General features: G+C 57.4%; 57 protein-coding genes and 1 pseudogene (2 of these 58 running past the window's edge). 27 read left to right on the top strand and 31 right to left on the bottom strand.

Features of this window, described 5'->3' with window-relative positions:
* The 4 genes from ACLEXF_RS13745 to ACLEXF_RS13730 all read right to left on the bottom strand — a co-directional run.
* Positions 1 to 899, bottom strand: partial view of a carbohydrate kinase family protein gene (locus ACLEXF_RS13745; protein ID WP_023319834.1) — the 5' portion only. Its footprint begins 64 nt before the window's first position; the window shows 899 of its 963 coding nt (coding positions 1-899); the start codon lies at positions 897 to 899; its stop codon lies beyond the left edge, outside the window.
* Between the two features lie 65 nt (positions 900 to 964).
* Positions 965 to 2,356 carry a PTS ascorbate transporter subunit IIC gene (locus tag ACLEXF_RS13740; protein WP_004204848.1) on the bottom strand — a complete coding sequence of 464 codons (1,392 nt, stop codon included), beginning with the start codon at positions 2,354 to 2,356 and terminating at the stop codon, positions 965 to 967.
* 20 nt (positions 2,357 to 2,376) lie between these two features.
* Entirely contained in the window at positions 2,377 to 2,664 is a 288-nt protein-coding gene (locus tag ACLEXF_RS13735) for a PTS sugar transporter subunit IIB (protein WP_017898931.1), read from the bottom strand.
* Between the two features lie 5 nt (positions 2,665 to 2,669).
* Positions 2,670 to 3,113, bottom strand: coding sequence for a PTS sugar transporter subunit IIA (locus ACLEXF_RS13730; protein ID WP_004204845.1), 444 nt, complete (start codon positions 3,111 to 3,113; stop codon positions 2,670 to 2,672).
* A gap of 55 nt (positions 3,114 to 3,168) precedes the next feature.
* Here ACLEXF_RS13730 and ACLEXF_RS13725 point away from each other — a divergent pair, with 55 nt between their 5' ends.
* On the top strand, positions 3,169 to 3,315 hold the full coding sequence (locus tag ACLEXF_RS13725) for a hypothetical protein (protein WP_032446996.1): 147 nt from the start codon (positions 3,169 to 3,171) through the stop codon (positions 3,313 to 3,315).
* A gap of 144 nt (positions 3,316 to 3,459) precedes the next feature.
* On the opposite strand, the gene ACLEXF_RS13720 is transcribed toward ACLEXF_RS13725, so the two are convergent.
* Positions 3,460 to 4,062 carry a peroxiredoxin gene (locus tag ACLEXF_RS13720; RefSeq protein ID WP_004178733.1) on the bottom strand — a complete coding sequence of 201 codons (603 nt, stop codon included), beginning with the start codon at positions 4,060 to 4,062 and terminating at the stop codon, positions 3,460 to 3,462.
* Between the two features lie 127 nt (positions 4,063 to 4,189).
* Entirely contained in the window at positions 4,190 to 4,771 is a 582-nt protein-coding gene (gene acpH, locus ACLEXF_RS13715; protein WP_004204843.1) for an ACP phosphodiesterase, read from the bottom strand.
* A gap of 88 nt (positions 4,772 to 4,859) precedes the next feature.
* On the opposite strand from acpH, the pseudogene ACLEXF_RS13710 reads away from it, so the two are divergent.
* From ACLEXF_RS13710 to ACLEXF_RS13675, 8 genes and pseudogenes are all read left to right on the top strand, one after another.
* Positions 4,860 to 4,975: pseudogene (locus tag ACLEXF_RS13710) on the top strand (hypothetical protein).
* A 64-nt stretch (positions 4,976 to 5,039) separates the two neighbouring features.
* Complete coding sequence (gene queA, locus ACLEXF_RS13705) at positions 5,040 to 6,104, top strand: tRNA preQ1(34) S-adenosylmethionine ribosyltransferase-isomerase QueA (RefSeq protein ID WP_407259913.1); 1,065 nt, start codon at positions 5,040 to 5,042, stop codon at positions 6,102 to 6,104.
* Positions 6,105 to 6,214: 110 nt separating this feature from the next.
* The gene (gene tgt, locus ACLEXF_RS13700; RefSeq protein ID WP_002890395.1) at positions 6,215 to 7,342 is read left to right on the top strand and encodes a tRNA guanosine(34) transglycosylase Tgt; all 1,128 of its coding nucleotides are present in this window, start codon (positions 6,215 to 6,217) and stop codon (positions 7,340 to 7,342) included.
* Between the two features lie 22 nt (positions 7,343 to 7,364).
* Positions 7,365 to 7,697 carry a preprotein translocase subunit YajC gene (gene yajC, locus ACLEXF_RS13695; protein ID WP_002890398.1) on the top strand — a complete coding sequence of 111 codons (333 nt, stop codon included), beginning with the start codon at positions 7,365 to 7,367 and terminating at the stop codon, positions 7,695 to 7,697.
* A gap of 26 nt (positions 7,698 to 7,723) precedes the next feature.
* On the top strand, positions 7,724 to 9,571 hold the full coding sequence (gene secD / locus ACLEXF_RS13690) for a protein translocase subunit SecD (protein WP_004204840.1): 1,848 nt from the start codon (positions 7,724 to 7,726) through the stop codon (positions 9,569 to 9,571).
* Positions 9,572 to 9,581: 10 nt separating this feature from the next.
* Positions 9,582 to 10,553, top strand: coding sequence for a protein translocase subunit SecF (secF, locus tag ACLEXF_RS13685; protein WP_004204839.1), 972 nt, complete (start codon positions 9,582 to 9,584; stop codon positions 10,551 to 10,553).
* 137 nt (positions 10,554 to 10,690) lie between these two features.
* Positions 10,691 to 11,056, top strand: a complete 366-nt coding sequence (locus ACLEXF_RS13680) for a VOC family protein (RefSeq protein ID WP_004204838.1) — start codon at positions 10,691 to 10,693, stop codon at positions 11,054 to 11,056.
* Positions 11,057 to 11,080: 24 nt separating this feature from the next.
* The gene (locus ACLEXF_RS13675; RefSeq protein ID WP_004204837.1) at positions 11,081 to 11,776 is read left to right on the top strand and encodes a helix-turn-helix transcriptional regulator; all 696 of its coding nucleotides are present in this window, start codon (positions 11,081 to 11,083) and stop codon (positions 11,774 to 11,776) included.
* 42 nt (positions 11,777 to 11,818) lie between these two features.
* Here the strand turns inward: ACLEXF_RS13675 and ACLEXF_RS13670 are convergent, their stop codons facing one another.
* Positions 11,819 to 12,703, bottom strand: a complete 885-nt coding sequence (locus ACLEXF_RS13670) for a nucleoside-specific channel-forming protein Tsx (RefSeq protein ID WP_004204836.1) — start codon at positions 12,701 to 12,703, stop codon at positions 11,819 to 11,821.
* Between the two features lie 300 nt (positions 12,704 to 13,003).
* Positions 13,004 to 13,543 (bottom strand): DUF3251 domain-containing protein, encoded by a 540-nt coding sequence (locus ACLEXF_RS13665; protein WP_004204835.1) that lies wholly within the window; start codon positions 13,541 to 13,543, stop codon positions 13,004 to 13,006.
* Between the two features lie 147 nt (positions 13,544 to 13,690).
* On the opposite strand from ACLEXF_RS13665, the gene nrdR reads away from it, so the two are divergent.
* The 6 genes from nrdR (at position 13,691) to pgpA (ending at position 17,783) form a co-directional block, all read left to right on the top strand.
* Complete coding sequence (gene nrdR, locus ACLEXF_RS13660) at positions 13,691 to 14,140, top strand: transcriptional regulator NrdR (RefSeq protein WP_002890417.1); 450 nt, start codon at positions 13,691 to 13,693, stop codon at positions 14,138 to 14,140.
* A gap of 3 nt (positions 14,141 to 14,143) precedes the next feature.
* Positions 14,144 to 15,247 (top strand): bifunctional diaminohydroxyphosphoribosylaminopyrimidine deaminase/5-amino-6-(5-phosphoribosylamino)uracil reductase RibD, encoded by a 1,104-nt coding sequence (ribD, locus tag ACLEXF_RS13655; protein WP_004204834.1) that lies wholly within the window; start codon positions 14,144 to 14,146, stop codon positions 15,245 to 15,247.
* A gap of 87 nt (positions 15,248 to 15,334) precedes the next feature.
* A complete protein-coding gene (ribE, locus tag ACLEXF_RS13650; protein WP_001021161.1) occupies positions 15,335 to 15,805 on the top strand; it encodes a 6,7-dimethyl-8-ribityllumazine synthase in 471 nt (156 codons plus the stop codon).
* Positions 15,806 to 15,824: 19 nt separating this feature from the next.
* Positions 15,825 to 16,244, top strand: a complete 420-nt coding sequence (gene nusB / locus ACLEXF_RS13645) for a transcription antitermination factor NusB (RefSeq protein ID WP_004204833.1) — start codon at positions 15,825 to 15,827, stop codon at positions 16,242 to 16,244.
* A 71-nt stretch (positions 16,245 to 16,315) separates the two neighbouring features.
* Complete coding sequence (gene thiL, locus ACLEXF_RS13640; RefSeq protein WP_004204831.1) at positions 16,316 to 17,287, top strand: thiamine-phosphate kinase; 972 nt, start codon at positions 16,316 to 16,318, stop codon at positions 17,285 to 17,287.
* Positions 17,280 to 17,783: a phosphatidylglycerophosphatase A gene (gene pgpA, locus ACLEXF_RS13635; protein WP_004177266.1), complete on the top strand. Its 504-nt coding sequence runs from the start codon at positions 17,280 to 17,282 to the stop codon at positions 17,781 to 17,783. The genes thiL and pgpA overlap by 8 nt, the downstream gene beginning before the upstream one ends.
* A gap of 45 nt (positions 17,784 to 17,828) precedes the next feature.
* Here pgpA and ACLEXF_RS13630 read toward each other — a convergent pair whose 3' ends face one another.
* Genes ACLEXF_RS13630 through xseB form a run of 4 tightly spaced genes read right to left on the bottom strand, consistent with a single transcriptional unit; the run spans position 17,829 to position 21,887 of the window.
* On the bottom strand, positions 17,829 to 18,803 hold the full coding sequence (locus tag ACLEXF_RS13630) for an aldo/keto reductase (RefSeq protein ID WP_017898927.1): 975 nt from the start codon (positions 18,801 to 18,803) through the stop codon (positions 17,829 to 17,831).
* 60 nt (positions 18,804 to 18,863) lie between these two features.
* Positions 18,864 to 20,726: a 1-deoxy-D-xylulose-5-phosphate synthase gene (dxs, locus tag ACLEXF_RS13625; RefSeq protein ID WP_004204827.1), complete on the bottom strand. Its 1,863-nt coding sequence runs from the start codon at positions 20,724 to 20,726 to the stop codon at positions 18,864 to 18,866.
* An 18-nt stretch (positions 20,727 to 20,744) separates the two neighbouring features.
* Entirely contained in the window at positions 20,745 to 21,644 is a 900-nt protein-coding gene (gene ispA, locus ACLEXF_RS13620) for a (2E,6E)-farnesyl diphosphate synthase (protein WP_004204826.1), read from the bottom strand.
* Positions 21,645 to 21,887 (bottom strand): exodeoxyribonuclease VII small subunit, encoded by a 243-nt coding sequence (gene xseB / locus ACLEXF_RS13615; RefSeq protein ID WP_004204824.1) that lies wholly within the window; start codon positions 21,885 to 21,887, stop codon positions 21,645 to 21,647.
* 181 nt (positions 21,888 to 22,068) lie between these two features.
* Between xseB and thiI the strand changes: the two genes are divergently transcribed.
* Positions 22,069 to 23,517 carry a tRNA uracil 4-sulfurtransferase ThiI gene (gene thiI / locus ACLEXF_RS13610; RefSeq protein WP_004204823.1) on the top strand — a complete coding sequence of 483 codons (1,449 nt, stop codon included), beginning with the start codon at positions 22,069 to 22,071 and terminating at the stop codon, positions 23,515 to 23,517.
* Between the two features lie 66 nt (positions 23,518 to 23,583).
* Here thiI and ACLEXF_RS13605 read toward each other — a convergent pair whose 3' ends face one another.
* The 3 genes from ACLEXF_RS13605 to panE are packed head-to-tail and all read right to left on the bottom strand — an operon-like array spanning position 23,584 to position 25,579.
* On the bottom strand, positions 23,584 to 24,060 hold the full coding sequence (locus ACLEXF_RS13605; protein WP_004204821.1) for an SRPBCC family protein: 477 nt from the start codon (positions 24,058 to 24,060) through the stop codon (positions 23,584 to 23,586).
* A 51-nt stretch (positions 24,061 to 24,111) separates the two neighbouring features.
* On the bottom strand, positions 24,112 to 24,705 hold the full coding sequence (yajL, locus tag ACLEXF_RS13600; protein ID WP_004204820.1) for a protein deglycase YajL: 594 nt from the start codon (positions 24,703 to 24,705) through the stop codon (positions 24,112 to 24,114).
* The gene (gene panE / locus ACLEXF_RS13595; protein ID WP_017898925.1) at positions 24,668 to 25,579 is read right to left on the bottom strand and encodes a 2-dehydropantoate 2-reductase; all 912 of its coding nucleotides are present in this window, start codon (positions 25,577 to 25,579) and stop codon (positions 24,668 to 24,670) included. Before panE ends, yajL begins: the two co-directional genes overlap by 38 nt.
* 218 nt (positions 25,580 to 25,797) lie before the next feature.
* On the opposite strand from panE, the gene ACLEXF_RS13590 reads away from it, so the two are divergent.
* Entirely contained in the window at positions 25,798 to 26,289 is a 492-nt protein-coding gene (locus ACLEXF_RS13590; protein WP_002891465.1) for a YajQ family cyclic di-GMP-binding protein, read from the top strand.
* A gap of 43 nt (positions 26,290 to 26,332) precedes the next feature.
* Here the strand turns inward: ACLEXF_RS13590 and ACLEXF_RS13585 are convergent, their stop codons facing one another.
* The 8 genes from ACLEXF_RS13585 to ACLEXF_RS13550 form a co-directional block, all read right to left on the bottom strand.
* Positions 26,333 to 27,697, bottom strand: a complete 1,365-nt coding sequence (locus ACLEXF_RS13585) for an MFS transporter (protein WP_004204817.1) — start codon at positions 27,695 to 27,697, stop codon at positions 26,333 to 26,335.
* Between the two features lie 159 nt (positions 27,698 to 27,856).
* Positions 27,857 to 29,035 carry a Gfo/Idh/MocA family protein gene (locus ACLEXF_RS13580; protein WP_004204816.1) on the bottom strand — a complete coding sequence of 393 codons (1,179 nt, stop codon included), beginning with the start codon at positions 29,033 to 29,035 and terminating at the stop codon, positions 27,857 to 27,859.
* 331 nt (positions 29,036 to 29,366) lie between these two features.
* On the bottom strand, positions 29,367 to 30,728 hold the full coding sequence (locus tag ACLEXF_RS13575) for an MFS transporter (RefSeq protein ID WP_017898923.1): 1,362 nt from the start codon (positions 30,726 to 30,728) through the stop codon (positions 29,367 to 29,369).
* Between the two features lie 10 nt (positions 30,729 to 30,738).
* Entirely contained in the window at positions 30,739 to 31,557 is an 819-nt protein-coding gene (locus tag ACLEXF_RS13570) for a sugar phosphate isomerase/epimerase family protein (RefSeq protein WP_043521452.1), read from the bottom strand.
* A 58-nt stretch (positions 31,558 to 31,615) separates the two neighbouring features.
* Positions 31,616 to 33,307 (bottom strand): FAD-dependent oxidoreductase, encoded by a 1,692-nt coding sequence (locus tag ACLEXF_RS13565; protein ID WP_043521451.1) that lies wholly within the window; start codon positions 33,305 to 33,307, stop codon positions 31,616 to 31,618.
* A gap of 10 nt (positions 33,308 to 33,317) precedes the next feature.
* Positions 33,318 to 33,638, bottom strand: coding sequence for an NIPSNAP family protein (locus ACLEXF_RS13560; protein ID WP_004204812.1), 321 nt, complete (start codon positions 33,636 to 33,638; stop codon positions 33,318 to 33,320).
* Positions 33,639 to 33,651: 13 nt separating this feature from the next.
* On the bottom strand, positions 33,652 to 35,328 hold the full coding sequence (locus ACLEXF_RS13555) for an FAD-dependent oxidoreductase (protein ID WP_043521450.1): 1,677 nt from the start codon (positions 35,326 to 35,328) through the stop codon (positions 33,652 to 33,654).
* Positions 35,325 to 36,146: a shikimate dehydrogenase family protein gene (locus tag ACLEXF_RS13550; protein ID WP_043521449.1), complete on the bottom strand. Its 822-nt coding sequence runs from the start codon at positions 36,144 to 36,146 to the stop codon at positions 35,325 to 35,327. Before ACLEXF_RS13550 ends, ACLEXF_RS13555 begins: the two co-directional genes overlap by 4 nt.
* A 152-nt stretch (positions 36,147 to 36,298) precedes the next feature.
* Here ACLEXF_RS13550 and ACLEXF_RS13545 point away from each other — a divergent pair, with 152 nt between their 5' ends.
* Positions 36,299 to 37,057 (top strand): IclR family transcriptional regulator domain-containing protein, encoded by a 759-nt coding sequence (locus ACLEXF_RS13545; RefSeq protein WP_004204808.1) that lies wholly within the window; start codon positions 36,299 to 36,301, stop codon positions 37,055 to 37,057.
* Positions 37,058 to 37,095: 38 nt separating this feature from the next.
* Here the strand turns inward: ACLEXF_RS13545 and ACLEXF_RS13540 are convergent, their stop codons facing one another.
* The 8 genes from ACLEXF_RS13540 to ACLEXF_RS13505 all read right to left on the bottom strand — a co-directional run bounded on the left by ACLEXF_RS13540 (position 37,096) and on the right by ACLEXF_RS13505 (position 45,038).
* Positions 37,096 to 37,428 (bottom strand): hypothetical protein, encoded by a 333-nt coding sequence (locus ACLEXF_RS13540; protein WP_017898918.1) that lies wholly within the window; start codon positions 37,426 to 37,428, stop codon positions 37,096 to 37,098.
* A 248-nt stretch (positions 37,429 to 37,676) separates the two neighbouring features.
* On the bottom strand, positions 37,677 to 38,564 hold the full coding sequence (gene cyoE, locus ACLEXF_RS13535; RefSeq protein WP_002891629.1) for a heme o synthase: 888 nt from the start codon (positions 38,562 to 38,564) through the stop codon (positions 37,677 to 37,679).
* Between the two features lie 11 nt (positions 38,565 to 38,575).
* Positions 38,576 to 38,905, bottom strand: a complete 330-nt coding sequence (locus ACLEXF_RS13530) for a cytochrome o ubiquinol oxidase subunit IV (RefSeq protein WP_002891634.1) — start codon at positions 38,903 to 38,905, stop codon at positions 38,576 to 38,578.
* A complete protein-coding gene (locus ACLEXF_RS13525) occupies positions 38,905 to 39,516 on the bottom strand; it encodes a cytochrome o ubiquinol oxidase subunit III (protein WP_002891635.1) in 612 nt (203 codons plus the stop codon). Before ACLEXF_RS13525 ends, ACLEXF_RS13530 begins: the two co-directional genes overlap by 1 nt.
* Complete coding sequence (gene cyoB, locus ACLEXF_RS13520) at positions 39,506 to 41,497, bottom strand: cytochrome o ubiquinol oxidase subunit I (protein ID WP_004204804.1); 1,992 nt, start codon at positions 41,495 to 41,497, stop codon at positions 39,506 to 39,508. The genes ACLEXF_RS13525 and cyoB overlap by 11 nt, the downstream gene beginning before the upstream one ends.
* A gap of 19 nt (positions 41,498 to 41,516) precedes the next feature.
* Positions 41,517 to 42,461, bottom strand: coding sequence for a cytochrome o ubiquinol oxidase subunit II (gene cyoA / locus ACLEXF_RS13515; RefSeq protein ID WP_004204802.1), 945 nt, complete (start codon positions 42,459 to 42,461; stop codon positions 41,517 to 41,519).
* Positions 42,462 to 42,940: 479 nt separating this feature from the next.
* Positions 42,941 to 44,416: a muropeptide MFS transporter AmpG gene (ampG, locus tag ACLEXF_RS13510; RefSeq protein ID WP_043521448.1), complete on the bottom strand. Its 1,476-nt coding sequence runs from the start codon at positions 44,414 to 44,416 to the stop codon at positions 42,941 to 42,943.
* A 43-nt stretch (positions 44,417 to 44,459) separates the two neighbouring features.
* Entirely contained in the window at positions 44,460 to 45,038 is a 579-nt protein-coding gene (locus tag ACLEXF_RS13505; RefSeq protein ID WP_004204800.1) for a lipoprotein, read from the bottom strand.
* A gap of 302 nt (positions 45,039 to 45,340) precedes the next feature.
* Between ACLEXF_RS13505 and bolA the strand changes: the two genes are divergently transcribed.
* The 9 genes from bolA to ACLEXF_RS13460 all read left to right on the top strand — a co-directional run.
* Positions 45,341 to 45,658: a transcriptional regulator BolA gene (gene bolA, locus ACLEXF_RS13500; RefSeq protein ID WP_002891649.1), complete on the top strand. Its 318-nt coding sequence runs from the start codon at positions 45,341 to 45,343 to the stop codon at positions 45,656 to 45,658.
* 345 nt (positions 45,659 to 46,003) lie between these two features.
* A complete protein-coding gene (gene tig / locus ACLEXF_RS13495; RefSeq protein ID WP_004204798.1) occupies positions 46,004 to 47,302 on the top strand; it encodes a trigger factor in 1,299 nt (432 codons plus the stop codon).
* Between the two features lie 309 nt (positions 47,303 to 47,611).
* Entirely contained in the window at positions 47,612 to 48,235 is a 624-nt protein-coding gene (gene clpP, locus ACLEXF_RS13490) for an ATP-dependent Clp endopeptidase proteolytic subunit ClpP (protein WP_002891804.1), read from the top strand.
* Positions 48,236 to 48,484: 249 nt separating this feature from the next.
* Positions 48,485 to 49,759 carry an ATP-dependent protease ATP-binding subunit ClpX gene (clpX, locus tag ACLEXF_RS13485; protein ID WP_002891807.1) on the top strand — a complete coding sequence of 425 codons (1,275 nt, stop codon included), beginning with the start codon at positions 48,485 to 48,487 and terminating at the stop codon, positions 49,757 to 49,759.
* A 183-nt stretch (positions 49,760 to 49,942) separates the two neighbouring features.
* Positions 49,943 to 52,297, top strand: a complete 2,355-nt coding sequence (lon, locus tag ACLEXF_RS13480) for an endopeptidase La (protein WP_004151336.1) — start codon at positions 49,943 to 49,945, stop codon at positions 52,295 to 52,297.
* Between the two features lie 209 nt (positions 52,298 to 52,506).
* The gene (gene hupB, locus ACLEXF_RS13475) at positions 52,507 to 52,779 is read left to right on the top strand and encodes a nucleoid-associated protein HU-beta (RefSeq protein WP_002444653.1); all 273 of its coding nucleotides are present in this window, start codon (positions 52,507 to 52,509) and stop codon (positions 52,777 to 52,779) included.
* Between the two features lie 214 nt (positions 52,780 to 52,993).
* Positions 52,994 to 54,868, top strand: a complete 1,875-nt coding sequence (ppiD, locus tag ACLEXF_RS13470) for a peptidylprolyl isomerase (RefSeq protein WP_017898913.1) — start codon at positions 52,994 to 52,996, stop codon at positions 54,866 to 54,868.
* Positions 54,869 to 55,016: 148 nt separating this feature from the next.
* Positions 55,017 to 55,385, top strand: a complete 369-nt coding sequence (locus ACLEXF_RS13465) for a helix-hairpin-helix domain-containing protein (RefSeq protein ID WP_049003059.1) — start codon at positions 55,017 to 55,019, stop codon at positions 55,383 to 55,385.
* Positions 55,386 to 55,496: 111 nt separating this feature from the next.
* Positions 55,497 to 55,517: the beginning of a YbgC/FadM family acyl-CoA thioesterase gene (locus ACLEXF_RS13460; RefSeq protein WP_048323174.1), read on the top strand. Its footprint extends 381 nt past the window's final position; 21 of the gene's 402 nt are visible here — the first part of the coding sequence; its start codon is at positions 55,497 to 55,499; its stop codon lies off the right edge, out of view.

Here is a 55,517-nt window from a genome sequence, read left to right as displayed (position 1 = left end):
AGGTCCGGCATAGATTCCCGTACCCCTTTTTTCTCAATAGAAATGGCGGCGGTCAGGCTGGCAAATAAAATAATATTATCTATGTGCCATGAGTAGTGGACGCCATAGGTGAAGGCGCCGTGAAATACATCCCCGGCTCCGGTGGTATCAACGGCATTGCACAGCCAGGAAGGAACGATCTGCAGCATACCGCTTTTTAAAAAAGCACACCCTTTTTCGCCAAGGGTAATAAATGCTTCACCGCGGCAAATTTTATTCAGCTCAATCAGCGCCGCTTTAATTTCTGCTTCGGTGCTCAAAGAGCGATAGCTCATATAATCGCGGGCAAAATGTTCGCTCACTACAAAATAGTCGGTCCAGGCTGCAAGTTTTATATTGCTGGCGCGCAGTGACCCGCCGTCCATCACGACTCTGGCGTTGGGCAGTTTCTTAATTAAATATTCACTGATTTCCGGCTCATGGCCGTCAATTAAAATGGTGACCGGATCCTCGGCGGCAATCAGTCGTTCGGCGAGGTCGTCCAGTTTGAGCTTTTGATCGTAGGTCAGGGAAGGCGGTGTCTGCATCTTGCGGGTAATAATCGTCCGCGAACCCGTTAAGCGATTGACCAGCACCGAGGCCAGCGGGGTGATCATGTCATCGGAGAAAACCACCTGGCTGGTATCCACCCCCGCTTCGGCAAACTCATCGATAATGCGCTGACCGTAAAGGTCCTGATGCAGATGGCCGATGTAATAGACCTCCTCACCCCATAATCCCAGCAGCCAGGCTGCATTGGCCGCCGGGCCGCCGCCGCTTTCTATAAAATCATGACAAAAGTTTTTGGTATTCTCCTGGGGCCATTCATTGAGAAAGAAAAACTGATCGAAACAGGCAAATCCAATGGACAAAATAGCCATAACCACTCCTGATTATTTGTCAGCGGCGGGAAGCGTGACCTTCCCGCAGGGAAAAATGACCTCGCTTATTCATTTTTCTGCTTGGCAGTAAGCTCCTCATAGCTGAGCGTGTTGCCCACTACCCGTACCTGACGGAAGCAGAAAGGCACCAGCAGCGCGACGAGCAGCGCCAGACAAATCAGGTAGATAGTGACCTGGCCAAACTGGGTGAACGCGTTACCAATAATGATGCCCCATACTGCGAAGTCGAAATCGGCGAAGGTGCTGTTTTCAAACCCGAGGTTGCCGAGCGCCGGCAGCAGCATCGCCGGCAGGAAGGCGAGGAAGATCCCGCCGATAAAGGCGGCGATGATACACCCGCGCTTACCGCCCAGCTTGTCGGCAAAGACCCCGGAGGTGCCGCCGCAGAAGAAGTGCGGCACCATGCCGGGAATAATCAGCGCCATGCCCAGTCCGCCGAGCATGAGCATCCCGACCAGACCGCCCACAAAGGAGCTGATGAATCCCACCACCACCGCGGTGGGGCTAAAGGTGAAGAACACCGCGCAGTCAACGGCCGGGATGGAGTCCGGGATCAGTTTCTGGCTGATGCCCTGGAATGCCGGCACCAGATCGCCGAGGATCAACCGCACGCCGTTGTAGACAATGGCTACGCCAACGGCGAACTGCAGACCGGTCAGCACGGAGAAGATCAGCATATTCTGGTCGGTGATGGTGCTCAGGTACGCCGACCCGGCGACAGCGCTGCAGATGAAGTAGATAACAAACATCACGATACCGGTGGTGACGGTGGTATCGCGCAGAAATCCCCATTTCTCTGAGATTTCGGTATCGGCGAAGGAGTTTGCCGGATTGCCGGTCCGGCTGGCGATCCACGCCGAGAGGTAGTAGCCCAGGGAGCCGAAATGGCCCATGGCGATCCCGCCGTCTTCGGTTACCTGCCTGGTGTAACGCTGGCCAATGGCCGGGGAAATGGCCGACCATGAGCCCAACAGGAATCCGCCGATCAGGATCAACATCCAGCCCTGGAACTCCGCCGCCTGCAGGACGGCGGAGAACAGGCAGGCGAGAAAGAACGAATGATGGCCGGTGAGAAAGATATATTTATATTTGGTGCAGCGGGCTATGATCAGGTTGAAAATAAAGCCCAACAGCAAAATACTCATGGTTTCCACGCCCAGCATTTTCTGGGCGACGGAGACAATGGCTTCATTGTTAGGAATAACGCCGCGGATATTAAATCCAGCTTCGATAATACCGCCCAGCGGGTTGAGATTGGCAACGATAACGCCTGCGCCAGCGCTCAGCATCAAATAGCCTAAAATCGGCTTTAATGTGCCGGTAAGGAGTTTGTTGCCGGGGGAGCGCAGCGCCACTAAGCCAACGAAGGCGATAAGCCCCATCAAAAAAGCGGGTTGACTGAATATTTCCGTTAAGAAACTAAGAATAGCCTGCATGGTCGTTCCCTCTATGCTGATTAAGAGTGAGTCGCAGCAATTTTCATCAGCGCGTCGGTAATATCCTCGGCGATTTTTGCTTTATGGACGTAGCTGCGAATAATGGCGACATGACAGTGGGCCGGAAATTGATTTGCCAGTTCTTTGATCGTGACGTAAAGGTCGGCTTTTTCCCCGACGGCGTTAGCAAAATCGACCGAAGCGACGTCCGCTTTGATACCTAATTCTTCACAGATCTTCTTCACATTATTCGCAGCCATCAATGAACTGCCAATACCGTTACCACAAACCGTTCTGATAACTAACATAATGACTACTCCATTTGTTTTTGGATGAAATGTAAGACTGAATTCACGTCATTTTCCTGCTGAAGAAAAGTCACGATATCTGACTCGATCAGCGAGGCAATCAGTTGGATCATTTTGATATGACTGTCAGCATCGGCGCCGGCGATCGCGATGACGACGGTAACCGGATCGAACTCATCGTGGCCGAAGGTCACTGGTGTGGCGGTGGTGACAAGCGAAAATCCGGTCTGCAATGCCCCTTTTTCCGGGCGGGCGTGCGGCATGGCAATCCCGTCATCTATCACGATGGCGGCGCCAAAATCCTCGTATACTGTCAGCATCTCGTTGACATATTCGGCGCTGCAAATCTGGCGCCTGGCGAGTAATGAACCCGCCAGTTCGATGGCCTCCTCCGCATGGGAAATATTCTGCTTCAGGGCGATTAACGTCGGGTCAAAAATAATATCCATTCTCTTCTCCTGAACGTATTCCTGTTCCTGAGTAAAATCATGACCAAATACATTGATAAAAATGATGGATGAGATCACATCCGCGGTTTTAAATATTGATGGCGATCACATCGACGGCAAAGTGCTGGCTGAAAATCATATAATTAATTTATTTGTTTTTCAGACTGTTATGAAGTGGTTGAGATTTAACGCTGAAATTTGACAGAGAAAAAATGAGAGGCAGAGCGAAATTTTTCAGCAGAAGTGTATTGCTGGTCACAAATATCAGCGGGTCATTTTCTTAAATTTTGACGCCGCTAACAAAAAAGGCCCGCTTGAGCGAGCCTTTTATAAAAACGTGTGCCGATTACAGGCTGGAGACGTTTTCGGTCAGGTATTTTGCCACGCCTTCCGGAGAGGCAGCCATACCTTCTTTTCCTTTTTCCCACTGCGCCGGGCAGACTTCGCCGTGCTCTTCGTGGAACTGCAGCGCGTCAACCATGCGCAGCATTTCGTCGATGTTACGGCCCAGCGGCAGGTCGTTAACCACCTGGTGGCGAACCACGCCGTTGGCGTCGATCAGGAAGGAGCCGCGCAGCGCTACGCCTTCGTCCGGATGCTCGATACCGTAAGCTTTCTGGATTTCACGTTTGATGTCGGCAACCATCGCGTATTTAACCGGGCCGATACCGCCCTGGTCTACCGGGGTATTACGCCATGCGTTGTGCACGAACTCGGAGTCGAAGGAAACGCCAACCACTTCCACGCCGCGTTTCTGGAATTCTTCGTAACGTTTGTCGAACGCGATCAGCTCAGACGGGCAAACGAAGGTGAAGTCCATCGGCCAGAAGAACAGAACGGTAGGTTTACCGTTGGTGTGCTGTTTGAAATTGAATTTCTCAACGATCTCACCATTACCCAGCACAGCGGCTGCAGTAAAATCCGGCGCTTGACGAGTGACCAGAACCATTTGATTCTCCTGTAATTACTAAGGTTATTTGGAACGCAACGCGGGCAAGTATAGAGCCTGTCCGCCAATAACACAAAGAGGCGCTGACAATCGTTCAGCCAGCTTTTACCTATCAATGTCGCAGCGATTACAGCTGTTTGTTTTTCGCCTGACGCATCATCTGCGGATAAAAGCGCCAGAACTGCCCCTCCAGCCGGTCGTAGTGAGTATCCAGATCCTGCCAGGAGTCGCGCAGCGCCTCGAGACGCGGGCGGCGGCTGGCCATGCCATTGAGCACGCGCTGAATAAAATCCATCTCCTGATAGCGCTCCAGCCAGCGCTCCGACCACAGGTATTGATTGAGATTGACGAAGCGGGGCGGCGAGTCGGGCAGGATCGGCACGATCTGCCGCTCGGCGTAGCGCACGAACTCGTCCAGCGGCAGGTCAGGGGAGAGTTGCGCCCAGTGCTGCGACAGGAAATGATCCCACATGACGTCGAGGGTGATGGGGGCGACGCGGCGGGTCTGCGGGCGAAACCACTCCCGCGCCTCTTTGACTTCCGCCAGGTTGTCAGTCAGCACGTCAATTCGCCGATGCATATAGATGCCATCGACGATCGCCGCCGGATAGTCGCCCTGCGGGTTGCCGCGCACAAAGTCGGCCATCAGATTGCCGGGCAGCGAACTGTCGGCGAGATGGGCCAGGTGCAGGTGGGCGAGAAAATTCATAGCGACGACATCCTTTAAATACTTTATGGCGAGCAGAGTGAGCGGTGTAGCGCTGCGCGTCGCCCTGAACGGCAGCCCCGGTGCCCGAATGGCGTGCTGTCTGGCCGCGCGCGGCCCTCTGCCACCGGTGATGCATTCGGCTGCCGCATGGCGGCATTCGGAATGATTTGGAATATAGATTATGTCATTCGTCCGGAGGGGTAAAGGTTGCAGGCAGAACGCCCCGGCACTAGACTACCCGCCTCTTTATTCAGTCTGAGTTACCGTCATGCGCGTTACCGATTTTGCTTTTGAACTACCCGAATCTCTGATCGCCCACTATCCGATGCCTGAGCGCAGCAGCTGCCGCTTACTTTTCCTGGACGGGCCGACGGGCGCGCTGACGCATGGCACCTTCACCGACATCCTCGATAAGCTCAATCCTGGCGATCTGCTGGTGTTTAACAACACCCGGGTGATCCCGGCGCGTTTGTTCGGTCGTAAGGCCAGCGGCGGCAAGATCGAAGTGCTGGTGGAGCGGATGCTGGATGATAAGCGCATCCTCGCCCATATTCGCGCCTCGAAAGCGCCGAAGCCGGGCGCCGAGCTGCTGCTGGGCGACGACGAGAGCATTCAGGCCACCATGCTGGCGCGTCACGGCGCGCTGTTTGAAGTGGAATTTAACGACGAGCGCCCGGTGCTGGAGATCCTTAACGGGATTGGCCATATGCCGCTGCCGCCCTACATTGACCGCCCGGATGAAGACGCTGACCGCGAGCTCTATCAAACCGTCTACGGCACCAGGCCGGGCGCGGTAGCCGCCCCGACCGCTGGTCTGCACTTCGACGAACCGCTGCTGGATAAACTGCGCGCCAAAGGCGTTGAGATGGCGTTTGTCACCCTGCACGTGGGCGCGGGTACCTTCCAGCCGGTGCGCGTCGACAGCATTGAAGAGCACACCATGCACTCTGAATATGCGGAAGTGCCGCAGGAGGTAGTCGATGCGGTGCTGGCGGCGAAGGCGCGCGGCAATCGCGTGATCGCAGTGGGCACCACCTCGGTACGCTCGCTGGAGAGCGCGGCGCAGGCGGCGAAAGACGCCCTGATTGCGCCGTTCTTCGACGATACGCAGATTTTCATCTACCCGGGTTATCAGTACCAGGTGATCGATGCGCTGGTAACCAACTTCCATCTCCCTGAATCCACATTGATTATGCTGGTGTCGGCGTTTGCGGGTTATCAGCACACCATGAACGCCTATAAGGTAGCGGTGGAGCAGAAATATCGCTTTTTTAGCTACGGGGATGCGATGTTTATCACGTACAATCCGCAGGCTATTTCTGAGCGTCCCTGAAGAGGCCGGCCCGCCGGCTTTTTGGACGCCATGACGCATTTTTTTAGCCACGGAATCATTCCGTGGCGAGTATGAAAACGTCGGACTGTTTTTCTGACGCAGGAGCAAGCATGAAATTTGAACTGGATACCACCGACGGTCGCGCCCGCCGCGGTCGCCTGGTGTTTGAGCGCGGCGTGGTGGAAACACCTGCCTTTATGCCCGTTGGCACCTACGGCACCGTCAAAGGGATGACGCCGGAAGAGGTGGAAGCCACCGGCGCGCAGATTATTCTCGGCAACACCTTCCACCTGTGGCTGCGCCCGGGTCAGGAGATCATGAAGCTGCACGGCGATCTGCACGATTTTATGCAGTGGAAAGGACCGATCCTGACCGACTCCGGCGGCTTCCAGGTGTTCAGCCTTGGCGATATCCGTAAGATCACCGAGCAGGGCGTGCATTTCCGCAACCCGATCAACGGCGATCCGATTTTCCTCGATCCGGAAAAATCCATGGAGATTCAGTACGATCTCGGCTCTGATATCGTGATGATCTTCGACGAATGTACGCCGTATCCGGCGGACTGGGATTACGCCAAGCGCTCAATGGAGATGTCTCTGCGCTGGGCGAAGCGCAGCCGTGACCGTTTCGATAGCCTTGGCAATAAAAATGCGCTGTTCGGCATCATTCAGGGCAGCGTTTACGAAGATTTACGTGATATCTCGGTGAAAGGTCTGGTAGAGATTGGCTTTGATGGCTACGCTGTCGGCGGTTTGGCGGTCGGCGAGCCGAAGGAAGACATGCACCGTATTCTGGAGCACGTCTGCCCGCAGATCCCGGCCGATAAACCACGATACCTGATGGGCGTCGGGAAGCCGGAAGATCTGGTGGAAGGGGTACGTCGCGGTATCGATATGTTCGACTGCGTCATGCCGACGCGCAACGCGCGTAACGGCCACCTGTTCGTCACCGACGGCGTGGTGAAAATCCGCAACGCGAAGCACAAAAGCGATACCGCGCCGCTGGACGCCGAGTGTGATTGCTATACATGTCGCAATTATTCACGCGCTTACTTGCATCACCTTGACCGTTGCAACGAAATATTGGGCGCGCGTCTCAATACCATTCATAACCTGCGCTACTATCAGCGTTTAATGGCTGGTTTACGCAAGGCTATCGAAGAGGGTAAATTAGAGAGCTTCGTGACCGATTTTTACCAACGTCAGGGGCGCACCGTGCCTCCTTTGAACGTTGATTAATTTTAATAATGAGGGAATTTCAATGAGCTTTTTTATTTCTGATGCGGTAGCGGCAACGGGTGCACCGGCGCAGGGCAGCCCGATGTCTCTGATTCTGATGCTGGTGGTGTTCGGTCTGATTTTTTACTTCATGATCCTGCGTCCACAGCAGAAGCGCACCAAGGAACATAAGAACCTGATGAACTCCATCGCCAAAGGTGATGAAGTGCTGACCAACGGCGGTCTGGTCGGTCGCGTGACCAAAGTAGCGGAAACTGGCTACATTGCTATCGCGCTGAACGATACCACTGAAGTGGTTATCAAACGTGACTTCGTTGCTGCCGTTCTGCCGAAAGGCACCATGAAGGCGCTGTAATCTAACTTTTCCCAAAGGGAACTGCCGTGTTAAACCGTTATCCTTTGTGGAAGTATGTCATGCTGGTCGTCGTCATTGTCGTCGGCCTGATCTATGCGCTTCCCAACCTGTATGGTGAGGATCCGGCTGTTCAAATCACTGGCGCGCGCGGCGTCGCCGCCAGTGAGCAAACGCTGATCCAGGTCCAGAAAACTTTACAAGAAGAAAAAATTACCGCGAAGTCTGTGGCACTGGAAGAGGGCGCTATTCTTGCGCGCTTCGACACCACTGATACCCAGCTGCGCGCGCGTGAAGCGCTGCTTACCGTGCTGGGTGACAAATACGTCGTGGCGCTAAACCTTGCTCCGGCAACCCCACGCTGGCTGGCGGCACTCTATGCCGAACCGATGAAGCTGGGTCTTGATCTGCGCGGCGGCGTGCACTTCCTGATGGAAGTCGACATGGACACCGCGTTAGGCAAACTGCAGGAACAGAACATCGACAGCCTGCGCAGCGAGCTGCGCGACAAAGGCATTCCTTACGCGACCGTGCGCAAGGAAGACAACTACGGTCTGAGCATCGTCTTCCGCGACAGCGCGGCGCGCGACCAGGCTATCTCTTATCTCAGCCCTCGCCATCGCGATCTGGTGATCTCCTCTCAGGGTGACAACAGCCTGAAAGCGGTGATGACCGATGAGCGCCTGAAAGAAGCCCGTGAGTACGCGGTTCAGCAGAACATTAACATTCTGCGTAACCGTGTGAACCAGCTAGGCGTCGCCGAACCGCTGGTTCAGCGTCAGGGCGCTGACCGCATCGTCGTTGAGCTGCCGGGTATCCAGGATACCGCGCGGGCGAAGGAGATCCTTGGCGCGACCGCGACCCTCGAGTTCCGTCTGGTCAATACCAACGTTGACCAGTCCGCCGCCGCCTCTGGCCGCGTACCGGGCGACTCGGAAGTGAAGCAGACGCGTGAAGGCCAGCCGGTGGTGCTGTACAAGCGGGTGATCCTGACCGGTGACCATATCACCGACTCGACCTCCAGCATGGATGAGTACAACCAGCCGCAGGTCAACATCTCGCTGGACAGCGCGGGCGGTAACATCATGTCCAACTTCACCAAGGACAATATCGGCAAGCCGATGGCGACCCTGTTCGTGGAGTATAAAGACAGCGGTAAGAAAGACGCCAACGGTCGGGCTATCCTGGCGAAAGAGGAAGAGGTGATTAACATCGCCAACATCCAGTCGCGTCTGGGTAACAGCTTCCGTATTACCGGTATCAGCAACCCGAACGAAGCGCGCCAGCTGTCGCTGCTGCTGCGTGCCGGCGCGTTGATTGCGCCGATTCAGATCGTCGAAGAGCGGACTATCGGCCCAACCCTTGGTATGCAGAACATCAAGCAGGGTCTGGAAGCCTGTCTGGCCGGCCTGGTGGTCTCCATCCTGTTCATGATCCTCTTCTATAAGAAGTTCGGTCTGATTGCGACCTCGGCGCTGATTGCCAACCTGGTGCTGATTGTCGGCATTATGTCCCTCATCCCGGGGGCGACGCTGACCATGCCGGGCATCGCGGGTATCGTGTTAACCCTTGCGGTGGCGGTCGATGCTAACGTTCTGATCAACGAGCGCATCAAAGAAGAGTTGAGCAACGGGCGTACCGTTCAGCAGGCGATTGACGAAGGTTATCGCGGCGCGTTCAGCTCGATCTTCGACGCCAACGTGACGACGCTTATCAAAGTGATCATCCTGTACGCGGTCGGTACCGGTGCCATTAAAGGGTTTGCGATTACTACCGGTATCGGTATCGCGACCTCAATGTTTACCGCTATCGTCGGCACCCGTGCCATCGTGAACCTGCTGTACGGCGGCAAGCGCGTTAAAAAGCTGTCTATCTGAGGAGTGCGTTGTGGCACAGGAATATACTGTTGAACAATTGAACCACGGCCGTAAAGTCTGGGACTTTATGCGCTGGGACTACTGGGCCTTCGGCATTTCAGGTTTTCTGCTGATTGTGTCGATCGCCATCATCGGCGTCCGCGGCTTTAACTGGGGTCTCGATTTCACCGGCGGTACGGTGATCGAAATTACCCTTGAGAAGCCGGTCGATCTCGACCAGATGCGCGATTCCCTGCAAAAAGCGGGTTTTGAAGAGCCGCAGGTGCAGAACTTTGGCAGCAGCCGCGACATCATGGTACGTATGCCGCCGGTGCATGACGCCAACGGCAGCCAGGAGCTGGGCAGTAAGGTCGTGACGGTGATTAACGAATCGACCAGCCAGAACGCAGCGGTGAAGCGCATTGAGTTTGTCGGCCCGAGCGTCGGTGCGGACCTTGCGCAAACCGGCGCCCTGGCGCTGATTGCCGCGCTGGTCTGTATCCTGATCTACGTCGGCTTCCGCTTCGAATGGCGTCTGGCGGCGGGGGTGGTTATCGCCCTGGCGCACGACGTGGTGATCACCATGGGCGTGCTGTCGCTGTTCCATATCGAAATCGACCTGACCATTGTGGCCTCGTTGATGTCGGTTATCGGCTACTCGCTGAACGACAGTATCGTGGTATCGGACCGTATCCGTGAAAACTTCCGTAAGATCCGCCGCGGTACGCCGTACGAGATCTTCAACGTGTCGTTGACCCAGACGCTGCACCGTACCTTGATCACCTCCGGGACCACCCTGATGGTGATCCTGATGCTGTTCCTGTTCGGCGGCCCGATTCTGGAAGGCTTCTCGCTGACCATGCTGATCGGTGTTTCCATCGGTACGGCTTCTTCTATCTACGTCGCCTCCGCGCTGGCGTTGAAGCTGGGCATGAAGCGCGAGCATCTGCTGCAGCAGAAGGTGGAAAAAGAAGGGGCGGACCAGCCGTCAATTCTGCCGTAATACGGTTCAGTTGAAATAAAGCAATCCCGGCCCAGGCGGCCGGGATTTTTTTTGCCCGCGACAAAACCTGCTGACAGTATGCTGTCAGGAGCCCTCCCATACACTCCTTTTGAACTCAATAACGAGCAGGAGGAAGTATGAATAACGTGATTAACTGGTTTGAAATTCCGGTCGCCGATATGGATCGCGCCGTCGCGTTTTATGAGCCGGTGATGCAGGTGACGCTGCGTCGCGAAACCATGGACTGCGCCGAGCTGGCGGTGTTCCCGCATCAGGACCCGGCCCCCGGCGGCGCGCTGGCCAAATTTGAGGGTATCGCGCCTTCAGCGCAGGGCGCTATTATTTACCTGCATACAGACCATCTTGCCGCCACACTCGACCGCGTCGCCTCGGCGGGTGGGGCGTGTGTTTTCGGGCCGCTGACGCTGCCGAATAATATTGGCACCATCGCGCTGTTTACTGACAGCGAGGGCAACCGCGTCGGCCTGCATCAACCGGCTTAACCTGAACTTTTTGTGAAGTGAAACATGACCCGACGCGCCGACCGTTTATTTCAGATTGTGCAGATCCTGCGCGGCAGGCGGCTCACCACCGCCTCGCTGCTGGCGGAGCGGCTGGGCGTGTCGGAGCGCACCGTGTATCGCGATATTCGCGATCTCTCCCTCTCCGGCGTGCCGGTGGAGGGGGAGGCGGGTAGCGGCTACCGGCTGCTGGCGGGCTACGATCTGCCGCCGCTAATGCTGACCACCAAAGAATCCGAAGCGCTGATCGCCGCGATCCGGCTGCTGAAAACCTGGGGCGGCGAGGCGCTGTCGCAATCGCTGGAATCCGCACAGGAGAAGATGCTGGCGATCCTGCCGGAGGCGCGCCGACGCCAGGCGGAGCAGACCCGCCTGTTTGCCCCCGATCTCGGCGCCCATCGCTATGCCAAAACCTTCTTTGACATCATTCATCAGGCGGTCTCCGGCCAGCAGGTGCTGGCGTTGCGCTATCAGGATGAGTCCGGTCGGGTGACCGAGCGCGACGTGCTGCCGCTGGGGCTGTTTTTCTGGGGGGAGCGCTGGCTGCTGGTAGCCTGGTGTGAGCTGCGCAATGATTATCGCAACTTTCGCCTCGACCGCTGTCTGGCGGTCAGGGCGACCGAGCGTCGATTCAGCGAGTGCGCCGACCGCTCGTTAAATGATTTTCTGCGCAAGGTTCGGTGCGACGTGTGGGAGAAATAAAAACGCCCGGATGGCCCGGGCGTTGTCTTGCCGTTTCAGCAATTAGAAGTTGTAACCAACCACGAAGTAACCACCCCAGCCGGTTGAGCGGACGCTGAAATCGCCATCGCCGAAGTTCAGCTTGGCATCGTCAGCCCACTGGCCGCCGTTATGGAAGTAACGGGCCACTACCGAGTAGTGCCAGTGCGCGTAGTTCAGCGCCAGGATGTGGCTGGAGGCGATGGAGTTGCTGGTGCGCGCGTGCTTCCCGTTCAGATCGTAGAAGTTGTCATCGCCGAGGTCAGAACCCCAGTCGAAGTTGGTGAAGCCGATGTAGCTCAGCGAACCGCCCCACAGGTCGGTCAGCGGCACAAAGTATTTCACTTTGAAGCGGTAGCCGTCCCACTCGTTCTCATTGGACGCGCCGTAGTTCTGCCACTGGTATTTGGCGTAGACGTTCAACGACAGGCTCATCGGCAGGCCGGTGTCGATATCGGTACCCAGACCCATATACCAGGTGCTCTGCTCCTGGGAATCATTGCGGCCCATATCGTAGATATAGTTGTTCGCGAAATACCACTCTTTGAACGGCCCGAAGCTCAGATCGGTGTTGGTCAGCTTGTCGATAGAGAAGCGCGGTTCGATCTCCATAAACAGCGGAGAACCGTTGTTCCAGATACCTTTTGCCGTGCTATTGCCGCCGAAGAACACCGGAGCATCGATATAGCCGTAAAAATCAAACCAGTCTTTTTTGGCGAACGCTTCGTATTCCAGATAGGTATCGTTACGGATCTGCGGTCCGAAACGGGTGTGGTAGCTCCCTACCACGTTAACACTCTGGTGCCACCAGTCAGACAGATACTGCGGTTTGTCGTTTTCTGCCGCGCCCGCGGTAAAAGAAGTGGAGAGCGCCACAACCGCACCCGCTGCCAGTAATGTTTTTTTCATAGTAATGCCACTGTTTAAATTGAGCCTGAAGGCGTTAAAAGAAGTGCCGAAGCGTTTCTAAATATTTCGTCTTTCTGTGGAGGTCTATTATAGGAATCATTGCTCACAAAAATACGTGTTGTTTCACATAACCAGAACATGCGTAATCGATTGCGTTCACGATTCTATGCATTTCTTGACAAAATGCTACTGAAAATCGCGATGCAGAACGATTTCTAATGAACTCTTGTGAAAAGTTGTAAGTGGAGAAGAATGACGGGGCAGGATGTCGCCGGGCAGGGGAAAGCCCGGCGCAAAGGCTTACTGTGCGGCGGCGGGCTGGATATCGTGGACGCGAATAAAACCGACTTTGTCCGGCGTTACGTTCAGGCGCAGCGGGATGTTGACATCGCTGGGGGCGAGGATGCTGGCCGGGGCGCTGATCAACTGATCCTGAACATTCACTTCCTGGTAGCTGTGGGTAGTGCCGGTGATCTGTCCGGAGGCGACGGTGGCGGTAAAGGCCGGCAGCGGATCGTTGGATTCGCCCTGAATACGTAACGTCAGGCGTGACCCGTCGCCATCCGGCGTAATGCTCGCCACCGACATGCGCAGGGTGCCGATCTGGCTCTCCAGCCGCGCCGGGGTTTTCGCCTCCGGCAGCAAATAGACGCCGCGGGTAGATTTCGCGTTCAGCGCGTTTTGCTGGGTAATTTTGATCGTTTGCTGATTGAGCTGGGTCATCTCCTGGCTCAGGGTGCTCACGCTCTGGTGCATCTGGCGGATTTCGCTTTGCTGGGCGCAGGCGGTCAGGGTAAACAGGCTGCCCGCGATGGCGAGTTTCAGGTAACGTCTTGTCATGGTCAGGATTCCGTTTGCAGAGGATGCTTAATGGTAGCCAAACCGCCTGTCTCTCCCATAGATCCTTTGTCTCAAAAGCTCTTTCTTTGTAGTCAGGTCACTTCGCGGTAAACTACCCTTCAGTTTAACTACCTGTCAGGACGCGCTATGCATTGCCCTTTCTGTTTCGCCGTGGATACCAAAGTGATTGACTCTCGTCTGGTGGGGGAAGGCTCTTCCGTGCGTCGCCGTCGGCAGTGTCTGGTCTGTAATGAGCGCTTTACCACCTTCGAAGTGGCGGAGCTGGTGATGCCCCGGGTGGTGAAGAGTAACGATGTGCGTGAACCCTTCAACGAAGACAAGCTGCGCAGTGGGATGCTGAAAGCGCTGGAGAAACGTCCGGTCAGCGCCGATGACGTCGAAATGGCGGTCAACCATATCAAAACCCATCTGCGCGGCACCGGCGAGCGCGAAGTGGCCAGCAAAATGATCGGCAATCTGGTGATGGAACAGCTGAAAAAACTGGATAAAGTCGCCTATATTCGCTTCGCGTCGGTCTATCGCAGCTTCGAAGATATCAAAGAATTCGGCGAAGAGATCGCCCGCTTACAGGACTAAGCCATGCAGGACGAAATGTACATGGCGCGTGCGCTTAAGCTCGCCGCCCGCGGTCGCTTTACCACCCATCCTAACCCTAACGTTGGCTGTGTCATTGTAAAAGACGGCGAGATCGTCGGCGAAGGGTTCCACTATCGCGCCGGCGAGCCGCACGCCGAAGTGCACGCCCTGCGGATGGCGGGGGAACAGGCGCGAGGCGCCACCGCCTATGTCACCCTTGAGCCCTGCAGCCACCACGGCCGTACGCCGCCGTGCTGCGATGCGCTGATTGCCGCCGGCATCAGCCGCGTGGTCGCCGCGATGCAGGATCCGAACCCGCAGGTGGCGGGGCGCGGCTTGTACCGTCTGCAGCAGGCCGGTATTGAAGTCAGCCACGGGCTGATGATGAACGAGGCGGAAGCGCTGAACAAGGGCTTCCTGAAGCGGATGCGCACCGGTTTTCCCTGGGTGCAGCTCAAGCTGGGTGCTTCGCTGGACGGCCGCACGGCGATGGCCAGCGGCGAAAGCCAGTGGATCACCTCCCCGCAGGCGCGACGCGACGTGCAGCGTCTGCGCGCACAGAGCCATGCCATTCTGACCAGCAGCGCCACCGTACTGGCGGACGATCCGGCGCTGACCGTGCGCTGGCAGGAGCTGAGCGCCGATACCCAGGCGCTGTATCCCCAAGAGAATTTGCGCCAGCCGCTGCGCGTCGTGATCGACAGTCAGAACCGCGTCACGCCTGAGCATCGTATTGTGCAGCAGGCGGGGGAAACGCTGTTTGCCCGCCTGGGCGCCGATGAGCGCCAGTGGCCGGACAGCGTGCGCACGCTGCTGGTTCCGGAACATAACGGCCATCTCGATCTGGTGCTGCTGATGATGCTGCTTGGCAAACAGCAGATCAACAGCGTCTGGGTGGAGGCGGGGGCCACGCTTGCCGGGGCGCTGCTGCAGGCGGGGCTGGTCGACGAGCTTATCGTCTATATTGCGCCTAAACTGTTAGGCAATGCGGCGCGTGGATTATGCGCGCTGCCGGGGCTTGAAGAACTGAGCCAGGCGCCCCATTTTAAATTCAATGAGATACGTCAGGTTGGCCCGGATGTCTGCCTGCATTTAACCACTGCGTGAGGCTTTCCTGATTATTAGGAAGCAGCGCTCAGAATAATATGATAAAATCCGCCCCCCTTGCGGGGCACATGAACCCGAAGGAAGAGTATGAACATTATTGAAGCTAACGTTGCTACCCCGGACGCCCGCGTCGCCATCACCATTGCGCGTTTCAACAACTTTATCAATGACAGCCTGCTGGAAGGTGCGATTGACGCCCTGAAACGCATTGGTCAGGTAAAAGATGAAAACATCACCGTTGTTTGGGTTCCAGGCGCGTATGAGCTGCCGCTGGCGGCTGGCGCACTGGCGAAAACCGGTAAATATGACGCGGTGATCGCGCTGGGTACGGTGATTCGCGGCGGTACCGCCCACTTTGAATATGTGGCAGGCGGTGCCAGCAATGGCCTGGCGCACGTCGCTCAGGACAGCGAAATCCCGGTAGCCTTTGGTGTTCTGACCACTGAAAGTATTGAACAAGCCATTGAGCGCGCTGGCACCAAAGCCGGTAACAAAGGCGCAGAAGCTGCGCTGACCGCGCTGGAAATGATTAACGTATTGAAAGCCATCAAGGCCTGATTTTTGTAAGGGGAATTCCGTGAAACCTGCTGCTCGTCGCCGCGCCCGTGAGTGTGCCGTTCAGGCGCTCTACTCCTGGCAGTTGTCCCAGAACGACATCGCTGATGTCGAATACCAGTTCCTGGCGGAACAGGACGTAAAAGATGTTGATGTTCTGTATTTCCGCGAACTGCTGTCCGGAGTGGCGACTAACAGCGCGTACCTCGACGGCCTGATGAAGCCCTACCTGTCCCGTCAGCTGGAAGAGCTGGGTCAGGTGGAAAAAGCGGTGCTGCGTATCGCGCTGTTTGAGCTGTCCAAACGCGATGACGTACCGTATAAAGTGGCCATCAATGAAGCTATCGAACTGGCGAAAACCTTCGGCGCTGAAGATAGCCACAAGTTCGTCAACGGTGTGCTGGACAAAGCGGCTCCGGTAATTCGTCCCCACAAGAAGTAAACTGCAGGCCGGGTTTTGCGAGGGTCGTCTCGCAACCCGGCCTTATTTATTATTTTGCTGAGGCATAACGTATGGCATGTGGCGAATTCTCCCTGATTGCCCGTTATTTTGATCGCGTTAAAAGCGCTCGTCTTGATGTCGAGACCGGTATCGGCGACGACTGCGCTCTCCTGAATATTCCCGAGAAAAAAACGCTGGCAATCAGCACCGACACTCTGGTGGCGGGCAATCACTTCTTACCCGATATCGACCCGGCCGACCTCGCCTATAAAGCCCTGGCGGTGAACCTGAGCGATCTCGCAGCGATGGGCGCGGAGCCGGCGTGGCTCACCCTGGCGCTGACCTTGCCGGAGGTGGATGAAGCCTGGCTGGAAGCCTTCAGCGACAGCCTGTTTGTCCAGCTTGACTACTACGATATGCAGCTGATTGGCGGCGACACCACCCGTGGCCCGCTCGCCATGACCCTGGGTATCCACGGCTTTGTGCCGCCTGGGCGCGCCATGAAACGTTCAGGTGCGAAGCCGGGAGACTGGATCTATGTCACCGGTACCCCGGGGGACAGCGCCGCCGGCCTGGCGCTGTTGCAGAACCGGCTGACGGTGGATACGCCGACTGACGCCGACTATTTGCTGGCCCGTCACCTGCGTCCGATGCCCCGCGTGCTGCAGGGCCAGGCGCTGCGCGACCTGGCGACGTCGGCGATCGATCTCTCCGACGGCCTGATCTCCGATCTGGGTCATATTCTCAAAGCCAGCGGCTGCGGCGCGCGTATCGAGCTTGATGCCATGCCGTACTCTGACGCGATGCTACGCCAGGTTGATTCTGAGCAGGCGCTGCGCTGGGCGCTCGCCGGTGGCGAAGACTACGAGCTGTGCTTTACCGTACCGGAACTGAACCGTGGGGCGCTGGACGTGGCCCTTGGCCATCTTGGCGCGCGTTTTACCTGTATCGGACAGATTGCGCCGGAGAGCGAAGGTCTGCAGTTTATCCGCGACGGTAAGCCGGTCACGCTTGATTTAAAGGGATACGATCACTTTGCGTAGTCGAGACGAGGCGCTTAGCCGCCTGAGTATGCGTAATCCATGGCATCTGCTGGCGACCGGTTTTGGCAGCGGCTTAAGCCCGGTGGTGCCGGGCACGATGGGGTCGCTGGCGGCGATCCCGTTCTGGTATCTGATGACTTTTCTCCCCTGGCAGCTCTACTCGCTGGTGGTGATGATGAGCATCTGTATCGGGGTCTATCTGTGCCATCGCACGGCCAAAGATATGGGCACCCATGACCACGGCAGCATCGTCTGGGACGAGTTCGTCGGGATGTGGATCACCCTGATGGCGCTGCCGACCCTGGACTGGCAGTGGGTGGCCGCCGGCTTCGTCATTTTCCGTATCTTCGATATGTGGAAACCGTGGCCGATTCGCTGGTTTGACCGCAATATTCACGGCGGAATGGGGATCATGGTGGACGATATCGTCGCCGGCGTGATCTCCGCCGGCGTGCTGTATGTTATTGGCCATCACTGGCCCATCGGTCTGCTTTGACCGCTTCTCCCCGGCAGCGCCATGCTGTCGGGGAAACCACGCCCGTCACTTAAATCCCACCACCGGATGCGGCTGATAGGGCGCCTCCAGTTTGTCGATCTGTTCCGGAGATAGCGTCAAATCCACCGCCTGCAACAGGTCATCGAGCTGTTCCTGACGCGACGGACCGATAATTGGCGCGGCGACGCCGGGCTTGCTTAACAGCCAGGCGAGGGCGACCTGCGCGCGACTGGCGTCGAGCTCTTCCGCCACGTCCGCGAGATTCCCGGCGATCTGCGCGTCGTTCTCTTCGCTGGTGCTGTAAAGCGATTTGCCGAACTCATCCGAGACCAGCCGGGCGGTGGTCTCACCCCATGGGCGGGTCAGCCTGCCGCGCGCCAGCGGGCTCCACGGGATCACCGCCACGCCGTTACGCTGGCACAGGGGCAGCATCTCATTCTCTTCTTCCCGGTAAATCAGGTTGTAGTGATCCTGCATGGTGACGAAGCGCGCCCAGCCGTTCTGCTGCTGAAGCGCCAGCGCCTGGGCAAACTGCCGGGCATGCATGGACGAGGCGCCGATATAGCGCGCTTTGCCGGCTTTCACCACCTCGTCCAGCGCTTCGAGCGTCTCTTCAATCGGGGTGCTGTAGTCCCAGCGGTGGATCTGCAACAGGTCGACATAGTCCATACCGAGACGGCGCAGGCTGTCGTCGATAGAGCGCAGGATCTGCGCCCGGGAAAGCCCTTCCGCCAGATCGCCGACCTGGTGATAGACCTTGGTGGCGACAACCACCTCGTCGCGGCGGGCAAAGTCGCGCAGAGCGCGGCCGACGATCTCTTCGCTACTGCCGTCGGAGTAGCTGTTTGCGGTATCGAAGAAGTTGATGCCGCCTTCAATGGCGTGCTGGATGAGCGGGCGACTGCTCTCTTCCGGAAGCGTCCAGGCGTGTCTGCCGCGGTCCGGCTCGCCGAAGGTCATGCAGCCGAGGCAGAGTCGGGAAACACGTAAGGCAGTATCGCCGAGGGGGATATAGTGCATGGTGCGCTCCTGCTATTCATCAAGGGTATCCCTTAAGCATAGCAGGAGCGGGAGGGGCGATTATGCCAGCCAGTCGAGGATTTTGGCTTCAATACCGGCGGCATCGAGGCCGAGGTCGGCGCGGATCTCTTCCTGAGTGCCCTGCGGAATAAAGACGTCCGGCAGGCCAATATTGAGCACCGGTACCGCCCGGCGATGGGCCATCAGCACTTCATTCACGCCGCTGCCGGCGCCGCCCATAATGGCGTTCTCTTCCAGCGTCACCAGAACGTCGTGCTCGCCTGCCAGCTGCAGGATCAGCGCGGTATCCAGCGGCTTCACAAAGCGCATGTCCACCAGGGTGGCGTTGAGTTTGTCCGCCACCGCTGCGGCCTCCGGCAGCAGGGTGCCGAAGTTGAGGATCGCTACCTTCTCGCCCTGGCGCTTCACTACCCCTTTGCCGATCGGCAGCGATGCCAGCGGCTCCAGCGTCGCGCCGGTGCCGCTGCCGCGCGGATAGCGCACCGCGCAGGGTCCGTCGCTGTAGTGGTAGCCGGTGTACAGCATCTGGCGGCATTCATTTTCATCGCTCGGTGTCATCACCACCATATCCGGAATACAGCGCAGGAAGGAGAGATCGAACGCCCCCTGATGCGTCTGGCCGTCTGCGCCGACAATCCCGGCGCGGTCGATGGCAAACAGCACCGGCAGCTTCTGAATAGCCACATCGTGGATCACCTGATCGTAGGCTCGCTGCAGGAAGGTGGAGTAGATGGCCACCACTGGTTTGTAGTCGCCAATCGCCAGTCCGGCGGCGAAGGTGACTGCATGCTGCTCGGCGATGGCGACATCAAAGTACTGATCGGGGAATTTCTTCGAAAATTCCACCATCCCTGAACCTTCGCGCATCGCCGGGGTGATGGCCATCAGCTTGCTGTCTTTGGCCGCCGTTTCGCACAGCCAGTCGCCGAAGATTTTCGAATAGGAAGGGAGACCGCCGCTGCTTTTGGGCAGTACGCCGCTGGTATGGTCGAACTTTGGCACCGCGTGGAAAGTGATCGGGTCTTTCTCGGCGGGCTCATAGCCGCGGCCTTTTTTGGTCATAATATGCAGGAACTGCGGGCCCTTCAGGTCGCGCATGTTCTTCAGGGTGCTGACCAGACCGAGCACATCGTGGCCATCCACCGGGCCGATGTAGTTAAAGCCCAGCTCTTCAAACAGCGTCCCAGGCACCACCATGCCTTTGATATGCTCTTCGGTCCGCTTAAGCAGTTCTTTAATCGGCGGTACGCCGGAAAAGACCTTTTTGCCGCCTTCGCGCAGGGTGGAGTAGAGCTTACCGGAGAGCAGCTGCGCCAGATGATTATTCAGCGCCCCGACGTTCTCGGAGATCGACATTTCATTGTCATTCAGCACCACCAGCAGGTCGGGTTTGATATCCCCGGCGTGGTTCATCGCTTCAAACGCCATCCCGGCGGTGATCGCCCCGTCGCCAATCACGCACACCGCGCGCCGCTGTTTATCCTCTTTCGCGGCGGCGATAGCCACCCCGATGCCAGCGGAAATGGAGGTGGAGGAGTGACCGACGCTCAGCACGTCGTACTCGCTTTCACCGCGCCACGGGAAGGGGTGCAGGCCGCCTTTCTGGCGAATGGTGCCGATTTTGTCGCGGCGGCCGGTCAGAATTTTATGCGGGTAGGCCTGGTGACCGACGTCCCAGATCAGGCGATCGAAGGGCGTGTTATAGACGTAGTGCAGCGCCACGGTCAGTTCCACCGTGCCGAGGCCAGAGGCAAAGTGACCGCTGGAGCGGCTGACGCTGTCCAACAGGTAGCGCCGCAGCTCATCACACAGCTTCGGCAGGCTCTCTTTTGGCAACAGGCGCAACTCCTGGGTGGAATCTACCAGCGCCAGGGTCGGGTATTTGGCAATATCAAAACTCATCAGAGACTCATTTATTGTTTATTTATCGCGCTGAATAATGTAATTCGCGAGCGCTTCCAGTGCCGAAGTATCCAGAGATTGTGCGGCCAGTTCATCTAACGAACGGCGGGCATCAGCGATCAGGTCGTGCGCTTTCTTCCGGGCTTGCTCAAGACCCAGGAGGGCGGGATAGGTGCTTTTACCCAATTGCTGGTCGGCACCCTGACGTTTGCCAAGGGTCGCAGTATCCCCTACCACGTCGAGAATGTCATCCTGGACCTGGAAGGCCAGGCCGATATTTTCCGCATAGCGATCCAGCGCGGGCAGGGCGGCACGCCCGCGCTCGCCGGCGCTCAGCGCCCCCATGCGGACGGCGGCGCGGATTAGCGCGCCCGTTTTGTGGCGGTGGATACGTTCCAGCGCCTGCAGATTCACCTGCTGTCCTTCCGCCTGTAGATCCAGCGCCTGGCCGCCGCACATGCCCGCCACGCCGCTGGCCTGCGCCAGTTCGGAAACCATCGCCAGACGATCCCGGTCAGGGACGTCCGTCATCGGCGCATCACTGAGTATAGAGAACGCCAGCGTTTGCAGGGCATCTCCCGCAAGAATTGCGTTGGCTTCGCCAAATTTAATATGGCAGGTCGGCAGTCCGCGACGCAGATCGTCATCATCCATCGCCGGCAAATCATCATGCATCAGAGAATAAGCATGAATGCATTCGACCGCGGCGGCAGGGGCATCCAGCGTGGTGCGGCTCACGCCGAACATCTCGCCGGTAGCGTAGACAAGGAAGGGACGCAGACGTTTACCGCCTAAGAGTGCGCCATAATGCATCGCTTCCACCAGCGGAGTGTTCTGAAAGGGCTGCGGCGCGATAAAACGGCGCAGCGCCTCGTTAGCCTGTTCCACACAGGCCTGCAATTGTTGCGGGAAATCCATTTATTCAGCGTCCGGCGTAAAAGGCGTGGTCGGGGAATCTTCACTATCCGCCAGCAGGATCTGCACGCGCTGTTCGGCCTGCTGCAGCTGGCTTTGCCCCTGGCGGGCCAGCTGGACCCCGCGCTCAAATTCGCTGAGCGCTTCTTCTAACGGCAAATCGCCGCTTTCCAGACGGTTTACGATCTGCTCCAGTTCGCCCAGTGCAGTTTCAAAGCTGGCCGGGGCCTCATTTTTCTTTGGCATAGTGAATATAGACTCTTGTTATTTCGCGACGGCAATACCGGGTATGGTAACGAAGTCACGCGTGTAAGCAAATAACGCGCAATGGTGATATACTCCGCGCCCAGGATGCAGGCACCGGTGTGCGCTGCTTTACAACTTTTGCTTAAAGCCCCGTCGGGCTTGCCAACGAACTATTGTCGCCATGAAGTTTATCATTAAATTGTTCCCGGAAATCACCATCAAAAGCCAATCTGTGCGGTTGCGCTTCATTAAAATCTTAACCGGGAACATTCGTAACGTTCTCAAAAACTATGACGAGACGCTGGCCGTCGTTCGCCATTGGGATCATATCGAAGTTCGCGCGAAAGATGAAAATCAGCGCCCGGCTATTCGCGATGCGCTGACCCGTATTCCCGGCATCCACCATATTCTGGAAGTCGAAGACGTACCGTTCACCTCGCTGCACGATATTTTTGAGCAGACGCTGCCGCTGTGGCGCGAGGCGCTGGAAGGCAAAACCTTCTGCGTGCGGGTGAAGCGTCGCGGCAAACATGAATTCACCTCAATTGAGGTGGAGCGTTACGTCGGCGGCGGCCTGAATCAGCATATTGAAACGGCGCGCGTGAAGCTGACCGACCCGGACGTTACCGTCAATCTTGAGATTGAAAACGATCGCCTGCTGCTGGTGAAAGGCCGCTATGAAGGTATCGGCGGTTTCCCGATCGGCACGCAGGAAGATGTGTTGTCGCTGATTTCCGGCGGCTTTGACTCCGGCGTCTCCAGCTACATGCTGATGCGCCGCGGCTGCCGCGTGCACTACTGCTTCTTTAACCTTGGCGGCGCCGCCCATGAGATTGGCGTCCGCCAGGTCGCGCATTACCTGTGGAACCGCTTCGGCAGCTCTCACCGCGTTCGCTTTGTGGCGATTAACTTTGAGCCGGTGGTCGGCGAAATCCTTGAAAAAGTGGATGACGGCCAGATGGGCGTGGTGCTCAAGCGCATGATGGTCCGCGCCGCGTCAAAAGTCGCGGAACGCTACGGCGTGCAGGCGCTGGTCACCGGCGAAGCGCTGGGCCAGGTCTCCAGTCAGACTCTCACCAACCTGCGCCTGATCGACAACGTCTCCGATACCCTGATCCTGCGTCCGCTGATTTCGCATGATAAAGAGCACATCATCGACCTGGCCCGCGAGATCGGTACGGAAGATTTCGCCCGCACGATGCCGGAGTACTGCGGCGTGATCTCCAAGAGCCCGACCGTGAAGGCGGTGAAGGCGAAGATTGAAGCGGAAGAAGAACACTTCGATTTCAGCATCCTCGATAAAGTGGTGGAAGAGGCGAGCAATATCGATATCCGCGAAATCGCCCAGCAGACGGAAGAGACGGTGGTGGAAGTGGAAACCGTGAACGGCTTTGGCGCCAACGACGCGATCCTCGACATTCGCTCCATCGACGAGCAGGAAGACAAGCCGCTTAAGGTTGAGGGGGTTGAAGTTGTTTCTCTGCCGTTCTACAAGCTGAGCACCAAGTTTGGCGATCTCGATCAGAGTAAAACTTGGCTGCTGTGGTGCGAACGCGGAGTGATGAGCCGTCTGCAGGCGCTTTATTTGCGCGAGCAGGGCTTCAGCAACGTGAAAGTTTATCGCCCGTAACAGGTTGTTATGATGCAAAAGGCCTTCCTTGATGGAAGGCCTTTTTACTATTGGCTGGGGAGTGTATTAGCGCAGGGTCAGCGCCAGGTCATTGAGTTGATCGATGACAATATTCCAGCCCTCGAAAAATCCCATCTGCTCATGCTGCTCGCGGGTTTCATCATCGGCATGCAGCACTGTGGCCGTATAGCGACACCCGCCCTGTTCATCGGCAAAAGTGATGATGGCCGTCATCGCGAAGGGGGAAACGGCGGGGCGATAATCCGCCGTCAGCATCGAGGTCATGACGATTTTTTGTTGCGGGATAACCTCAAGAAAACAGCCGGGGTTATCGCTGCGTTCACCGTCAGGGCCGTGCATCACGGTGTGAAAGGCCCCGCCGGCGCGAAAATCAAAGGTCAGAACCTCGGTTTGCCAGGGCTTCGGGCACCACCAGGTTCGGAGTAATGCCGGGTCGGCCCACGCGCGCCACAGGGCTGGGGCGGGCGCGCTGAGCAGACGGCTGATAACAAGATCGCGAGAATCGGTTGCGCTACGGGACATGCTACGACTCCTCAGGAAAAGGGGGAGCCCGTCCGCGGTGCGGACCGGCTATCAGGCTTCGTAGTAATTATAGATGCCGGCGGCCATCACCAACTGTGAGGCGACCTCATACGCTTTCTCGCGCCCCACCAGCAGATCGATCATTTTCAGGGCGAAATCAATCGATGTCCCTGGACCCTGACTGGTTAACAGATTCACCCGCGGATCCCAGACCACCCGCTTATCCTGCCACTGATCGGCGGGGATCTGCGCCTTCAGCGCTGGAAAACCGGTCATGTTGCCGATCGGGAACAGATGATGAGGTACCAGCACGGTCGCCGGAGCGGCGCAGATAGCGGCCACAATGCGCCCAGAGAGATGAAACTGGCGGACGGTTTCCACCAACAGCGGGCTGTCGCGAAAGCACTCCGCTCCCTTGAGGCCGCCCGGGAGGACGATAATATCGAAATCGCCATCGGCCACCTCGACCAGAGGAGCATCCGCCAGCAGCTTGACGCCGCGCGAGCAGACGATGGTCAGGCCGCCGTCGCTGGCGACGCTGGCGGTGGTCACCTTCACCCCGCCGCGGACCAGCAGGTCGATAGTGGTGACCGCTTCGGTCTCTTCGCTACCAGGGGCGAGGCAAATCAGTGCCGACGCGCTCATATTCATTCTCCTTACGCTTGACCAGTTCAAATAAGCGGGCGTTTTCCGGTACGGCAACGCCGTGGGCGCGGGCGCGGTTGAGCAGAAAACCGGTGATATAGTCGATCTCCGTGTGCCGCTGGGCGCGAACGTCCTGCAGCATGGATGAGATATTTTCTGCCGTACTTTCAATCACCTGTTCGACATAAAATAGCAGGTTTTCCGCCGAGGTATGAATACCTTCGCGCTCCATCACTGCCGCCACCTCGCGACAAATGGCCGCAACTTCCTGCGGATAGTCGCGCAGATCGCCATTTTTACACCCTTTTATCGCGGTCAGGGGATTAATCACGCAGTTAACCGCGAGTTTGCGCCAGGTGGCCGAGAAAATATTGTTGTGCCAGGCGACATCCGGCAGCACGTTCTGCAGCACTTCAGCGAGGTAGCTGTAGTCCTGTTCGTAGCTTTTCGCCGGCCCGATATGCGTGGTGCCCTGGGCGACGTGGATGATGACATTCCCGTCGCGGCGCGCCGCCTGGGTGGTGGAGGCCAGCAGCAACGGCTGTTTCACGCTGCGCAGCTCCTCGACGGTTCCCATGCCGTTATGCACCAGCACAATCGGCGTGGTGTCCGGCAGGATCGCGGCCAGGTGCTTCACCGCGTTTGAAACCTGCCAGGCTTTTAAAGTGACAATCAGCAGCTCGCTGCTGGCAAGAAAATCGGGATCGTTGGCCGTCAGCGACTCGTTGAACACCGAGCCGTCGGTTTCAATGACGTTGACGCTACAGAATGGCTGCGGCACGCGCAGCCAGCCCTGGACTTCATGTCCCTGTTTGCACAACGCGGTCAGCCATAGTTGTCCCAGTGCACCGCATCCCAGTACGGTTACTTTCATTGTTCCTCCTCATCTGCCGCTACCCCAGGCGCTGATGACTAAAGTCTATCTCGTCGCTTTTCGCATCGCCGCACGGAAAGGGAGTTTCGGCGTCGTCGGGCAGCATGGGGAAAATAGCGCGAGCGTTGCGTAATCAGCTAAGCTTCCGGGATAACAAGTTGAGTTATGCCGCGTTGCAGGTATTATGCAACGCAAAAGAAACGGAAGGAGAGGAAAAGATGCCATCTTTCGATATTGTCTCTGAAGTTGATCTTCAGGAAGCCCGTAACGCGGTAGACAACGCGAGCCGCGAAGTTGAGTCGCGTTTTGATTTTCGTGGCGTTGAAGCCACGTTTGAATTAAACGACGCCAACAAGACCATTAAAGTACTGAGCGAGTCTGACTTCCAGGTGAACCAGCTGCTGGATATCCTGCGCGCCAAGCTGCTCAAGCGCGGCATTGAAGGCACCTCCCTCGACGTGCCGGAAGATATCGTACACAGCGGTAAAACCTGGTTTGTTGAAGCGAAGCTGAAGCAGGGCATTGAAAGCGCGGTGCAGAAGAAGATCGTTAAACTGATCAAAGACAGCAAGCTGAAAGTGCAGGCCCAGATTCAGGGCGAAGAGATCCGCGTGACCGGTAAGTCCCGCGACGATCTGCAGTCGGTGATGGCGCTGGTGCGCGGTGGCGATCTGGGACAACCGTTCCAGTTCAAAAACTTCCGCGACTAAGGCGGCCGACAGACAGCAAAAAGCGGGGAATTCCCCGCTTTTTTTATACCCCTTTGATGAGCTGCTCTATCTCGAAGCGGTTGGTGACTTTGCTGTCGATTTTGATATACACCGAACGCTCCTCGGGCACCACCAGCGCCTGATGAACCCCGCTGGCATTCAGCAGACGCGCCTGCAGCGCGCTGTCGACCACCACGCCGTCCGGTACCTCTACCCGCAGGCTGCTGACGTAGGGCGGCTCGCTCATGGTGCTGGCCACCAGCAGCCACAGCATCGCCAGCAGGGCGCCCAGCAGAAACACAGTCTGCGAATCAAAGAAACCATCGACCCAACCGCCAAGGGCGCCGCCAATCGCCACCCCGAGGAACTGGCTGGTGGAGTAAACGCCCATCGCGGTGCCTTTGTAGCCCGCCGGCGACTCTTTGCTAATCAACGACGGCAGCAGCGCTTCCAGCAGGTTAAACGCCAGGAAGAAGAGCTGAACGCCCGCCACCAGCTCCCAGAAGTAGCCTCCGGCGCCCCAGAGGACAATCTCCGCAATCAGCAGGATGGCGACGCAGAGCAAAAAGACGCGCTTCATCTTACGCTTCACTTCGGCGTAGATGATAAACGGCACCACCGAGATGAAGGAGATAACCATGGTGACCAGGTAAATCTTCCAGTGCTCGGCGGCCGGGAAGCCGGCGGCCTCCAGCTGTCCGGGCAGCGCGACAAAAGTGGACATCAGCATGATGTGCAGGCACATGATGCCAAAGTTGAGCTTCAACAGGCGCGGCTCCGCCAGCACCTTGCTAAAGCAGCCCTTCACCATCCCGGATTCGCGGTTAAGCACGTGGTTCTGGCTGTTGGGAACCACCCACAGGGTGAGCAGAATGCCGACGGTCGCCAGGATGGCGATCATCCAGAACAGGGCGTGCAGACCCAGCTGATGGGTAATAATCGGCCCCAGCACCATGGCGATAGCGAAAGTGACGCCGAAGCTGACGCCAATAAACGCCATCGCTTTAGTGCGGTTCTGTTCGCGGGTGAGATCGGAGAGCAGGGCCATGACCGCGGCGGCGATGGCGCCGGAGCCCTGAAGGGCACGGCCAAGAATGATGCCCCAGATGGAGTCGGTGAGCGCGGCGATGACGCTGCCGAGCACGAAAATAAGCAGGCCGCCGACGATCAACGGCTTACGGCCAATACGGTCAGATAACAGTCCGAAGGGGATCTGGAACACCGCCTGCGCCAGACCGTAGATGCCGATCGCCAGGCCAATCAGCGCTTCACTGGCGCCCTGCAATGCCATGCCATACGTGGTCAGAACCGGCAGGACCATAAACATGCCAAGCATGCGCAGGGAGAATACCGTCCCCAAACCCCAGGTCGCGCGCAGTTCCCCTGGCGTCATTTTGTTATCGTTCATTACCACCTCAATATAAAAACTGCGCCTAGTGTAGCGGCGGGGGGTAAGAAGCGTAAATAAATGTTTGTTTAACAGATATTACGGGGCTGTTGCGCGATGCGACAAGTTGGTAAAAATCAATAAACCAGTGGAGGAGGACTCCACTGGCGAGGGGGAAAATTAAGGTAAAGTAAAGTCAACCCACTGGCTGCCGGCATCAGCCGATTTGACGCATTGCTCGACCCAATAGACGCCGTGCAGACCAGCTTCGACGTCCGGATACCAGAAGTCTTGCAGGAAGGCGCGATCGTCACGGTCCGTGGCGTCAATCGCCTGCGCATAGCGGCGATAGAGGTTGGCCCAGGCTTCAAACAGCCCTTCCGGATGACCGCCGCCGATGCGATCGTCCGCCAGCGCGTTTGCGCTCAGGTAGGGCATCCCGCGTTCCAGAATGCGCGCCGGCTCGCCCTGCACCTCATAGCTGAGCTGGTTAGGATGCTCATCCCACCATTCGATACTCGCTTTTTCGCCGACGATGCGTACTTTTTGCGAGTGCATGGCGCCGCTGTTCACCGCGCTGGTCCACATCGAGCCAACCGCGCCGTTGTCATATTCCATCAGGACAAAGGCGTTATCTTCCAGCGGCGCGCGAGAGGGAACAAAGCTCTGGCGGGAGCACATCAGCCGTTTGATATTGAGCTGTGGCGCCATGGTTTCGGCGACAAACAGCGGATGGGTGGCCAAATCTCCCAGCACATAGCTGGGCCCGGCGAACTTCGGCGTCACGCGCCAGCGGGTAGATTCTGCCTGCAGCTCGACGGCCTGGTTATGAAAGCCGTGGGCGAACTGCATATTGACGATGCGGATCTCGCCGAGCAGCCCATCGGCAATCATCTGCCGCGCCTGCTGGATCATCTGATAGCCGGCATAGCCGTAGGTGACGCCGACGATTTTGTTCTGTTTTTTACTCAGGTCCACCAGTTCGCGCGCCTCTTCGGCGGTAAAACAGAGGGGCTTTTCACAGATGACGTGGAGGCCCGCTTCCAGCGCCGCTTTGGTGATGGCGAAATGGGTATTATTCGGGGTGGTGACCGAGACGACCTCGATCCCGTCAGGGCGCTGCGCCTCTTCACGAAACAGGGTCTGGTAGTCGGCGTAGCAGCGCTCCGGCGCGATGCCCAGTTGCTCACCGAACGCGCGCCCGCGCTCGGCATCGACGTCAAGCGCGCCGGCCAGTAGGGTGTAAACATTGTCACGCAGCGCCGCACAGCGGTGGCTGTAGCCGATCTGGCTGGTTCCCCCGCCGCCGACCATGCCCCAACGCAGGGAACGGGATAAGGGTTTCAGACCGTTTAACATGGTGCTCTCCTTTTTGAAATCATTCGCACTCTGAGGCGCTCAATGCCGACGCCTGCGGCAACGCGCATCCGGATAGACTGACCTAAACTTAAGGAAATGTTTGTTCTGTTTCAATTGTATTGTGGAATTTATTTTTCATATATGCGAAGGAGATCGAATAAGCAGAAGTTTATTTTCCGCTGGGTTGAAAAGGAGAGGGGAATCAACGGCGACGGGTACAGGCCGGAATGTGGCGGAATGCTTTTCGTTACAGAGCAAGATGAAATAAATTTTCTTTTTAACCTCAACGTGCGGTGCAATCCGCAGATTGCACCGGAGGAAGACGACGACATTACGCTCCGCGCACAGATGCGGGGGCTGGCGAAGCGGCGGGAGGATTACCGGCCGCAAAGATACCCTTCGCCGCCAGGCCTGCGACGGTGAGGGCTGCCGGGATGCCGAGGATCAAAAAGACGCTTTCGAAGGGCAGGTTGAGCGCCATCATCTCAGCGCCAGCAAAGGCGCTGAGGATCGCGCCGATCCGCCCGACGCCGTGCATCCAGCTGGATCCCGTCGCTCGCGCCTGCGTGGGGTAGTAACGGGCGGAGAGGGCGTTCATGCCGGTATTGGCGCCGTTCAGGCAGGCGCCGCTGATAAACGCCAGCATACAGAGCAGGGCAAAGCTGCCCGCCGCGTAGCCCATCGCCATGGTAAACAGGCCGCCGACGGCGTAGATCATCCCCAGCGCGCGATGAGGATTGATGCGGTCCATCAGCCAGCCGGCAAACAGCGAGCCGAGGGTACCTCCCGCCTGGTAGATGGCCGTCATGACGGCCGCCTGGCTGACGGTAAGCCCGACCTCCTTAACCAGCGTTGGCAGCCAGCTGCCGAGAATATAGACGAGGAACAGCCCCATAAAGTAGACCAGCCATAGCATCAGCGAGCCAAAGCCATACTGGCGGGAGAGCACAATGCGCATCGCATTCCCGGCCGCCGGCTGCGCCGGCAGGATAAACGTCACGTTGTCGCTGATTTGTCCGGGATAAAGACGATTGAGGATGGCGCGAATGCGCGCCGCGGGCGCTTGTTTGATCACCAGAAAACGAACCGATTCCGGCAGCCGCCAGATAAGCAGGGGGGCAAACAGCAGCGGCAGAATGCCGCCGAGCGCCATCAGCGAGTGCCAGCCAAACTGCGGGATCAGCCATGACGCGGTAAATCCTCCGGCCGCCGCGCCGAAGGTGAAGCCGCAGAAGATGACGGTAATAATAAATGAGCGCTGGCGTTCCGGAGCGTATTCCGACACCAGCGTCCCGATGTTCGGCATCGCGGCGCCCAGTCCGAGGCCGGTCATAAAGCGGAAGAACATCATCTGCTCAATGTTGTGCGAGAAGGCGGTGGCGATGGTCCAGAAGCCGAAGAAGAAGACGCTGTTGATGATGATCTTCTTGCGTCCCAGCCAGTCGGCGAGCGGGCCAGAGAAAATCGCGCCCAGCGCGAGGCCGATCAGCGCGGCGCTAATCACCAGGCCCAACTGGTGGTTGCTTACCCCCCACTCCAGCTTCAGCGTCGGGGCGATAAAGCCCATGATCGCGATATCAAACCCATCAAGAGCGATAACGCAAAAGCCGAGAAAAATAATCTGCTTTTGAAAGCGGCTCAGAGGATTACGGTTAATTAACTCTCTGACATCCAGGCGTTGAGTCTGTGTCATAGCGTATTCCTTATGCGCAGGAGCGCAGGTAGGGCTGCGCGGCATTGAACAGTAATTGCGCCCGCTGGAGGGGCGGCAGGGCGCCCTGCTCACCGTCCAGCGGCACTTCGAGGGAGACCGGTAGCGTTGCCGGCAGTGCCGCCATCAGACCGTGCAGATCCAGACCGCCTTCCCCCGGCACGTTGCGCGCTGAGCGGGCCTGGCGGATGAGCTCCTGCTCGCTTTCCGGCCGCTGCGCCGCGCCATCGCAGAGTTGCATATAGTTCAGATGATGCGCGGGCAGGCTGGAGAGGGCGGCGAGCGATTCCCCCGCGCGCCAGAAATGAAGGGCGTCCACCAGGATGCCGATATCTTCCCGCCCGCTGGCGGCGATCAGCGCCTGCGCATCGGCGATCGTGCGCAGCTGGGTCCAGGGCATCGGCTCAAGGTTCATGGTCAGGCCAAATGAGCGACCGGCTGCGGCGAGAGTGGCCAGGTTGTCGGCGCTGCGCTGCAGGTTGTCGTCATTCCCGGCGACTAACACCTGTCCGGCGCCAAGCCGCGCGGCGGTCTCCATAAAGCGCTGCAGCCGATCGTCGAGGGTAAACCCCGGGCTGAGGCGGACGATCTCCACGTCCGAGACGCGGATGCCGGTTTCCATCAGCGCGACCAGGGTCGCGCGGACGGCGGGGGTATCGCCCAGCATGTTGTAGTCCGGGTCGGCGGGTGTGGCGGGCAGCAGCCGCAGTCCCACGTGGGTAAAACCGGTTCTGGCCGCTATCCGCACCTGTTCGGGGGGAGGGACATCGAGCAGGCTCAGCGCGGCGAGCGATAGGGTACGCATGTTCATAAAGGGCTCCGGTACAGTTGCAGGTGAAGTTAGCGAGGGGTGTTGCCGTCCCTGGTTTTTATTGCTTTGTTTTTATTGTGTTTGCCGCCAGATTTTTGCCCACCAGGTAGCCGAAGGTCATAGCCGGCCCGAGGGTGATCCCTCCGCTGGGGTAATAGCCGCGCATCACGCTCGACATGTCGTTGCCGATGGCGAACAGACCCGGTATCGGCTGCTGCTGCCCATCCAACACCCGAGCGTGCTCGTCGGTTTGTAACCCGCTAAAGGTGCCCAGCGAGCCGGGCAGAATGCGCACCGCGTAGAACGGCCCTTCGCGCAGCGGTCCGAGCGTCACCTGATGGTCACCCTGCGCGCGGTTATAGGCCGATGCGCCGCGGTGAAAATCGATGTCTTCACCGGTGCTGGCAAAATGGTTAAAGCGTGCAACGGTTTCCGCCAGCGCATCGGTATCGATGGCGCACCGCTTCGCCAGCTCGGCAAGGGTGTTTCCTCGCCGCAGATAGCCGGTACGCAGCCAGGCGGTAGGGGAGAATGGAAAGGGCCTGGCGTGGCCCAGGCCATAGCGGCGCAGCGCGCGCCGATCGGCCAGCAGCCAGGCCTGCGGCGTGTCGCCCGCGGGCGTCGCCGCCAGCAGGGCGGCGATAAAGTCGTGATAGGAGTCGGCCTCGTTAACAAAGCGTTTGCCGTTAGGCAGGACGGCGATCACCCCGGGCTTGGCGCGTTCCACCAGATGGGGAAACATCAGCTGCTGGCCGCTGGCGAGGGTGACGCGGGACACCGGCGCCCAGGCCAGCGGGTGGCGCAGGCGGGTATCGAACTGGCCGCCGACGGATTCGCCAAGGCGGATCCCCTCGCCCTGATTGTCAGGCGGCGCGGCGGAGAAATGGCCGTAACCCTCCGCGGCGTGAGGCACCACCTGCGCCAGGCGCTGCCGATCGTGGGGAAAACCGCCGCAGGCCAGCACCACGGCGCCCGCTTCGACGAGTATCTCCCCGCCGTCGCTGCGCAGCACTGCACCGGACACTCCCTGCGGACCCTGCAGCAGTCTGACCGCCGGGGCGTTGAGCTGAAAACGCACCCCGGCGTCGAGGGCGGATCGCAGCAGACGGGCGACCAGCGCATTGCCATTGACCAGATGCAGCCCTCGTCCGGCGCGCAGCCGCTGCCAGCCGTGGCGCAGCAGGCGGCGGGCGGCATACAGCGCAGAGCGCGGCGAGCGGGTAGCGTTGAAAAAATGCGCCATGTCCGCGCCGCCGGCGATGCCCATCCCGGCAAGACTGATGGTCTCCAGCGGCGGGCGCAGTCGGTGGAGCCAGTCGCCGAGCAGGCGGCCATCGTAGGGCTGAGCGGTGACCGACCGCCCACCGTTCGCCGCGCCCGGCGACGCGTGAAAGTCCGGCATGGTGCTGCCCGACAGAAACTTCACCGCCGTCCGTTGATGAAAAAAATCCACCATTTCCGGCCCGTAATGCAGGAAGGTCTGCAAGCGAACGTCGGCGGCTTCTCCCCCCATCTCATGCTGCAGATAGGTCAGCGGGGCATCGGCCGCTTCGTCGATGCCCTCCGCTCGCGCCAGCGGGTTGCGGGGGATCCACAGCCAGCCGCCGGACCAGGCGCTGGTCCCGCCGAGCACTGACGCTTTCTCCGCCACCATGACGCTGGCGCCGTGCACTGCCGCGGTGACCGCGGCAGAGAGTCCCGCCGCGCCGGATCCGACCACCAGCACATCCACCTTCACAGGCCCGCTCATGATGGACTCCTTATTGCAATGGTGAAAAAGCGGTGGGGCGCATCAGCACCGATTCGAGGCGCTCCACGGCGGCCAGTTCGCGGTTTTTCCGCGAGAAGGTCTGCCAGCGCTCGTCCTGGGCCATCCGTGCGCGGCGTACCAGGCGATCGTCCAGACTTTCGTAAGCCCAGATGTGCACTACCTGATTGACCACGCCGATCTCGGTAAAAAAGAAGCCGATCAGTTTGCCAAGATGGTCAGTTTGCACCGCCAGGGCATCGCTTTGGTACAGCGCCAGCCAGTCGGCCATTTTCAGCGGATTGATGGTGTAGGTGCGTTTTTCGTAGATCATGATGTTTTCCTGATTAGTAGGTGGCGGGTTGCGCCAGATGGCAGGCGGCGAGGTAGCCAAACGTCAGCCCCGGGCCAAGGGTGATGCCGGGACCCGGGTAGGTGCCGGCCATCAGCGAATCCATGTCGTTTCCCACCGCGTACAGCCCCGCAATGGGGTTGCCTTCAGCGTTGACGACCTGGGCATCGGCGGTGGTGACCAGACCTCGAGAAGTCCCCAGATCGCCGGTATAGAGTTTGATGGCATAGAACGGCGCGCTGAGCAGGGGAGCGTTGCAGGCGTCAGGATGACGGCCCGGATCGCCCATCGCCCGGTTATAGCTGTTGCCGCCTTTGGCAAACTCACGGTCCACACCCTGCGCGGCGTCACGATTGTAGCGGGCGACCGTCTCGCTCAGGGCGTGGGCATCCAGCCCAAGCTGCTGCGCCAGCGCGGCCAGGGTATCGGCTCTATGCAGATAGCCAGCGGCGATCAGGGCGTCATTGTTCACCGGCGCCGGGCGCGCCAGCCCGAGGCCATAACGCTTCATCGCCTGCGCGTCGCACAGTAAAAAGCAGGGGGCATTCTCCGCTGCACGCTGCATCGCGCTCGCAAAATGGTGATAGGAGCTGGACTCGTTAACGAAGCGTACCGCCCGCTGATTGACGGCAATCACGCCCGGCTTGGCCCGGTCGGTCACCAGGTGGGGGAAGCGCTCCTCGCTGCCGTCGGCCCGGGTCAGCACCGATACCGGCGCCCAGAAAAAGTTGGACGCGCGATCGGCTCCCTCGCGAGCGTTAAGTGCCGCCGCAAGACGCAGCGCAGCGCCATCATTGGCTGGCGGCGACATGGTGAAGTGCTCTCGGGTGTGAGGCCGATAGCGCGCCGCCAGCGCGCCAGCGGCAAAGCCGCCTGCGGCTAGCACCACCCCACGGCGGGCGTGTAGCGTCTCTTTTTGCCCCTGATAGTCAATCTCTACCCCGGTGACCGCGCCTTGCGATTCGCACAGCGCCAGCACATTGACATTCAGCCGAAGGCTCATGCCTTTACGCAGCGCCGTGGTCGCCATGCGGGCAATCAGCGCATTGCCCATCGCCAGGCGGGTGCCGCGAGGATATTTCACCCGGTCGCGGGCGTAGCGCAGCAGCAGCCGGGTGCAATGGGCCAGGGAGCGCAGCGAGCGACGCATATCGAGAAAATGTTGAATGTCGACGCGGTTGACCATCATCCCGCCAAACAGCAGCATCCCCGGCGGAGGCGAGCGCAGGTCGCGAAACGCGTCCCCCAGTTCACGGCCGTCATACTCGACCACCTCCAGCGCCCGACCGACGTCGACGGCGCCGGGCTCATCCGGATAGTAATCGGGTGAGAGCGGGCGCAGGCTATATTTCACCGCCCCCTCGCGCTCCAGAAAGGCGAGGGCCTCTCGCCCGGCGCGGACAAACGCCTCGGCGATATCTTCGCGGTAGTGGGCCTCGCCGATAATGGTTCGTAGATAGGTTTTGATCGCTTCGGCGCTACCGCTTTTGCCCTCGGCGCGCGCCTGGTCGGTATCGTGCAGCCACACGGCGCCGCCGGAGATAGCCGAGGTGCCGCCGAACTGACCGGCTTTCTCCAGCATCAGCACCGACAGCCCTTTGCAGCTGGCGGTGACCGCGGCGGCAAAGCCAGCGGCGCCACTGCCGATGACGATCACATCCCAGCTTTTCATGCCGCCGCTCCCTGCGCCGACGGGATGGCGCCGATAAACTGGCCCATCAGCGTCATCTGCGCCAGCGCCATTTCCGGCCCAGTCTGTACCCGGCAGCCGCGGGCGGCGGCGAAGGTGAGCAACGGCGTCATCACCGGAGCGGTGACAACGTCGGCCACGTGGGTGGCGCTGTCGAGCGTCTCCAGCAGCGCCTGGGGTAGGGGCAGTGCATCAAACCCGGCCATGCCGGCCGGCGAGCCGTTGATCAGCAGATCGACACCGTGCAGGCTGTCCGGCAGCGTGCTCAGTTGCACCGCCGGAAAGGCCTCAGTCAGAAGATCGTGCAGGCGTTGCCGGGTGGCCGGGTTTTGATCGTGCAGCGCCAGTTGGCGGATCCCCGCCTCGCACAATCCCCAGGCGATGGCGCTGCCGACGCCGCCGCAACCGGAGAGCAGCGCCTGCTTACCTGCCGGCTGAAAACCCTGTGCCTCGGCGGCAAGCTGAAATCCGACGCCGTCCAGCATATCGCCCTGTAACCGGCCATCCGCCAGCTTGTGGATCACATTGATGGCGTTGAGTCGGCGAGCGCGCGGCGTAAGCTCGTCGACCAGCGCGGCGGCGCGTTGTTTATGCGGTACCGTCACCAGCACGCCGCTCATGTTCTGCCAGCCGCGCAGGGCGTTGAGGTAGGCGGCCACCGCGTCCGGGACGATATCCACCGGGATCATGACGCTGTCCATGTGCTGTTCGGCAAAGTAGCGGTTGAAGTTATCCGGTGATTTCACCTGGGCGATCGGATGACCAATCACGGCGACAACCTGGGTAGTTCCACTGACCATTTCAAACCTCATTTGTTAAATGAATGTTGTGAAAGTATTTCAGCGGAAGCTGGGAGCGACAACGCAGAATTCGGACATGTTGGTTGTTAATCGCACCATCGCTGCGATAATCGCAGGAAATCGATAATGATGTTGCAAAAATGTGAGCGAATATGCAAAACACCATTCATCCACGCGATCTGATCGTCGGTTTACAAAAAGGGTTGGCGTTGATCCAGCTTTTTTCCAAAAACTGCCCAAAGCTCACTGTTGCCCAGGCGGCGAAAATGAGCGGTCTGACACAAAGCGCGGCACGACGTTTTTTGTTGACGCTGCTGCATGATCGTTATTTGCAAACCGATGGGCGCTATTACTGGCTTACCCCGAAGACCCTGCGGCTTGGCCAGGCCTATGTTGATTCGGCGCAGTTTCCACGCATGGTGCGACCGATTGTCGAATACATCGCCAGCCGGACCGAAGAGCACGCCTCGGTGGGGGTGGTGGATGAAGATGAGCTGGTCTATATCGCCCGCAGCCGGCATACGCCGTTTAACTCCACGTCGGTTCGGCTAGGGGAGCGGGTGCCCATCTTCTGTACCGCCGGGGGGCGATTATGGCTGGCTTCGCTGCCGGAAGCAGAGTGTGAAGCGGTTCTGCAGCGCATTACCCGGGAACAACGCACGCCCTATACGGTGACCGACGTCGCGCCGCTGATGGAGAAAATCGCTCAGGTGCGGCGTCAGGGATACGCCACCATTGAACAGGAGTTTGAGATTGGCATGCTGGTGCTGGCGGTACCGTTAACCGACAGGGAAGGAACCTGGTGGGGAGCGCTAAGTCTGACCAGCCATCAATCGCGGACCTCGCTGGAAGCGTTATGCCGTGATCATCTCGATCTGCTCTACAGCGCGCAAGCGATGCTGGTGGGGTAAACAGGGCAGCCGATGCGCTGCCCTCGGCAAGATGTCGCTTAGGCTGATGCTTTGTTCAGGAAACTGCTCCAGTCGCTGGCGGCGTTATCGACAAAGGTGTTCCAGCTGTTGCCGGCGGTATTGACGAAGCTTCCCCAGTTATCCTTACCGGCGGTCACAAAGGTTTCCCAATTTGACTGACCGGTCAGGAAGGAACCAAACGCCATTGTGCTGTCGCAGACGAACGAGGCGAATGCGTTGCCAGAGGTGAGGACAAATGAGGTGAAACCGATGCCCGAGTTGGCGACGAAGCTGGCGAAGCCGCTGGCCGCGCCGAACAGGTTAAAGCCGCCGGAGATGTAGTCCATTTCGTTCAGTGTTAACTCTTTCATTGCAATTCCTTGTATTGAATATTTCCAAAACGGGCGTAAGCCCGAGGCGAAAGGTAGCACCGTAGAGCTGAACGGGGCGAGCGACGTCCGGTTGGTATAAGCTCATTTTTTCCTCATTTATTAGCGGGTAGCTACGAAAACGGTGTGGGGGAGGGGAGGGAAGTATGAATTGAGAAAGGAAAAAGACATTAAACAGAAAAGAAAAAGCCCCGTCAAAACGGGGCTTTATATCATACTGGAGCGGGTGATTATCTCACATAAGCCAGCAGACTATGTGAATCCGGCACCATAAAGTCAACGGACATCATCACGGACAGCGCAGTGATGGCAACGATGGAAAAGACGAAGAGCTTACGCGCCCAGACTTTATCATCTGCCACTTTGTAGCCGCGCAGCGCCATGCCCAGCCACCAGACGCTGACCGCTGCCGCTACGACCAGGTATTTGTACCCGGCATAGCCGCCCAGCGAGAGCATCAGGGTCGCAACGGCAAAGGCGACGATGTACAGCGTAATATGGTTTTTGGCGACCGATATACCTTTCACTACCGGCAGCACCGGAATATTCGCCGCCTGATAATCCTTGAAGCGGAAAATCGCGATGGCGTAGGAGTGAGGCATCTGCCACAGGCTAAAGATAGCCAACAGGATAGCCGCACCGCTGTCGAAATCACCGGTCACTGCGCAGTAGCCAATCACCGGCGGCGCTGCGCCGGAGAGTGAGCCAATCAGCGTGCCATAGACGGAGTGGCGTTTCATGTACAGGCTGTAGACGCCGACATAAACCACGAACCCCATCACCCCCAGCCAGCAGGCCAGCGGATTTGCGCCGAACCACAGCAGCATAAAGCCAGCAATACCCAGCAAGGTGGCGTACACCAGCGAAGCTTCTGGCGAGATCAGCCCTTTGACCAGCACCCGGTTTTTCGTCCGTTCCATCTTACGATCGATGTCCCGGTCGATGTAGTTGTTGAATACACAACCCGAGGCGACCACCAGGGATACTCCAAGGAGCGTCCAGACGAACAGCGGATAGTCGATGTGGCCTTTGGAGGCCAGCAGGAAACCGCCGATCACGGAGATCAGGTTGCCAAAAATAATGCCTGGTTTCGTAACTTGCAGGTATTGCTTAAACATACTCGCCGCTCTTAGTGCATCATCATGTTGTAGTTCAGGTTCCACATAATCCAGATGGAGCCGACAACCACGATCGCAATGATGATTACGGTGAAGATAAATGCGGTCAGGTTCCAGCCTTCATCGGACTTGCTGTTCATATGCAGGAAGTACACGAGGTGTACCACGATCTGCACCACAGCGGTCACCAGAATGGTGCCAAGGATAACCGCATGCGAGGCGGAGCCACTCATCACCATGGCGAACGGAATGACCGTCAGGATGATGGACAGGATAAATCCTGTCATGTAGCTCTTCACGCTGCCGTGAGAAGCGCCGCTATGATCGGTAGAATGACTCATTACATCGCCCCCATCAGATAGACAACCGAGAACACGCAGATCCACACCACGTCCAGGAAGTGCCAGAACAGGCTCAGGCACAGGATACGGGTGCGGTTAGTGCTGGTCAGGCCACGACGTGAAACCTGGAACATCAGCACCGCCATCCAGATAAGACCGGAGGTCACGTGCAGACCGTGGGTGCCGACCAGCGCGAAGAACGCGGACAGGAAGCCACTACGATCCGGACCAAAGCCTTCCATGATCAGGTGATGGAATTCATAGATTTCCATCCCGATAAATCCGGCGCCAAACAACCAGGTCAACGCCAGCCAGGAAACCACCTGGCTCTTGTTGTTTTTGTACATGGCGATAGCCGCCATGCCGTAGGTGATGGAGCTGAACAGCAGCAGTGCGGTTTCAACCAGAACGAACGGCAGTTCGAAAATATCTTTGCCAGTTGGTCCGCCGGCCGTGCCGTTCACCAGAACGGCATAGGTAGCAAACAGCGTAGCGAAGATAATGCAGTCGCTCATCAGGTAGATCCAGAAACCGAATACCTTCATCGGTCCTGTATCATGGTGCCCGTGTTCATGCGCGTGGGCAGTATGCGCAAGAGTATCAGTTGCCATTTTTCAGCCCTGCTTTGTTAATCTCATCGAAATGCTGTTTTTCCAGTTTTTCGACTTCTGCAACCGGTACGTAGTAATCCACGTCCTCGTCAAAGCTCTTAATAATCCAGGTCGCTACGATGCCGATGAAGCTGGCGATCGCCATCCACCAGATATGCCAGATCATGGCGAAACCAAATACCGTAGCGAAGGCGGCAATGACGATGCCGGCGCCGCTGTTCTTCGGCATATGAATTTCTTCATAGTGAGCAGGCTGTTTGTACGCTTCACCTTTCTCTTTCATTTCCCAGAAGGCGTCACGCTCGTGAACCTGAGGAACGATAGCGAAGTTGTAGAACGGCGGTGGAGAAGAGGTTGCCCACTCCAGCGTACGGCCACCCCATGGGTCACCGGTCAGGTCACGGTTCTGATCGCGGTCGCGAATAGAGACGTAGAACTGAATCAGCTGGCACAGGATACCGCAGGCGATCAGCGCCGCACCGCAAGCTGCAACAACCAGCATCGGGTGGAACTGCGGATCGATCTGCTGGCTCAGACGACGGGTCATCCCCATGAAGCCCAGCACGTACAGCGGCATAAACGCCACGAAGAAGCCGATGATCCAGAACCAGAAAGCGCGTTTGCCCCAGGTTTCGTTCAGGGTGAAGCCAAAGGCTTTCGGCCACCAGTAGGTCAGACCGGCGAAGCAACCGAACACCACACCGCCGATGATAACGTTATGGAAGTGCGCGATCAGGAACAGGCTGTTGTGCAGAACGAAGTCTGCGCCCGGTACCGCCAGCAGCACACCGGTCATCCCACCGACGGAGAAGGTGACGATAAAGCCGATAGTCCACATCATCGCCGAGTTGAAGACGATGCGGCCCTGATACATGGTGAACAGCCAGTTGAAGATCTTAACCCCGGTCGGGATCGCGATAATCATGGTGGTAATACCGAAGAAGGCGTTTACGTTCGCGCCAGCACCCATGGTGAAGAAGTGGTGCAGCCAAACGATGAACGACAGAACGGTAATACAGACGGTTGCCCACACCAGAGAGGTGTAACCGAACAGACGCTTACGCGAGAAGGTCGCGGCGATTTCGGAGAAGACCCCGAACACCGGCAGAACCAGGATGTACACTTCCGGGTGACCCCAGGCCCAAATCAGGTTGATGTACATCATCATGTTGCCACCCATATCGTTGGTAAAGAAATGGGTGCCCAGGTAACGATCCAGGGTCAGCAGCGCGATGGTGACGGTCAGAATTGGGAAAGAGGCGATAATCAGGATGTTAGCGCACAGAGATGCCCAGGAGAATACCGGCATCTTGAACATGGTCATGCCCGGGGCGCGCATCTTGATAATGGTCACGAAGAAGTTAATACCGGTCAGGGTAGTACCGATACCGGAGAGCTGCAGCGCCCAAATCCAGTAGTCGACCCCTACGCCAGGACTGTATTCAATTCCCGACAGCGGCGGATAAGCCAGCCAACCGGTCTGCGCGAACTCACCGACGCCCAGAGACAGGTTAACCAGAATCACGCCCACAACGGTGAACCAGAAGCTCAGGTTGTTGAGGAACGGGAAGGCTACGTCGCGTGCGCCGAGCTGAAGCGGAACCACCAGGTTCATCAGACCGATAACGAACGGCATCGCCACGAAGAAGATCATGATAACGCCGTGGGCGGTAAAGATCTGATCGTAGTGATGAGGCGGCAGGAAGCCTGCTTCCCCGGCCGAGGCCAGCACCTGCTGGCTACGCATCATGATGGCGTCCGCAAAGCCACGCAGCAGCATGACGATTGCCACGATAACGTACATGATACCGAGACGTTTGTGGTCGACAGAAGTCAGCCACTCGTTCCATAGGTAGGACCACTTACCGAAGTAAGTGATGGCTGCCAGAAGCGCCAGTCCCCCAATGATAATCGCAGCCACCGTTACCACGATAATAGGTTCGTGGTAGGGCACTGCATCCAGTGTAAGTTTTCCGAACATCGTTTTCTTCCTCGGCCCCTTAGTGAGCGGTTTCCGCGTGGCTCATGTCCATGCCTTCCATCCCGTCGTGAGCGGCATGCTCGCCTTCAGGTTTGGACATGTTCATGCTCTCGTGAGACATGAATTTGTTCACAACATCTTTGAACAGATCCGGTTTCACGTTAGAGAAGTATTCCACTTTGTTGTATTCGCTAGGCACAGCCACTTTCTCGAACGCGGCCATAGAGTCCATGGCGTTCGGAGACTGTTTCGCTTTTTCAACCCACTGATCGAAAGTTGCACGATCCGGGGTAGCAATCGCTTTGAACTTCATACCAGAGAAGCCCGGGCCACTGTAGCTAGCGGAGATACCGTCATAAGTACCAGCTTCGTCAGCAATGAGGTGCAGCTGAGTCTGCATCCCGGCCATTGCGTAGATCTGGCTGCCTAAGCGCGGAATAAAGAACGAGTTCATCACCGAGTTAGAGGTCACTTTGAAGTGTACCGGTACGTTCGCCGGGAAGGCGATTTCGTTAACGGTAGCAATACCCTGTTCCGGATAGATAAAGAACCATTTCCAGTCCATCGATACGACTTCGATGGTGATTGGTTTCTCGTCATGGACAAGCGGTTTGCTTGGCTCCAGTGCGTGAGTGGTTTTCCAGGTCAGAACGGCCAGGAACAGGATGATCAGAATAGGTACCGTCCAGACCACAGCTTCCACTTTATTGGAGTGTGACCAGTTCGGGCTATACTTCGCATCTTTATTGCTCGCGCGATACTTCCAGGCAAATCCTACTGCCATCAAGACGGCCGGAATAACGACAATCATCATCAGGCCGAAGGCCGTCAGAATCAAAGAGCGTTGCTCCAGTCCAATCTGTCCTTTTGGGTCAAGGAGTGCAGAATCACAACCACTGAGTAATACAGTACCTGCGATTAATGACATCCATCCCAAACTTTTATTGTATTTCCTGAGTCTCATTGAACGACCTCAATTCCACGGGATCTGGTGGCGTTTAAAGTGTATGGGCATTTTACGGTAAGGTTGCATTACTGTAAACATGATTGGATCTCTGTCAGTTCTGTGTTAGCGGCTTCTGCTTGGTTTGTCACATATGTTACGTAGTGTTACGTAATCGCTTGCAAAGCCTGATTTTCGTAGGATCGATAACGAAAGGGATAAGAAAAGGTGTACTTAGCGGCGAATGGGCATAACCACCCAAAAATTAGAACAATTGTTTAACATTTAATTATCAAATAAAAGACATTGTGGAAACGTGAAATAAAAACGGCGTAGCTGAATCGGTTAAATTATTTAAAGAATCGAATGAAAACTGTCAATAATTTCCAGAAAACAAAAACGCACAAAACAACAAATAGCGCGGCGGGCAATATAAAAGCGTTAATAAGCCGTTATAATTACGTTTCGTAATTACAACGGCTAATAATGATGCAGCGTCCTTAAATGAGGTGGGTTTTACGCAGCGCCAGGTAGTCGAGCAGGCCGCCGAACAAAATACCGCCAACGGCGGTCAGCGCGGCAACCTCCAGCAGGCCGGACAGGAAGCTGAACGACGTATAATCCAGCGCGTTGAGGATCAGCAGACCCAGCCATACCGCCAGCAGCAGGCAGCCCAGCGTCAGGATCCCCAGCGCCAGCGCATAGGCCTGCGGATATTCGCTACGCGGTATAAAGCTTGCCGTGCGTTGGGTATGCTCGAGCGTTTGTCGGCACAGCAGCAGCAGCGCGATCCCCGGCACCGCCGCGACCACGGAGAAGAGATAGAAGGCGGACCAGCCGTGGGCCTCGACAAACCAGCCGGCAATCGGCCCGACGTACACGCGGCCAACCGCGGACAGCGCCGAGAGCAGCGCGAACTGGGTGGCGGAGAACGACTTGTTGCACAGCGTCATCAGCAGCGCCACAAACGCCGCCGTCCCCATTCCCCCGCACAGATTTTCAAAGAATACCGCGGTCGCCATGGAATAGAGGTGCTTATCGGTAATCGACAGCAGCCAGTAGCCGGCGTTGGAAACCCCCTGCAGCAGACCGAAGATCAGCAGCGCCCGGAACAGCGTCAATCGCTGCATCAGGACGCCGCCGTACAGGGCGCCAAGAATGGTGGCGAACAGGCCTAAGGTTTTGTTCACCATTCCCACCTCGCCGGCGTCAAAACCGACGCCGCGGATGAGAAAGGTGGTGGTCAGACTCATGGCAAACGCATCGCCAAGCTTATAAAGAACGATGAGCAGCAGAATCAGCCAGGCGTTGTTACGGCCGAAAAAATCTCGCAGCGGTTCAGCTACCGCCTGCTCCAGCGACCGGGGAACCGGGATAACGTCGCTTGGCTCGGGCGCCAGCAGCGTGGCGATGATGCAGGGCACCAGCAGCGCCGCCATCAGCCAGTACATGCCCTGCCAGCCGAGATAGCGGTCGGCGATCCACAGGGCCAGACCACCGGAGACCAGCATCCCGAGGCGATAGCCCAGCACGCTGATCGCGGCGCCGGTGCCGCGCTCTTCCGCTGGCAGAACGTCGGTTTTCCAGGCGTCAAAAACAATATCCTGCGACGCCGAACAGAAGGCGATCACTACCGCCAGAGCCGCCATCCAGCGCAGCTGGGAGGCAGGTTCGAGAAAGCCCATCGCCGCGATGGCCAGCAGAAGCAGGACCTGGGTGGTCACCAACCAGCCGCGACGGCGCCCGAGAAACGGCGGCGTGTAGCGGTCCATCAGCGGGGACCAGAGGAATTTAAAGACATAGGCCTGGCCGACAAGCGAGAAAAAACCGATCGTTTTCAGATCGATGTTTTCCACCGTCATCCAGGCCTGCAGGGTACCGGAGGTGAGGGCCAGCGGCAGACCGGAGGCGAAGCCGAGGATCAGCAAAATCGCTGATTTAGGCTGCTGAAAAATGCGTAAGTAGTGACTGGACATAGCATAAAGCACGAACCCGGCGGAGGCCGGGTTCGTGGGGGCATTAACGCGCGTTTTGCTTGATGAAATCGTGGATGCTGGTGTCCTGCGCCATATCGGCGATGGTATCAGTCAGGACGCTGTTGACGGCATCAGCGATGTTTTTGTTCGAGGCCTGGAAGGCACCTTCTACCGAGTAGCTGGCGCGGTAGTTTTTGGTCATCTTCGTGCCGTTTGCCGCGGTGGCGATGATGGCGATATCGGCTTTGGTGGCGATGTTGTAGCGCACGTTGCCCTGGGAGACGTCAGCGTAGAGTTTGTTGACGATGATCTGCAGATCGACTGCGCCGTTCGGGCCAATCATGTAGCCGCGCGCGGTCATTTGTTTCTCCAGCACTTCCTGCAGCAGGAAGCGCAGATCGCGGGAGGCGGTAAGGGTGACCTGTTGGTTGTCGCGCGTCACTTTCGCCAGCGCCTGGTCCGGACGCTGGTCGGCGCCGTTGATGCTGACGGTCACGCCCATCAGGCTAGGATCCTGCTGCGGCAGCGTGATTTTCGGCGATACTTCAATGGTGGTCGGCGGCGTGGCGCATCCTGCCAGCATAAACATGGCGACCAACGGGAAAAGGATCTTCTTAAGCATGTTCAGGTCTCAACGCATGGTGTTGTTATAAGGAAAATTACCGCCATCATAGCATTGCCAACGGCAAGGGGAAGTGGCAACGCGTGTAAATCCATCGCCCTGGCGGTTTTCTGAGCGTCCCGCCACGGTTAATCGCTCTTTCCCCGGCGGATCTGGCGACCAGAGCCAGTAAACGTGATACTTTTGAATGAAAATATCAGAACAATGCTAATTTTTTGTTGTTTTCTCCTAATGGAAGCGGTAAAAGCGGCTAACATTTAAATGGAGTGGCGGCATCTCAGCGTTGTCGGAGGAGAAAATTCATGATGATACGTGAACAGATCGAAGCAAAACTTAGAGCAGCGTTCGACCCGATGTATCTCGAAGTCGTGGATGAAAGTTATCGTCACAACGTCCCTGCGGGCTCTGAAAGTCATTTTAAAGTGGTGTTAGTGAGCGATCGCTTCACTGGCGAGCGTTTCCTAAATCGCCACCGTATGATCTACGGCACGCTAACCGAGGAGCTGTCGAATACGGTGCACGCCCTGGCGCTGCACACCTACACGATTAAAGAATGGGAAGCGCTACAGGATACGGTTTTCGCCTCGCCGCCGTGCCGCGGCGCGGGGAGCATCGCCTAGAAATCCCATTTGCAACCGCTGGCGCTTTTCCAGTATGTTGCTTGCAGATTTAGCAAAAACGGCCTACGGGCCGTTTTGTTTTGCCTGGAAAATGCGCAAACTCAGCGCTTTTGCGGACAAAATTGAGCGGGAAATGTGAAAAATGCCGCAGCACCAGGCGACAACCGTTCTCGACTCACAAAAGTGATGCCGCTATAATGCCGCGTCTTATATATGAATGTCTTCGGGATGATTCTGACGACAGGGAATGTGTTTCTGATTTGAAGAGGGCATCCCGGTTCTGCGAAGCCACCTACACGCGCTTCCAGAGTTGACCGAGCACTGTGATTTTTTTGAGGTAACAAGATGCAAGTTTCAGTTGAAACCACTCAGGGCCTTGGGCGCCGTGTAACGATTACTATCGCCGCTGACAGCATCGAGAATGCTGTCAAAAGCGAGCTGGTCAACGTAGCGAAAAAAGTTCGCATTGACGGCTTCCGTAAAGGCAAAGTGCCGATGAATGTTGTTGCTCAGCGCTATGGCGCTTCCGTTCGTCAGGACGTGCTGGGCGACCTGATGAGCCGTCATTTCGTTGACGCGATCATCAAAGAAAAAATCAATCCGGCCGGCGCGCCGAACTACGTTCCGGGCGAATACAAACTGGGTGAAGACTTCACCTACGCGGTAGAGTTCGAAGTGTATCCGGAAGTTGAACTGCAGGGTCTGGAAGCGATCGAAGTAGAAAAACCGGTTGTTGAAGTGACTGACGCTGACGTTGACACCATGCTGGAAACCCTGCGCAAGCAGCAGGCAACCTGGAAAGAAAAAGAAGGCGCGGTTGACGCTGAAGATCGCGTAACCATCGACTTCACCGGTTCCGTAGATGGTGAAGAGTTCGAAGGCGGCAAAGCTTCTGACTTCGTACTGGCGATGGGCCAGGGTCGCATGATCCCGGGCTTCGAAGACGGTATCAAAGGCCACAAAGCGGGTGACGAGTTCACCATCGACGTGACCTTCCCGGAAGAATACCACGCAGAAAACCTGAAAGGTAAAGCGGCTAAGTTCGTTATCAACCTGAAGAAAGTTGAAGAACGTGAACTGCCGGAGCTGACCGAAGAATTCATCAAACGTTTCGGCGTGGAAGATGGTTCCGTCGCTGGCCTGCGCGCTGAAGTGCGTAAAAACATGGAACGCGAGCTGAAAGGCGCTGTGCGTAACCGCGTGAAGTCTCAGGCTATCGAAGGTCTGGTTAAAGCTAACGACATCGACGTTCCGGCAGCTCTGATCGACAGCGAAATCGATGTGCTGCGTCGCCAGGCTGCTCAGCGTTTCGGTGGCAACGAGAAACAGGCCCTGGAACTGCCGCGCGAACTGTTCGAAGAGCAGGCTAAACGCCGCGTAGTGGTTGGCCTGCTGCTGGGCGAAGTGATTCGCACCAACGAGCTGAAAGCTGACGAAGAGCGCGTGAAAGGCCTGATCGAAGAGATGGCTTCTGCTTACGAAGATCCGTCAGAAGTGGTTGAGTTCTACAGCAAGAACAAAGAGCTGATGGACAACATGCGCAACGTGGCGCTGGAAGAGCAGGCTGTTGAAGCCGTGCTGGCGAAAGCCAAAGTGTCTGAAAAAGCCACTTCCTTCAACGAACTGATGAACCAGCAGGCGTAATTTCGCCGCGATTGTTCAAGGTTCGGGCAAAAACCCGTTGCCGAAAGGCGGCGGGTTTTTTTTTAGGATAATGATAGCCTCAGGCACGGTGCTAAAACGCATTTACCATGATAGCGTTACAGCAAAAGCTTGTTATGCTTGAAATATGGCAACGCCATCCCCATTACCGAGGGAGGCAACTGCATCCGCAATCGCACGCGTGTTGAAGAGGCGGTGACGCGTTCAGCGGATAGAAACTGTGGCTGATAATCCGTCCGTAAGGTTACAATCAGTGCAGCAGGTATTTTAAAATTACTCCAGGAGACGGAAATGTCATACAGTGGCGAACGAGACAACTTTGCACCCCATATGGCCCTGGTGCCGATGGTCATTGAACAGACCTCACGCGGTGAACGTTCTTTTGATATCTACTCCCGTCTGCTTAAGGAACGCGTCATTTTTCTGACCGGCCAGGTCGAAGACCACATGGCAAACCTGATCGTGGCGCAGATGCTGTTTCTGGAAGCGGAAAACCCGGAAAAAGACATTTACCTGTACATTAACTCTCCGGGCGGGGTGATCACCGCCGGGATGTCGATTTATGACACCATGCAGTTCATCAAGCCGGACGTCAGCACCATCTGTATGGGCCAGGCCGCGTCCATGGGCGCGTTCCTGCTGACCGCCGGGGCGAAGGGCAAGCGTTTCTGCCTGCCGAACTCCCGCGTGATGATCCACCAGCCGCTGGGCGGCTATCAGGGGCAGGCGACGGATATTGAGATCCACGCCCGTGAAATCCTGAAGGTGAAAGGACGCATGAATGAGCTGATGGCGCATCATACCGGCCAGTCTCTTGAGCAGATTGAGCGTGACACCGAGCGTGACCGCTTCCTGTCTGCTGCGGAAGCCGTGGAGTACGGACTGGTCGACTCTATTTTGACCCATCGTAATTGATGCCCTGGGCGTAAGGGTGCCGCTTTACGCTTCATCCTTCTCGCCACGTTTGCTGAGCGGTTGGCATTTTTCCGGACGCTTGCCGGGCAGGCAGGCGGCCGGTCGCTTCGCTACCGCCGCGATGTAGCGCGAAGGATTTTGTGTATATACTAATGAAGGGCGGCACAACGCTATATGGCGGCTTGCGCCTGAGAATGGCATTTGCGTCGTCGTGTGCGGCACAAAGAACTTAAAAAGAGGTTTGGACTCATGACAGATAAACGCAAAGATGGATCGGGCAAATTGTTGTATTGCTCTTTTTGCGGCAAAAGCCAGCATGAAGTGCGTAAGCTGATCGCCGGGCCATCCGTGTATATCTGCGACGAATGCGTTGATTTATGTAACGACATCATTCGCGAAGAGATTAAAGAAGTTGCGCCGCACCGCGAGCGCAGCGCGCTGCCGACGCCGCACGAGATTCGCCACCACCTTGATGACTACGTCATCGGTCAGGAACAGGCGAAAAAAGTGTTGGCGGTCGCGGTATACAACCACTACAAACGTCTGCGCAATGGCGATACCAGCAATGGCGTAGAGCTGGGTAAAAGTAACATCCTGCTGATCGGGCCGACCGGCTCCGGTAAAACGCTGCTGGCGGAAACGCTGGCGCGCCTGCTGGATGTGCCGTTTACCATGGCGGACGCTACTACCCTGACCGAAGCCGGTTATGTGGGTGAGGACGTCGAAAATATCATTCAGAAACTGCTGCAGAAGTGCGATTACGACGTGCAGAAAGCGCAGCGCGGCATCGTCTATATCGACGAAATCGACAAAATTTCGCGTAAGTCCGATAACCCGTCGATTACTCGCGATGTCTCCGGCGAAGGCGTGCAGCAGGCGCTGCTGAAGCTCATCGAAGGCACCGTCGCCGCCGTTCCACCGCAGGGCGGGCGTAAACACCCGCAGCAGGAGTTCCTGCAGGTTGATACCTCCAAGATCCTGTTTATCTGCGGCGGCGCGTTTGCCGGTCTGGACAAAGTGATTTCCCACCGTGTGGAAACCGGCTCCGGCATTGGTTTTGGCGCGACGGTTAAAGCGAAGTCCGACAAAGCGAGCGAAGGCGAGCTGCTGGCCCAGGTCGAGCCGGAAGATCTGATCAAGTTTGGTTTGATTCCGGAATTCATCGGCCGTCTGCCGGTCGTGGCGACCCTGAACGAGCTGAGCGAAGAAGCGCTGATCCAGATCCTGAAAGAGCCGAAAAACGCCCTGACCAAGCAGTATCAGGCGCTGTTTAGCCTTGAAGGCGCAGAGCTTGAATTCCGCGACGAAGCGCTGGATGCCATTGCCAAGAAAGCGATGGCGCGTAAAACCGGCGCCCGTGGCCTGCGTTCCATTGTGGAAGCGGCGCTGCTGGACACCATGTATGATCTGCCTTCGATGGAAGATGTCGAAAAAGTGGTCATTGATGAGTCGGTTATCGCCGGTCAGAGCAAACCGCTGCTGATCTACGGCAAACCGGAAGCGCAGCAGGCATCTGGCGAATAATTAGCCATTTCACTCAAGCAGTTAACAAAAAGGGGGGATTTTATCTCCCCTTTTATTTTTCCTGCATTCCCGCCGTTGAATGTGTGGAATACATCCCCATATACTGGATTACATATTAACGACGATGCAGTGGAGTGTGGCGTCGTCGGCTACCTGGCGGACTTTAAACTAAGAGAGAGCTCTATGAATCCTGAGCGTTCTGAACGCATTGAAATCCCCGTATTGCCGTTGCGCGATGTGGTGGTTTATCCGCACATGGTCATACCCCTGTTCGTAGGGCGGGAAAAATCTATCCGTTGCCTCGAAGCGGCCATGGACCATGATAAAAAAATCATGCTGGTTGCGCAGAAAGAAGCGTCGACGGATGAGCCGGGTGTAAACGATCTTTTCACCGTTGGAACCGTGGCGTCTATTTTGCAGATGCTGAAGCTGCCGGACGGCACCGTGAAGGTGCTGGTCGAAGGGCTACAGCGTGCACGCATTTCTGCGCTGTCTGATAATGGCGAGCATTTCTCGGCGAAAGCGGAGTATCTCGACTCGCCGGCGATTGACGAACGTGAGCAGGAAGTGCTGGTTCGTACCGCTATCAGCCAGTTTGAAGGCTATATCAAGCTGAATAAGAAGATTCCACCGGAAGTGCTGACGTCGCTGAACAGCATCGACGATCCGGCGCGCCTGGCGGATACCATCGCGGCGCATATGCCGCTGAAGCTGGCGGACAAGCAGTCCGTGCTTGAGATGTCCGACGTCAACGAACGTCTGGAATATCTGATGGCGATGATGGAATCGGAAATCGATCTGCTGCAGGTTGAGAAGCGCATTCGCAACCGCGTCAAAAAGCAGATGGAGAAATCCCAGCGCGAGTACTATCTGAACGAGCAAATGAAAGCGATTCAGAAAGAACTCGGCGAGATGGACGACGCCCCGGACGAAAACGAAGCGCTGAAGCGCAAGATCGACGCGGCGAAAATGCCGAAAGAGGCGAAAGAGAAAACCGAAGCGGAACTGCAGAAGCTGAAGATGATGTCGCCGATGTCTGCGGAAGCGACCGTCGTGCGTGGCTACATCGACTGGATGGTGCAGGTGCCGTGGAATGCGCGCAGTAAGGTCAAGAAAGACCTGCGTCAGGCCCAGGAGATCCTTGATACCGATCACTATGGTCTGGAGCGCGTGAAGGATCGCATCCTTGAGTATCTCGCGGTGCAGAGCCGGGTGAACAAAATCAAGGGGCCGATCCTCTGCCTGGTGGGACCGCCGGGGGTAGGTAAAACCTCGCTGGGGCAATCTATCGCCAAAGCGACCGGCCGGAAATACGTCCGCATGGCGCTGGGCGGCGTGCGCGATGAAGCGGAAATTCGCGGTCATCGTCGTACCTATATTGGCTCGATGCCGGGCAAACTGATCCAGAAAATGGCGAAAGTGGGGGTAAAAAACCCGCTGTTCCTGCTGGATGAGATTGACAAAATGTCTTCCGACATGCGCGGCGACCCGGCTTCTGCGTTGCTTGAGGTGCTGGATCCGGAACAGAACGTGGCCTTTAACGACCACTATCTGGAAGTGGATTACGATCTCAGCGACGTGATGTTCGTGGCGACTTCCAACTCCATGAACATTCCGGCGCCGCTGCTGGACCGTATGGAAGTGATTCGCCTCTCGGGTTACACCGAAGATGAAAAACTGAATATCGCCAAGCGTCACCTGCTGCCGAAGCAGATCGAACGCAACGCGCTGAAAAAAGGCGAACTGACCGTCGACGACAGCGCCATTATCGGCATTATTCGTTACTACACCCGTGAAGCGGGCGTTCGTAGCCTGGAGCGTGAAATCTCCAAGCTGTGCCGTAAGGCCGTTAAGCAGCTGTTGCTGGATAAATCGCTGAAACACATCGAAATTAATGGTGAGAATCTGCATGATTATCTCGGCGTGCAGCGCTTCGACTATGGCCGCGCCGATAGCGAGAACCGCGTCGGTCAGGTGACCGGTCTGGCGTGGACGGAAGTGGGCGGCGACCTGCTGACCATCGAAACCGCCTGCGTACCGGGCAAAGGCAAACTGACCTACACCGGATCGCTGGGCGAGGTGATGCAGGAGTCGATTCAGGCTGCGCTGACCGTGGTACGTTCGCGGGCGGACAAGCTGGGGATTAACGCCGACTTTTACGAGAAGCGTGATATTCACGTCCACGTACCGGAAGGGGCGACGCCGAAGGACGGTCCGAGCGCGGGGATTGCCATGTGTACGGCGCTGGTCTCCTGCCTGACCGGCAACCCGGTACGCGCCGATGTGGCGATGACCGGGGAGATTACGCTGCGTGGACAGGTGCTGCCGATCGGCGGTCTGAAGGAAAAACTGCTGGCGGCGCATCGCGGCGGTATTAAGACTGTTCTGATTCCTGATGAGAACAAACGCGACCTTGAAGAAATTCCGGATAACGTTATCGCTGATTTGGATATCCATCCGGTGAAACGAATCGAGGAAGTTCTGACACTTGCGCTGCAAAACGAACCGTTTGGCATGCAGGTTGTGACCGCGAAATAGTGATTCTGCGCAAATTGCGCTAATAAAAATAGGGCTGGTAAGTCATTTCGGACTTGCCAGCCTTTTTTTGTGTAGCTAACTTAGATCGCTGGCAGGGGGGTCATCGACAACTGCTGTTGTAAGGGCATGACAGTCCTGATATAACTGCTGCGCGGTCGCACTATGAAGGACTCTGGTGCGATATAAATTATAAAGAGAGGAAGAGAACAGTGAATAAATCTCAACTGATTGACAAAATTGCTGCGGGTGCGGACATTTCTAAAGCTGCAGCTGGACGTGCGTTAGATGCTTTAATCGCTTCTGTTACTGAATCTCTGCAGGCTGGGGATGACGTTGCGCTGGTAGGTTTCGGTACCTTTGCTGTTAAAGAACGTGCCGCCCGTACTGGTCGCAACCCACAAACAGGTAAAGAAATTACTATCGCTGCCGCAAAAGTGCCGGGCTTCCGTGCTGGTAAAGCGCTGAAAGACGCGGTGAACTGATCGGCTTTCCCGTCAGGGAATGTGACGAAGTACAAGGGCGCATCGTGAGATGTGCCTTTTTTATTGCCTTTTCAGACCACTTTATGTGTGTTTATCGCCACTTGTGGGCTGACAATCACCCTGTTTTCTTGTCAAAATACGTCCTCACGCGCGGCGGCCATCACGTGCTATGCTGCGCGAGCTAAAGTCATCTACAGCGGAGCGTTGTTACACCATGATGGACAACCTACGCACGGCCGCCAACAGCGTCGTGCTCAAGATTATTTTCGGTATCATTATCGTCTCGTTCATTTTGACCGGGGTGAGTGGTTACCTGATTGGCGGTGGCAAAAACTATGCCGCAAAAGTGAATGGCCAGGAGATTGGCCGTGGGCAGTTTGAAAACGCCGTCGCCAGCGAACGTAACCGTATGCAGCAGCAGCTTGGTGACCAGTTCTCCGAGCTGGCGGCGAACGAAAACTACATGAAAACCATGCGCCAGCAGGTGCTGAACCGCCTGATTGACGAGTCGCTTCTGGATCAGTATGCCCGCGAGCTGGGCCTCAGCATCAGCGATGAGCAGGTGAAGCAGGCGATCTTCCAGACCCAGGCGTTCCAGACGAACGGTAAGTTCGACAACCAGCGCTTCAGCGGTATTGTCGCCCAGATGGGGATGACCACCGATCAGTACGCCCAGGCGCTGCGTAACCAGCTGACCACGCAGCAGCTGATTAACGCCATTGCGGGTACCGACTTCATGCTGCCCGGCGAGTCCGATCAGCTGGCGGCGCTGGTGTCTCAGCAGCGTGTCGTTCGCGAAGCGACCATCAACGTCAACGCCCTGGCGGCAAAACAGACCGCCAGCGATGAGGAAATCAACGCTTTCTGGCAGCAGAATCAGGCCCGTTTTATGGCGCCGGAGCAGTTCCGCGTAAGCTACATCAAGATGGATGCCGCCAGCATGCAGGAAAACGCCTCTGACGAAGAAATTCAGTCATGGTATGACCAGCACAAAGATCAGTTCACTCAGCCGCAGCGTAATCGCTACAGCGTGATTCAGACTAAAACTGAAGCTGATGCGAAAGCGGTACTGGCCGAGCTGCAAAAAGGCGCCGATTTCGCCACGCTGGCAAAAGAAAAATCGACCGATATTATCTCTGCCCGCAACGGCGGCGATATGGGGTGGATGGAAGATGCTTCTACCGTGCCTGAGCTGAAAGACGCCGGCCTGAAAGAGAAAGGCCAGCTCTCCGGGGTGATCAAATCCTCGGTTGGCTTCCTGGTGGCCCGTCTGGACGATGTCCAGCCGGCGCAGGTCAAGCCGCTGGCTGACGTGCGCAATGACATTGCGGCGAAAGTGAAGCAGGAGAAAGCGCTGGATGCTTACTATGCGCTGCAGCAGAAGGTGAGCGATGCGGCCAGCAACGATAATGAATCGCTGGCGGGCGCGGCGCAGGTCGCCGGACTGCAGGTGGTGGAAACCGGCTGGTTTGGCCGCGATAATCTGCCGGAAGAGCTGAACTTTAAACCGGTCGCTGACGCTATTTTCAACGGCGGTCTGGTCGGCGTGAACGGCGCGCCGGGCAGCAACTCCGACATCATTACCGTTGACGGCGATCGCGCCTTTGTTCTGCGTATCAGCGAGCACAAAGCCGAGGCGGTGAAACCGCTGGCCGAAGTGAAGGCGCAGGTCAGCGATATCGTTAAGCACAATAAAGCGGAACAGCAGGCGAAGCGGGATGCCGATAAGCTGCTGGCGGCGCTGAAAGACGGCAAAGGCGATGAGGCGATGAAGGCGGCTGGCCTGAGCTTTGGCGCACCGCAGACGCTTTCCCGTACCGGCCAGGATCCGCTGAGCCAGTTGGCATTTACTCTGCCGCTGCCGCAGCAGGGCAAACCGGTCTATGGCGTTGGCAGCAACATGCAAGGCGATGTGGTGCTGGTGGCGCTCGATGAAGTGAAAGCAGGCAGCATGCCGGAAGAGCAGAAGAAGGCTATGGTTCAGGGGATTACCCAGAACAATGCCCAAATCGCTTTCGAGGCGCTGATGAGCAACCTGCGCAAGGCGGCGAAAATTAAGCTGGGCGACAGCATCGACCAGCAGCAGTAATTTCGCGTCGTTTCGCAAAAATACGCAACACCATGTAATCCTCAAGGGCCGCTTTCGCGGCCCTTTCCATTTCTGTGATTTGCCTTTTGTCGGCCATCCGCACTGACGCTATCGTAGCCTTGCTGTCTAAACACAAGGAGATATCAGCATGAAATATGGAATAAAAGCACTGATGGCCGCGGGCGTTCTGGTTTTCGCGGTAGGCGCACAGGGCGCGCTGGCTGCCCCCGCCAGCGGTAATGCGCCGGTAACCAAAGAGCATGTCCAGGCGTCCTCTTCGGCGAAGGCGAAAGCGGAGCCCGGCGAGGCCGACAACGGGGCGACCAAAGTCAGCATTAACCACGCCAGCGCCGAACAGCTGGCGCAGGCTCTGAATGGCGTGGGGTTGAAAAAAGCCCAGGCGATTGTCAGCTACCGTGAGGAGTACGGACCGTTCAAAACCCTTGATGATCTGAAGCAGGTCCCAGGGATGGGCAGCGCGCTGGTGGAGCGGAATTTATCCCATCTGACGCTGTAAATTTTTTGCCAGCGCTTGCACAGCGGTGATTTTTTGCCAGGATAAAGAGGTTGCATCAAGTGGTGTGACCTCTTACCTCATAAACAACAATAACAGAAAGGCATTGATGCTATGCAGACACAAATTAAAGTT

Source organism: Klebsiella pneumoniae complex sp. WS1778 (assembly GCF_049472055.1).
GTDB classification, from domain to species: Bacteria; Pseudomonadota; Gammaproteobacteria; order Enterobacterales; family Enterobacteriaceae; genus Klebsiella; species Klebsiella quasipneumoniae.
Note: the sequence above shows the minus strand (reverse complement) of the source record. Positions and strands in the feature narration are given on the sequence as shown.

Bases quoted from the DNA above. Each gene is read 5' to 3' on its own strand.
- ACLEXF_RS13570 (WP_043521452.1), bottom strand. From the start codon at position 31,557: ATGAACATGCGTACCCTATCGCTCGCCGCGCTGAGCCTGCTCGATGTC.
- ACLEXF_RS13630 (WP_017898927.1), bottom strand. From the start codon at position 18,803: ATGCACTATATCCCCCTCGGCGATACTGCCTTACGTGTTTCCCGACTC.
- tgt (WP_002890395.1), top strand. From the start codon at position 6,215: ATGAAATTTGAACTGGATACCACCGACGGTCGCGCCCGCCGCGGTCGC.
- cyoE (WP_002891629.1), bottom strand. From the start codon at position 38,564: ATGTTTAAGCAATACCTGCAAGTTACGAAACCAGGCATTATTTTTGGC.
- nrdR (WP_002890417.1), top strand. From the start codon at position 13,691: ATGCATTGCCCTTTCTGTTTCGCCGTGGATACCAAAGTGATTGACTCT.
- ACLEXF_RS13665 (WP_004204835.1), bottom strand. From the start codon at position 13,543: ATGACAAGACGTTACCTGAAACTCGCCATCGCGGGCAGCCTGTTTACC.
- cyoA (WP_004204802.1), bottom strand. From the start codon at position 42,461: ATGAGACTCAGGAAATACAATAAAAGTTTGGGATGGATGTCATTAATC.
- clpP (WP_002891804.1), top strand. From the start codon at position 47,612: ATGTCATACAGTGGCGAACGAGACAACTTTGCACCCCATATGGCCCTG.
- bolA (WP_002891649.1), top strand. From the start codon at position 45,341: ATGATGATACGTGAACAGATCGAAGCAAAACTTAGAGCAGCGTTCGAC.
- ACLEXF_RS13670 (WP_004204836.1), bottom strand. From the start codon at position 12,703: ATGAAAAAAACATTACTGGCAGCGGGTGCGGTTGTGGCGCTCTCCACT.
- ACLEXF_RS13505 (WP_004204800.1), bottom strand. From the start codon at position 45,038: ATGCTTAAGAAGATCCTTTTCCCGTTGGTCGCCATGTTTATGCTGGCA.
- thiI (WP_004204823.1), top strand. From the start codon at position 22,069: ATGAAGTTTATCATTAAATTGTTCCCGGAAATCACCATCAAAAGCCAA.
- ACLEXF_RS13540 (WP_017898918.1), bottom strand. From the start codon at position 37,428: ATGAAAGAGTTAACACTGAACGAAATGGACTACATCTCCGGCGGCTTT.
- ACLEXF_RS13555 (WP_043521450.1), bottom strand. From the start codon at position 35,328: ATGAAAAGCTGGGATGTGATCGTCATCGGCAGTGGCGCCGCTGGCTTT.
- ACLEXF_RS13605 (WP_004204821.1), bottom strand. From the start codon at position 24,060: ATGTCCCGTAGCGCAACCGATTCTCGCGATCTTGTTATCAGCCGTCTG.
- clpX (WP_002891807.1), top strand. From the start codon at position 48,485: ATGACAGATAAACGCAAAGATGGATCGGGCAAATTGTTGTATTGCTCT.
- ACLEXF_RS13740 (WP_004204848.1), bottom strand. From the start codon at position 2,356: ATGCAGGCTATTCTTAGTTTCTTAACGGAAATATTCAGTCAACCCGCT.
- ACLEXF_RS13530 (WP_002891634.1), bottom strand. From the start codon at position 38,905: ATGAGTCATTCTACCGATCATAGCGGCGCTTCTCACGGCAGCGTGAAG.
- ispA (WP_004204826.1), bottom strand. From the start codon at position 21,644: ATGGATTTCCCGCAACAATTGCAGGCCTGTGTGGAACAGGCTAACGAG.
- ribE (WP_001021161.1), top strand. From the start codon at position 15,335: ATGAACATTATTGAAGCTAACGTTGCTACCCCGGACGCCCGCGTCGCC.
- ACLEXF_RS13580 (WP_004204816.1), bottom strand. From the start codon at position 29,035: ATGTTAAACGGTCTGAAACCCTTATCCCGTTCCCTGCGTTGGGGCATG.
- thiL (WP_004204831.1), top strand. From the start codon at position 16,316: ATGGCATGTGGCGAATTCTCCCTGATTGCCCGTTATTTTGATCGCGTT.
- ACLEXF_RS13730 (WP_004204845.1), bottom strand. From the start codon at position 3,113: ATGGATATTATTTTTGACCCGACGTTAATCGCCCTGAAGCAGAATATT.
- ampG (WP_043521448.1), bottom strand. From the start codon at position 44,416: ATGTCCAGTCACTACTTACGCATTTTTCAGCAGCCTAAATCAGCGATT.
- dxs (WP_004204827.1), bottom strand. From the start codon at position 20,726: ATGAGTTTTGATATTGCCAAATACCCGACCCTGGCGCTGGTAGATTCC.
- acpH (WP_004204843.1), bottom strand. From the start codon at position 4,771: ATGAATTTTCTCGCCCACCTGCACCTGGCCCATCTCGCCGACAGTTCG.
- lon (WP_004151336.1), top strand. From the start codon at position 49,943: ATGAATCCTGAGCGTTCTGAACGCATTGAAATCCCCGTATTGCCGTTG.
- ACLEXF_RS13550 (WP_043521449.1), bottom strand. From the start codon at position 36,146: ATGGTCAGTGGAACTACCCAGGTTGTCGCCGTGATTGGTCATCCGATC.
- ppiD (WP_017898913.1), top strand. From the start codon at position 52,994: ATGATGGACAACCTACGCACGGCCGCCAACAGCGTCGTGCTCAAGATT.
- ACLEXF_RS13525 (WP_002891635.1), bottom strand. From the start codon at position 39,516: ATGGCAACTGATACTCTTGCGCATACTGCCCACGCGCATGAACACGGG.
- ACLEXF_RS13680 (WP_004204838.1), top strand. From the start codon at position 10,691: ATGAATAACGTGATTAACTGGTTTGAAATTCCGGTCGCCGATATGGAT.
- yajC (WP_002890398.1), top strand. From the start codon at position 7,365: ATGAGCTTTTTTATTTCTGATGCGGTAGCGGCAACGGGTGCACCGGCG.
- ACLEXF_RS13720 (WP_004178733.1), bottom strand. From the start codon at position 4,062: ATGGTTCTGGTCACTCGTCAAGCGCCGGATTTTACTGCAGCCGCTGTG.
- ACLEXF_RS13735 (WP_017898931.1), bottom strand. From the start codon at position 2,664: ATGTTAGTTATCAGAACGGTTTGTGGTAACGGTATTGGCAGTTCATTG.
- ribD (WP_004204834.1), top strand. From the start codon at position 14,144: ATGCAGGACGAAATGTACATGGCGCGTGCGCTTAAGCTCGCCGCCCGC.
- cyoB (WP_004204804.1), bottom strand. From the start codon at position 41,497: ATGTTCGGAAAACTTACACTGGATGCAGTGCCCTACCACGAACCTATT.
- queA (WP_407259913.1), top strand. From the start codon at position 5,040: ATGCGCGTTACCGATTTTGCTTTTGAACTACCCGAATCTCTGATCGCC.
- ACLEXF_RS13590 (WP_002891465.1), top strand. From the start codon at position 25,798: ATGCCATCTTTCGATATTGTCTCTGAAGTTGATCTTCAGGAAGCCCGT.
- tig (WP_004204798.1), top strand. From the start codon at position 46,004: ATGCAAGTTTCAGTTGAAACCACTCAGGGCCTTGGGCGCCGTGTAACG.
- ACLEXF_RS13575 (WP_017898923.1), bottom strand. From the start codon at position 30,728: ATGACACAGACTCAACGCCTGGATGTCAGAGAGTTAATTAACCGTAAT.
- xseB (WP_004204824.1), bottom strand. From the start codon at position 21,887: ATGCCAAAGAAAAATGAGGCCCCGGCCAGCTTTGAAACTGCACTGGGC.
- ACLEXF_RS13585 (WP_004204817.1), bottom strand. From the start codon at position 27,697: ATGAACGATAACAAAATGACGCCAGGGGAACTGCGCGCGACCTGGGGT.
- ACLEXF_RS13465 (WP_049003059.1), top strand. From the start codon at position 55,017: ATGAAATATGGAATAAAAGCACTGATGGCCGCGGGCGTTCTGGTTTTC.
- ACLEXF_RS13545 (WP_004204808.1), top strand. From the start codon at position 36,299: ATGCAAAACACCATTCATCCACGCGATCTGATCGTCGGTTTACAAAAA.
- yajL (WP_004204820.1), bottom strand. From the start codon at position 24,705: ATGAGCGCGTCGGCACTGATTTGCCTCGCCCCTGGTAGCGAAGAGACC.
- ACLEXF_RS13560 (WP_004204812.1), bottom strand. From the start codon at position 33,638: ATGATCTACGAAAAACGCACCTACACCATCAATCCGCTGAAAATGGCC.
- ACLEXF_RS13675 (WP_004204837.1), top strand. From the start codon at position 11,081: ATGACCCGACGCGCCGACCGTTTATTTCAGATTGTGCAGATCCTGCGC.
- panE (WP_017898925.1), bottom strand. From the start codon at position 25,579: ATGAAAGTAACCGTACTGGGATGCGGTGCACTGGGACAACTATGGCTG.
- ACLEXF_RS13565 (WP_043521451.1), bottom strand. From the start codon at position 33,307: ATGAGCGGGCCTGTGAAGGTGGATGTGCTGGTGGTCGGATCCGGCGCG.